The sequence below is a fragment of the Salipiger sp. ABF4_146 genome (genome assembly GCF_056161345.1).
In genome coordinates this window covers 1-56,037 of sequence record NZ_JBSWYX010000025.1, presented here as the reverse complement: position 1 = coordinate 56,037, position 56,037 = coordinate 1, and the positions used below count along the sequence as shown (strand labels likewise).

Below are 56,037 nucleotides of genomic sequence, written 5' to 3'. Positions count from 1 at the left end.
CGCAGGGTCCATTCTCGTGACGCGGCTCGCCAAGCGCGGCGCAGCGGGTGTGGTGTCTGATGGCGGTGTCCGAGATGCTGTGGGGATTGGAGCTCTGGACATGCCCGCTTATTTCGCCTGCCCTTCCGCCCCGACGAACCTGACGCTGCACGAGGCGATCGACATCAATGTGCCGATTTCATGTGGCGATGCTCCAGTGTTTCCTGGTGACGTAATGCTAGGCGATGCGGATGGCGTGATGGTGATCCCTGCACATCTTGCCGAAGAGATCGCCGACGAATGCACCGCCATGGAAACCTTCGAGGATTTCGTTCTAGATCAAGTCGAAGAAGGGGCTGGCGTCATTGGGCTCTATCCCCCCACGGATGATGAAAACCTAACAAAGTTCGCAGAGTGGCAAGCACGCACGGGGCGCTGAACATGACTTATCATTTCCACGGCGCTCACCTGATCGCGGGCGAGAGGGTTTCATCCGAGATGACCTTCAAATCCTCACCTGCCACAGGCGAAGCAGCAAGTTTCTCTGCTGGCGATCCGCAGTTGGTCGAGCGCGCATGTGCCGCAGCAGGGCAGGCGTTCGCGGGCTTTGCGGCGACTTCGCGTGAGCAGCGCGCCAAGTTGCTTGATGCGATTGCAGACCAGATTGATAAACGTGGTGAGGCAATCACCGTCGTCGGCGCCGCAGAGACCGGCCTACCGGAGGCGCGACTTCAGGGCGAGCGTGGGCGCACAACAGGCCAACTACGCCTCTTCGCGACACACATCCGCGACGGTGCTTACCTTGACCGGCGCTATGATGAAGCGTTGCCCGACCGCGCACCTCTGCCGCGCCCCGACTTGCGCATGATGCAACGTCCTATCGGCCCAGTTGCGGTGTTTGGCGCATCCAATTTTCCGCTGGCCTTTTCGGTTGCAGGGGGTGACACGGCCGCCGCGCTCGCTGCGGGCTGTCCGGTGGTGGTCAAGGGCCATGAAGCCCATCCTGGCGTCAGTGAAATTGTCGCGGACGCCATCACCGAAGCAATTACGGAACTTGGCCTCGATCCTGGCATCTTTAGCCTCGTTCATGGCGGAAGCCGCTCAGTAGGCGAGGCTCTTGTGCAGGACCCACGGATCAAGGCAGTTGGCTTCACGGGGAGTCTTGGTGGGGGACGTGCCCTGTTCAACCTTTGTGCCGCCCGTCCGGAGCCGATCCCGTTCTTTGGTGAACTGGGCAGTGTCAATCCGATGTTTGTTCTGCCTCAAGCGGCCTCTGCGCGTGGTCGCGAAATCGGTGCCTCCTGGGCCGCGAGCCTGACCATGGGGGCTGGACAATTTTGCACGAACCCAGGCATTGCGATCATCGTCGACGGGCCAGAAGCGGATGACTTCCGTGACGCTGTGCGTGCTGCATTGGCTGAGATGGCGCCGCAGACCATGCTGACGGACGCCATGGCGATTTCTTTCAATGAAGGGGTGGAGCGCGTGGCGGGGGGCGCCGGCGTGCAGACGCTTATACGCAATGCATGTGATGGCCGTTCGGCGCTGCCGCAGTTGTTCGAGGTTTCCGCACAAGACTGGCTGGCCGAACATGCGTTGTCCGAAGAGGTCTTCGGGCCTCTTGGTCTGATCATTCGGGTCGCGGACGCGGCCGAAATGGAGCGGGTTGCGGGGAGCTTCGTGGGACAATTGACTGCGACCCTTCAGCTCGACGAAGGTGACACCGATCTTGGCCGCGTTCTTTTGCCTTTGCTGGACAAGATGGCGGGGAGAGTCCTTGCGAACGGTTTTCCCACCGGGGTCGAAGTGTCCGGCGCGATGGTGCATGGCGGACCATATCCAGCTTCGACGAACTTCGGTGCAACGTCTGTAGGAACGCTTTCAATCCGGCGGTTCCTGCGTCCGGTTTGCTACCAGAACATTCCAGAAGCCCTGCTGCCCGAGGACCTGAAGTAGCCCCATGCATGCAGGATGGGGGCTAAGGCCACCGGTCACCCTCTTTTACGCCGCCCCGGATCTTTCGACCAGGGGCGGCGTATCGCATCAGGCATAAGCACCGGCTGAATAAGTCAGCTCGTAGCTGTGCGAATAGATCTCGAAAATGTTCCCGAAGGGATCTTCGACGTAGACCATGCGATAGGGCTTTTCGCCAGGAAAATACTCTCGCACAGGCATCCGCTGCTTGCCACCGGCGGCGACGATCCGTTCCAACAACGCTTCGAGATCAGGGTCTTGAATTGCGAAATGGAAGGTGCCGTGGCGTCGGTAGTCGAAGTTGTTCTCTGGTTCATAGTTTCCTTTGAACTCGAAGAGCTCCACGCCAATCCCGTCCCCGGTGGACAGATGTGCTATGCGCAGATGTTGCCAGCCCGGCCCGAAGACATCGGTGCACATCGTGCCAATGGCGCTGTCATCTTCGGTGACCTCGCTCGGAGGCATCAGCACGTAAAAGCCCAGGACTTCAGAGTAAAACTTCACCGCTGCTTCAAGGTCGGGAACCGAAAGGCCGATATGGGAAAAGGTACGTGGGGTCATGTTGGTCTCCTATGATCTCGTGCAGGAGAGGTAGACAGCGGGCCGGGTTTTGTGAAATTATCAATTCTCATCCTAATCCAAACAATTCGTAATGAATGCATGCTCAACGCTACTTGGATCGAGACCTTTACGGTCCTCGCGGAGGAGGGCCATTTCACGCGCGCGGCTGAGCGGCTCAACATGACGCAACCCGGCGTTTCGCAACAGTTGCGCAAGCTTGAGTTGCAGATCGGCAAGGCGCTGATCTTGCAAGAAGGTAAAGGGTTTACGCTTACGCCGGCGGGTGAGGTCTTGAAAGATCTCGGTTTGAAGCGACGTGCGGAGGAGCGCGTGCTACGTCAGGCGATCGGCCGCGATGAACCTGACACCGGGGAGGTGCGCGTTGCTTGCTCTGGCAGCTTTGCCATGATGTTTTACCCGCGAGCCATTGATATGATGCGCGAAGCTGAGGCTCTGTCGGTTCACGTGGAGGCGGCGCCGAGTAGTCGTGTATTGGAAGGGGTCTTGAACGGGGACTTCGATCTCGGTGTCATCGACGAAGATCCGGGGCACCCTCGCATTGCCGCGCAAAACATCGGTAGGGAAGAGTTGTGCCTGGTTTTGCCCGAAGGCACCCCTGAGCCGGTGGGCTTTGGCACTCTCGAAGTCCTTGGGCTGGTCGCGCATCCCGATGCTTATAGCTACGCAGATGACCTATTTTCCCGAAATTTTCCTTCGGAATTTTCGGGGGCAGATCGCCTGAAGATCCGGACGAGCGTGAACCAGATTGGTCAAATTCCAACCCCGGTCGCATCGGGTGTTGGTTACACTCTTCTGCCTCGCAGTGGTTTGTCTGCTTTCCCTGAAGCACATCGGATAAAGATCGCAACGCTGCCGCAACCACAGTTTCATGAGCTTTGGTTGATTACGCGGCGGGCCATTGTGCCGAGCAAACGCTTGCAGCGGGTCATGAAAGTGGCACTCAGCCTCGCTGAGACCCTGTAATTGGCAGGCGGCGCAGCCCAAGCGCGCCGCCTGCCATTAGTGTGACGTCAGCGTTCTGCCTTCGGCGTCCAAGCGTACTGCTGCATGGGCGCATCCACGGGCGTCTCGGCGAGATGGTTGGTATAGTTGCTCATCACCTTTTGTGCGATGCAGAGCACGATTTCCAGCACCTGCTGCTCGCCATAGCCGGCGGCGTAAAAGGCCTCCAAATCGCTGTCGCTCGGGTTCCCGCGGCTGTCAGTCATCTTCAGCGTAAAGGTGCGAAGCGCTTCCAACTTGGGTGTGGGCAGCGGTGTTTCGTCGCGCAGCGCGTCGGAGATTTCGTCGTCTACCTTCATCATCTTGGCGATGCCGGTGTGGGCGGGCACGCAGTAATGGCACTTGTGGTAGACGTTGATGGTCTGCCAGACGACGGTTTTCTCTTCGGCGTCAAACGAGGTCTCTTCGGCGAAGAGGCGGTGCAGTACTTGGTATCCATCCAGCAGCGACGGCGCGCGGGCCATGACCGCGTGCAGGCCGGGCAGCCGGCCAAATGCAGCTTTGGATTTTTCGATCAGCGGAACGGCCGCGGAGGGGGCGGTGGTCTCGTCGAGTTTTTCAAACTTGGTCATTCTGTGGCCTTTCGTATCAGACTGGTACGGCCAACCTGCTTATTTTTGAGCGAATGCTCAAGTGCCGATTTGAGTGAATGCTCAAATTTTTTGTGATCCATTGCACCTTGGTCGCTGCACGCTTTAAGTAGAGCAATGGCACGCACCGCTTCATATGACCGTGATACCGCCCTTGAGGCCGCGATGATCCTCTTCTGGAAGAAAGGCTATCATGCCACGTCTCTGAAGGACCTTGAGGGAGCGCTGCACATGAAGCCTGGGTCAATTTACGCAGCCTTTCAGAGTAAGGAGGCGCTTTTTCGCGCCACGCTGAACCGTTACGCTGAGCGCATGACAAGAGAGATGGAGGCCCTGATCGCGGCCAGCGAGACGCCAATTGTGGCGCTCCAAGGGTACCTCGAGGGCTTGGCAAATCTTGCCCCGTGTGATCGTCCCTCGACGGCCTGCATGTTGGTGAAGTCGCTTCTGGATCTGCCTGACGACGGCGATCTACGCAGCTTTGTCACCATGCATCTCGATCACGTGGAGCAGGTAATTGGAACGGCTCTTCGGGCTGCGCAAGCGAAGAACGAATTGCCGGAGTCGACGGATACAGCGCGATTGGCGCGACGCATTCAGACCTACATCTTCGGCCTGAAGGTTCAGGCTCAGAGGGAGACCGATCCTAAGCGCATGCGAGAGTTGTGCGATGATCTGGCGTCTGAGATCGGACGCGCAGCGAAGGATCAAGCTCGCCAGAGCGCCTGACGTACGCCATTGTGGAACGGCCAGAGCTTCACGAGCTCTTCGGCAAGAAGCAGTGCGACCACCCAGACGACGGGCGCGTCCAACCAGAGCACCAGCGCCGCGCTAAGTGGCACTTTGAAGGCCCATTGCGACCACAAAAAGATGTGCATCACGTAGACAGTACGCCCGGCAGCGCGCAGCGAGTTGCCACAGATCGCATTCGAATTCTTGGGCCAGGGGAGTAGGATTAAAACAGGAAGGAAGCTGATCAAAGCAGCGCGGGTCTCCGGCGCCAGCGAGGGATAGAGTGGATCCGAGGAGAGGATCACCATTGTATAGAGGCTCGCCACTACCGCGGACATGAGGAATGCTCCTTTCCACGCCATTCGCAGTGCGCCGCGCAAGCTTTCTGAAGGGCCTTCGCGGCCAAGATGTTGCGCTACGAAAATGCCGACCGCCTGCGCCCAGGCCATGCCGAAGGTACCAGCCACCTGTATCCATGGCAGGATCAGGGTCAGCGCCGCGAACTGCCGGACATCGTAGGCAGCATAAATCAACATACAGACGCTGGAAGACGCCTGCGCACTGAAGAAGGTCGCAGCCACTGGCAGGGCAAAGGCCAAATGCGATTTCATGCCCCGCCAAAGAGGCGGCATCTCGACGTCCGACACTGGTCGCAGTCGAAGTCCGATCAAATACCCGACGCGCAAAACGGCACCAGCCACGCTGCCGATCGCTGCGCCAGCCAAGCCCATATGTGGCAGGCCGTAGTGTCCGTGGATCAGTGCCCATGACAGGGTGACGTTCACGGGCACCGACAAGAGATAGCTGATGAGTGGCCTCCGCGTGTCGCCAGTTCCGTTGCAAAAAGCTGTGAGGCTCTGAGCTACGGCTTCGCTGATCACAACGCCGACGAAGATGACCAAGTAGGTGCGCGCACCCGCTTGAACATCAGAGTTCTGTCCGGACATGGCGAGCAGGCTGTCGGCGGCCAGCCAAAGAGCGCCGAGACCCAAAAGGCAGACCATCAGGCTGATCGCCAGCCCTTCGTGGAAAGTGGCGCGCAAGCGGGAGGGACTCCCTGAGCCATATGCCTGCGCCGCAAGGATCTGCGAAGCGTTGGCAAAGGCATTCTGTGCTCCCAACAGCAGCCCGCCGATGGCACTGGCGAGGCCCATCGCCGCCAGCGCTTCTTCACCCAGAGGGGCCACCAGCCAGGCATCGATGACGACGATGCCATGCAGCATCAGCATGCGAACCGCCATAGGCCAGGCGAGGCCTATAAGTCGTCGGGTTTCGGAACTCATTCCAGAAGCACGGACGGCAACCAGAGCGATACGCCCGGCACGTAGGTCACCAGCATGAGTGCGCCGAAGATCGCGAGATAGAAGGGCCAGATCGATTTCAAGGCCTGCTCCATTCGGATGCGGCCCACGGCGCAGCCGACAAAGAGGCACGTGCCCACTGGCGGTGTGCAGAGCCCGATGCCGAGGTTGATCAGCAGCATGATACCGAATTGCGTCGGCTCCATCCCCAAGCCTTTGGCGATTGGCAGGAAGATTGGGGTGCAAATGAGGATTAGTGCCGCCATGTCCATGATCATCCCGAGTACCAGAAGGATCACGTTGATCATGAGCAGGATGATGATCGGATTGTCAGAAACTGTGACCAGCAAATCCGACAGTTTCGCGGGCACCTGGTAGAGAGCCAGCAGATAGGCGAACGAACTGGCAAAAGCGATGAGGATCATCACCATGGCGGTGGTTCTGACGGCGCCTGTGACCGCTCTTTGGAAGTCCTTGAGCGAAAGGCTACGATAGTAAAACACCGTCAGAAGCAGCGCGTAGATTGCACCAAACGCGCCGGATTCGGTCACAGTGAAGATGCCCGAGAGGGTGCCCCCGACAATGATCACCGCGGTCATGAAGCCAGGCAGCGCATCGAGAGCTGCTTCTCCGACGGCTCTCCAGCCGGGAAAGGGCTCGGCGGGGTAATTGTGCTTCACGGACAAGATGTAAGCTGCCACGGCGAGGCAGACGCACATGAGCATGCCGGGAATGACGCCGGCAAGGAACAGGCCTGAGATAGAGATGCCCCCACCTGCGGCTACGGCGAAGATGATCATGTTATGGCTGGGAGGAATGACGATGCCTGCGATGGAGCTTGTTACTGTGACATTCACGGCGAAGTCCGGGCGGTAACCACGCTCCTTCATGACTGGCACCAGGAGAGAACCCAAAGCCGAGATATCGGCAACAGCAGAGCCCGAAATGCCTCCGAACAGCATGGACGAGAAGATATTGACCATCGCCAGCCCGCCCTTGAGGTGCCCCACAAGCGCGGACGCCAGTCGGACGAGACGGCGGGCAATGCCGCCATGCAGCATGATTTCGCCCGCGAAGATGAAGAAAGGGATCGCCAGCAGCGAAAAGACCGAGACACCAGAGGTCGCGCGCTGGAAGGTAATCACGGCAGGAAAGCCCTCAAAGGCAAAGGCTGAAGCTGCGGCAAGCCCCATCGCGAATGCGACGGGCATGCCAATGACGACACCCGCGGCGAAAATACCAAGGAGAATAGCTAAGCCCATCACTTCACCTCTTGATCGATGGGGAGGTCCAGCGGGGACCAGGTCCTGAAGCGCCAGATGCGCAGCACTCCACGAAGCCCAGCGAAAAGAACCATCAGAGCGCCGAGCGTGGTAATCGCTGCGGTCCGCACCGCCTCGGGCAGTCCGAGCATTGGCAGCACCGTGTCCATGCCGAAGGCCATTAGTTCGAGTCCGGCCAACAGAATGAGAAGACCGAAGCCCGCGAGCACAAAATCAATCCCGATCATCATCAGCTTTTGCAGCGGCACGGGCAGCATGTCGCGGAATAGGGTGACGCCAATGTGTGTGTCCTCCCGGACCCCAGCCGCGGCACCGAGAAAGGCGATATAGCAGATCAGCAGGAGCGCGAGCTGTTCTACCCAAGTGGGCGTCACGTTCAGGACATAGCGGCCGAAGACCAGCCACCCGAAGGTGACAATCAGCACGACAAGGGCCACCGAGGCCACGCCCAAGCACAGCGTCCGAACAAGGTCGAGGCCCCGTTCGATACGCCGGTAAAGGGTCGGTACTTTTGACATAAGCAGTCTTTCGAAAGTCGGGGGCCGCAGCGCGCGGCCCCCAGTGGCGTTACTCGGCAGTGCGGATCAGATTGACCAAGTCGGTCAGCGCAGGGTTCTCCTCAAGAAACTTGTCGTAGACCGGAGCCATCGCCGCCTGGAACGGCGCCTTGTCCTCGATGGTGTTCACTTCGGTACCACCGGCCTTAACCGTCTCGATGCTGGCGGCCTCGCGCTCAGCCCAGAGCTCGCGCTGGTAGTCCGCGCTCGCCCGGCCCGCTGCCATCACGATGTCTTGCTGCTCCGGGGTAAACGCTTCCCAAGTCTTCAGGGACATACAGAGGCATTCCGGAATGATCAGATGTTCAGACAGCGAAAAGAACTTTGCCACTTCGTAGTGGTTGGTCGACTCGTAGCTGGGGGGATTGTTCTCGGCGCCGTCGACCACCCCTGTCTTCAGGGACTGGTAGACCTCTGCAAAGGCCATGGGCGTCGCGTTGCCGTCCATCGCAGCGATCATGTCGACGAAGAGATCGTTGGACATGACGCGCACCTTCAGGCCTTCAACATCGGCAGGCGTGTTGATGGGGCGCACGGAGTTGTAGAAGCTGCGGGCCCCGGCCGCGTACCAGCCGAGCGCCTTGATACCCTTGGCTTCCATGCCTGCGCCGATGGCGTCCCCCACTTCGCCGTCCATCAGGCGGTACATCTCGGGCACCGAGTCAAAGATGAAGGGCAGTGACACCACGTTGGTCTCCGGCACGACAGGTCCCATCGGGCCGAGGCTGAATTCACCGAAATCCAGCGCGCCGAGGCGCATTTGTTCGATGGCGTCGGGCTGCGAGCCCAGCACTCCATTGTGGAATACCTTGCCCGTGATCTCGCCGCCGGTCTTTTCGGTGACTTCGTCGATGAAGCTCTCCATGGCGATGGAGACGGGATAGTCCTCTACGTGAATGTTCCAGCCGCGCAACGTCTGGGCGGTGGCGGTAGAGGCAAGCCCCGCCGTTAGGGCGACAATGGCGGTGGTGCGAGTAACGCGAGTGAGAAATGTCATGCTGTTCCTCCCTGTAATGCATGTGCCCGGCGTCTCCTCAAACGCCTTGGCGAATGCAGCATCTTTGTATTTGTTCTTGGATACAAGATGATTCTTGCCAATTTGGGAATTGGCAAGCCGAACTTGCCCACTGAAGGCGGGTCTCGGAGCGAGGAATGAAGGGAGGTTTAGGCGTCGCCGTCCTCGAAATAGGCGGCGCTGTTCACCCGGATGGCAGCGATTGTTTCGTCCAACCGGGACAAATGTAGCATGCCTGCGCTGGCAGCTGTTTCGGGGTCGTTCGCCTTGATCGCTGCGGCGATGGCTTCATGGTCGGCAATCAGTTCCGGCATGCGCCGCTCTTTTGCCAACCCCAGAACGCACAACCGGTCAACCTTAGCCTTTTCCGACCGAATGACGTCGAAGGCATAGGGCACACAGCCTATGTTGCAGATTTGCTCATGGAACTCATAGTCGAGCTTTCCAAAGCCCGCATAGTCATTCTCGGCAAGCGCCTTGTGCTGCATCGCAATGCAGGCATCGAGCTGGTAACCATCAGCTTTTCCGCATCGTCTCGCGGCTTCCCGCAGTGCCGCTGCCTCGACTGCGGCACGCACGAAGCGGCTTTTCTCGATGGCGAGGGCCGAGAACTTGCGCACTTCCGTGGCCTTTTTTGGTCGCACGAGAATAAGGTCCATCGCCTCAAGCCTGCGAAAAGCGTCACGCACGGGCTGGCGAGAAACGCCAAACCGCTCTGCGATGTCGGGCTCCGAGATCCGCGTGCCGGGCAGAAGGCGCAACGTTGTGATCTCACGGTAAAGAAAATCGACGATCTCGTCGACGGTGCTGCGCTTGTCCTTGCGTAGTTTGGTGATCTTGTTCATGCGCGCTCCTCTGGATCCAGGCCTTATAGCCCGCGTGAGGCTGCCGCCGCCAGTGAAACACGATCGGCGCTGACGATGGTTTGACGCCATGTGGCGCTAATGTACTCAGCATACTGGTATCCCAACTTGGATACAAGAATTGACAGAAGTGCAGAATCGCGTCACCTTCTCCGTCAGACAAAGGGCGACCCTAGGGTGGCCATGCATGGGGGGAGGAGACCACATGTCCGGAGTCCGTCTCGACGGTATCGTCAAAAAGTATGGCGCCTTGCAGGTCGTTCACGGCATCGACCTGGACGTTCAGCCAGGGGAATTTGTTGTTCTTGTGGGGCCTTCCGGCTGCGGCAAGTCGACCACGCTGCGCATGATCGCAGGGCTCGAGGAGATCAGCGCCGGCACACTGACCATCGACTCCAGCGTAGTAAACCGCATCGCGCCGAAGGATCGCGACGTGGCCATGGTCTTCCAGAACTATGCACTCTACCCGCATCTGAATGTGGCTGACAACATTGCCTTCGGCCTGCGCATTCGTAGAGAGCCGAAAGACACCATCACCTCGTCGGTAGATGAGGTCGCGCAGATTCTGGGACTGACGAAATACCTCGACCGGCGGCCAGCCGACCTATCCGGAGGACAACGCCAACGCGTTGCCATGGGGCGCGCCATCGTGCGCCGCCCCAAGGTTTTCCTGTTCGACGAACCGCTTTCGAACCTCGATGCCAAGCTGCGCACGCAGATGCGCGCGGAGATCAAACGTCTTCACAAACGTCTCGGAGCGACGTCTATCTACGTGACCCACGATCAAGTAGAGGCCATGACCCTCGCTGACCGCATCGTGGTTATGAGCGACGGCCACATCGAGCAGATTGGTACGCCGATGGACCTTTTCCTCAACCCGGCCAACACATTTGTCGCCAGTTTCCTCGGGTCGCCGCCAATGAACATGGTCAAGGCGACCGTTGCCGCAAAGGACGGCAAGCCTTGCGCCTCTTTTGAGGATCAAGCACTCCCGCTGAACGCTTTGCCGGGACTGAAGTTGGGGCAGGAGATCACGGTGGGTATCCGGCCGGAGTTCGTCACGCTTGGAGACGGCGTGAAGGTCGAGGTCGATTTGGTCGAGACATTGGGCTCCGAAGCGCTGATCCACGCGAGCCTTTGCGGCAACCCGTTCGTCATCCGGCACGCCACCATCGGCGGCGTGCCGGCCATGGGCAGCCACGCGGAGTTTTGCGTGCCACCGCATCTCCTCCGGGTCTTCGATGGCGCCACCGGTCGCGCTCTGGAGGGCCAGCACACGCCCGTCGAGGCAGCGGCATGAGCGATACGACCGACATTGAAGGAACGCCGACCGAAGGCATCGTCATAGAAGCCCGCGAAGCGCAACGCCATCGTCAACCATCGCGCATCGTCAAAGTGGGCGACCATATCCGCCGGGAATGGCAGCTGTACCTGATGTTATTGCCGACCATCATCTGGCTCGTCGTTTTTCTCTATAAGCCAATGTACGGGCTGCAGATTGCCTTCAAGGACTACTCGATCTTCCGCGGCATCGAGGGCAGCCCCTGGATCGGGCTGGAGCATTTTCAGACTCTGTTCGGCAATGATCAATTCCTGCGCGCGCTGAAGAATACGATCATCATGAGCTTCTACACGCTGCTCTTCGGTTTCCCCATGCCGATCCTTCTGGCCTTGATGTTCAACGAAGTCCTGAACCAGACCTTCAAGAAGACTGCGCAGACGATTGTCTACCTGCCGCACTTCATATCCTCGGTAATCATCGCGGGCATCGTCATCACGGCCTTCAGCCCTTCAGCCGGGATCGTGAATACATTCCTTGGCTGGTTCGGGATAGAGCCTGTGTATTTCCTGACACGCCCCGAGTGGTTCCGTCCGATCTTTGTGGGCACCGGCATCTGGCAGGAGGCTGGCTTCCAGTCGATCGTCTACCTTGCGGCTATCGCAGGGGTGTCACCGACGCTTTATGAATCCGCCGTGGTCGATGGTGCGAACCGCTGGCAGATGATGTGGAAGATCACCATTCCCAGCATCCTGCCGACGATCATCATCATGCTGATCATTCGTATCGGAAATATTCTCGAAGTAAGCTTCGAGATGGTGATCCTTCTCTACCAGCCCGCCACATATGAGACCGCCGACGTTGTGAACTCCTTCATCTATCGGCAGGGCCTGCAATCGGGACAGTACGACTTTGCCGCTGCCGCCGGCCTGTTCAATGCCGTGGTTGCCTTCGTCCTGGTGATGACGGCCAACTCAATTTCCAAGCGCTTCTCGCGTACATCGCTCTGGTGACAGCAATGGCAAACATGAACCTCTACTCCCGTGGCGACCGGATCTTCGTCATCGTGAACATGGTGCTCATCGGGCTTTTCACACTCTCGACGCTGTACCCTTTCATTTACATGGCCTCGCTCTCAATAAGCACCGGGTTCGAGGCACGGGCCGGGAACGTTGTGCTGACCCCGGTGGGCTTTACGCTGGAGGCCTATAAATACGTTCTTTCCGACCCGCAGTTTTGGATCAGCTACAAGAACACCTTCATCTACACGATCTTTGGCACCTTGATGAGCCTCGCTTTCATCATTCCCGGAGCCTACGCCCTGTCGCGGCCGCAACTCTACGGCCGGAGATTCTGGAACCTCGTGGTCGCATTTACCATGTGGTTCAACGCGGGGCTCATCCCCTTCTTCCTGAATATGCGCGACCTTGGCCTGCTGGACAGCTATTTCGGCATCATCATCGGCTTCGCGGTCAACGGTTTTAACATCATCCTGTTGCGCAACTTTTTTGAAAGCGTGCCGCAGAGCTTCGAGGAAGCAGCGCGCATGGATGGCGCCAATGAATTCCAAGTGCTCTGGAAGGTGTACGTGCCGCTTTCGAAGCCGGCCATCGCCACGGTTGCGCTGTTCTGTATCGTGTCACGCTGGAACGGCTTCTTCTGGGCTATGGTGTTGTTGCAGGACGAGGAGAAGATCCCGCTACAGGTCTTCCTGCGCAAGGTCATCGCTGACCTCAGCGACGACGAGGAATTCGCGAGCACGTTGCTGACGGCGGCCTATTCCTTCGAGACCATCAGCGCCGCCATCATCGTCTGTTCGATCATCCCGATCCTGCTCATCTACCCGTTTCTGCAGAAGTACTTCACCAAGGGGATTCTCCTTGGCGGGGTAAAGGAGTGACCAAGACGGACGCAAGACTTCGCAAAAGGGAGGAAACCATGCGAGTTGTGAAGACTGCCCTGGCCATTCTTGGCTCGACGGCCCTAACATCACCGGCCTTTGCCGACACTGAGTTGCCTATTGTGGACAAGCCGCTCGAACTCAGTATCCACATGCATTGGCCGCGTGCCCAAGGGTACGGGCCCGGCGGGGATACCTCGAAGATTTACCCGGTCGAAGAGGTCGCCCGCGAGCGTACCGGGGTGCATCTGGTCGACCAGACCTCCGGCCGAAACACCAAGGACAACAACGAGGCCATGAACCTGCTGTTGGCGGCGGGGTCCATGCCCGATATCGTCGGTGGCAACAACATCCAGCAGCCGGTGAACCAATACGGGCCCGAAGGCGCCTTCGTGCCACTGAACGATCTGGTGGCAGAGCACGCGCCCAACATAAAAGCGTGGTTCGACGAACATCCCGATATCTGGAACGCCATCGCTTCCTACGACGGCAACGTCTATTACATCCCGTATCTTCCGGACGGAAAATATGCCCGTGCTTGGTTTGTACGACAGGACTGGTTGGACCAGCTTGGATTGGAGCGCCCTGACAACGTTGATGAGCTCTATGACGTGCTGGTGGCTTTTCGCGATCAGGACCCGAACGGCAACGGGCTGAAGGACGAGGTTCCGTTCTTCGCGCGTGATTGGGAAGAGGTGCTGCGCCTGCTCGTGCTATGGGATGCGCGCTCTACCGGAGCCGACGTGTATCACCAATTTTACGTATCGGAAGATGGTACGGTTGTTCACCCTTATGCGCAGGAAGCCTATCGCGATGGCCTTGCCAATATCGCCAAATGGTACGCCGAAGGGCTGATTGATCCCGAAGTGTTTACCCGCGGCTCGTCTTCACGCGACTACCTTCTGGGTGAAGACCTTGGCGGCATGACGCACGACTGGTTCGCATCGACCTCCGGCTACAACGTCGCGCTCGCTGACAAGATCGAAGGCTTCAACTTCATCCCGTTCCTGCCGCCGAAGTCCGAGAGCGGCAAGCGGATCGAGGAGAACCGCCGTATTCCGATGAAACCCGATGGCTGGGCGATCACCTATGCCAACGAACACCCCGTCGAGACGATTAAGTATTTCGACTACTGGTTCTCGGAAGAAGGCGCCCTGCTGGCCAACTTTGGTGTTGAGGGTAAGACCTGGAACATGGTCGACGGAGAGCCGGTATTCACCGAGGCAGTGCTGGAGTCCGGCCAGCCGGTGAACAGCCAGATGTATCTGGAAGGGGCTCAGATCTATCGCGGCTACCCACAGGACTATCGCTACGAGTGGCAGTGGACGCGGGACTCGGCGCGCGAGGGTATCGAGCTCTACGACACCGAGGATCTGCTCGTCGATCAATTCCTTGGCGTTTCCTTCAACATGGAAGAGCAAGAAGTCTACGACAAGTATTGGCCTACTCTTGTGACCTATATGTTAGAACGCCAGCAAGCCTGGATCCTCGGCTCCGGCGATGTGACGGCTGACTGGGACAGCTACGTTGCGACGCTCGACAAGATGGGGCTATCGCAGGTGCTAGAGGTCATGAACTCGGCTTACGCACGCCAGTACAACTGACCCTTTCCTGACGCGCCGCAGAACCACCGGGGCTGTCCCGGAGCTACGCGGCAGCATGGCGAGGGCAGGGCGCTCCAATCTCTGCCCCGCCAATCCATTCATTCGATCCGAAAGATACCCCATGCACGGTACAGCCCTTCCCACGCTCGACGAACCGCGCGCCGGTCGCCTGATGATCCAATACGCGCCGGTCCCGGAGACCGAGATCACCGAGAATCCGCCGCGGTTCACTTGGCTGCCCGTGGTCGAGGACGAGGCGCTATATGCGCTGCGGATCATGCCGGCAGACGGTGGCGAAAGCCGGGAGTATGGTCCGATCCACTGGAATATGTTCACGCCTGACGCCCCGCTGCAGCCGGGGAGTTACCAGTGGGCGTATGCGGTTTGCGACGAGAGCGGCGCCGCTCTGACGCCCTGGTCTGAGGCGCGTAGTTTCACAATTCCCGAAGGACTGCCTGAAACTCCGCTGCCTTTGGCGGCGGATCGCTACGCGAACAGCGACATGACCCACCCACGGCTATGGTTGAGCAGCGATCGGTTGGCGGAATTTCGCAAGGCATTGAAGACCGACCCGGGCCACTGCGGCTGGGATGTTTTCTACGAGAAATCCGTCCTGCCGTGGATGGACCGAGAGGTGATGACCGAACCTGCGGGCTATCCGAACCATCAGCGCGTCGCACCTGTATGGCGTCAGACGTATATCGACCTGCAGGAAGTCTGGTACCGAATCCGACACCTCGCCATCGGCGGTGCCGTCACAGGCAACGCGGAGATGACCGGCAAGGCCAAGGCGCAACTGTTGGAGGTCGCCAGTTGGGACCCGATGGGCGTAACCTCTCGCGCCTATACTGACGAATGGGCTTATCGCGTGACCAATGCCTTAGCTTGGGGCTACGATTGGCTGCACGCGGACCTTTCCGACGACGAACGCGCCACGGTGCGAGCGGCGCTTCTGGCCCGCACCCGAGATATCGCTGAACATGCGATGCTAAACGCCAAGATTCACGTTTTTCCGTACGACAGTCACGCGGTGCGCTCGGTCTCTTTGACGCTGGTTCCGGCCTGTATTGCCTTGCTGGGCGAGGACGAGGATGACGAAGCGCGACGCTGGCTGAACTACTGCATCGACTTTCTGTCAACGGTCTATTCCCCTTGGGGCGATGCCGAAGGTGGTTGGGCAGAGGGCACCAACTATTGGATGATGGGGGTGGGCTACCTGATCGACGCCGCCAATCGGCTGAAGTCCTTCACCGGCATTGATCTCTACAAACGTCCGTTCTTGCGCAACACCGGGGATTTTCCGCTGTTCTGCAAAGCCCCGAACACCCGCCGCGCCACTTTTGGTGACGACTCGACCCAAGGCGACCTGCCTTGCATAAAGACCGGCCTGAACCTGCGCCAGCTTGGGGGTGTCACCGGAAATGGCGCCTTCCAATGGTATTGCGAAGAAAACCTGCGTCTGAACCCCGGAACCGAAGGGGCCTTCTACAATTGGGGATGGTGGGACACGAATTTCGACGAGCTCGCGTTTCGCACCGACTATCCCGAGATCGAGGCGGTCCCTCCCGAAGGAGGCCTGCGGCACTTCAAGGGCATTGGCTGGGTCGGCGTTCAGCATGAGATGGCCAACCCAGACGAGCACATTCAGTTTGTGTTTAAGTCCTCTCCCTATGGGTCGATCAGCCACAGTCATGGCGACCAGAACGCCTTCTGCCTTGCGGCTTATGGCGAGGATCTGGCCATCCAATCCGGCTACTACGTCGCGTTCAATTCGACCATGCACCGGCAGTGGCGTCGCCAGACCCGCTCGAAGAACGCGATCCTGATCAATGGAAAAGGTCAGTACGATGGCAAGGACAAGACGCGCGCCATGGCAGCGACGGGTCGCATCTTGGCCGCCGAAGAGCGCGAGGACCACATCTATATCGCGGGCGATGCAACCGCTGCCTACCAGAGCCTCTCGCCGGAAGTTACACTTGCCGAGCGCGAAATTTACTTTGTCCGCAACTCTTACTTCGTGATCGTCGACAAGGTGGACGCATCAGAACCGGTGACCTTGCAATGGCTGCTACACGCCAACAACCGCTTTGAATTGGGTAAGACCTCGTTCCGAAACGCGGGTGAGCGGGCGGGCTTCTACGGGCAGGTCGTCTGGTCCGAGTCCGGCAAACCGGACATCACCCAGACTACGGACTTCCCCGACGTTGACCCCAAGGATTACGAAGGGCTGCACGTCTCTACCTATTTGACGGCGCACTACCCGGCGGCCACGCGCCACCGCATTGCGACGTTGCTGGTGCCATACCGGCTGGATGCGCCGAAGCGCGTGTTCAACTTCATGGACGACCAGGGCTACGACGCCGATCTCTATTTCACCGATCAGAGCGAGCACACCTTCAAGGTGGTGATGAAAAAGCTCGCCAACAGCTGAAACATGAACTGAAAAGGAAAACTCATGCGTTTCAAAGGACAAACCGCCATCGTGACCGGCGGCGGGCGGGATATCGGCGCGGCCTGCGCCATCAAGCTCGCGGCAGAGGGCGCCAATGTCGCAATCAACTACTACGCCTCTGCCGAGGGGGCGGAAAAGGTCGTCGCGCATATCAAGGCCGCAGGCGGCAATGCGATCGCCGTTCAGGGCGATCTGATGGACCCCGCTCAAGTCGACAAGCTCGTTCAAACCACGGTCGACACCTTCGGCGGGCTACACGTTCTGGTGAACAATTCCGGCGGGCTGGTGGCGCGCAAAACGATCAAAGAGATGGATCTCGAGCATTGGAACAAGGTCATGGACCTCAACCTGACCAGCGTTTTCATGATGACTAAAGCGGCTCTGGCGCACATGGAGAAAGGCGCCATCATCAACGTCGCCAGCCAGGCCGCGCGCGACGGCGGTGGGGCAGGGGCCGCGGCCTATGCCACATCCAAAGGTGCCGTTATGACACTGACTCGTGGCTTGGCCAAGGAACTGGGCCCGGACATCCGTGTCAACGCGCTGTGCCCTGGAATGATCGACACTGACTTCCACAACATCTTCACCCCGGATCAGGCGCGTCGCGGCTACGAAGCTGCGGCACCTGTCAAGCGCCAGGGGACGCCGGATGACGTGGCCAACGCGGTCGCGTTCCTCGCTTCGGACGAAAGTGCGTTCATGACCGGCGTCAACGTCGATATCAACGGCGGCGTCCTGTTTAGCTAAACCCCTTGCCCTGCCGTCTTCCGGCAGGGCAAATGAGCTGCCAAAGTGCAGGATCGGATGCTCCGATCATTTTTGGCGGACTCTCACCCCGGATCTGCTTTCGCGGACGAAGTGGAAAAGTTATCGCGCCTTCGGTGAAGAGTTAGCGCAGTGGCCGACTGGTGACCGGGCAGAATCCGGCTTCGTCGGAGGCGGCGGCGAAGGAGGTCCTCGAGCTTCTGTAACCTTATGTGGCGCCGCCCGGCGACGAGCGGCGCCTCTCTGCCCTGTGGGTCAGCCCCAAGGCGTGACGAGGTATTTCTCGCCCGTGCGCATAGCGCGGTAGTCCAGCACGGCGTCCTTGGTCAGCATTTCCTCAAGCGTGACCCGCGACTTGTAACTGCTCGCAAAGGTGCTGGTCAGATTGTCACGCACGCGCTGACGCATCCGGCCCATGGTTTCGCGCCCGACCGCCTGTAGGAACGGGAATAGCAGCCAGCCCGACAGCGTCCAGCCGAACCCATAGCTGGGAGTCAGGACAGTGGGGTTGGTGTCGAGGCGGCCGTAGATGAACATGCGTTTCTGTTGGTTCGATCCGTAGCGTGAATACTCGGCCATCTGCTCGCTTGCGACGCGCTCCATCGCCCGGAATGCCTTATCAACCATCGTGCCGCCCCCTACGGGATCGAAGCCGTAAAAGGCACCCGTGGCACGAATGGCGTCGGCCAGACGGTCCATGAAGTCGTCCTCGTAGGAGTTGACCACATGCTCGGCGCCAATCCCCTTCAGCAGCTCTGCCTGATCGCTCTTTCGCACGATGTTCACCAGCCCGACGCCGTCCTCTGCGCAAATGCGCGTCAGCATTTGGCCGAGGTTTGAGGCGCCAACGGTGTGCAGGATTGCGTCCTGACCATCGGCCCTGGCAGTCTCCACAAAGCCGAGCGCGGTCATCGGATTGACAAAGGCGCTGGCGCCCTCTTCTGCGGAATGCTCGCCGAGCGGGAGACACATGTCCGCGTCGGCGAGGCAGTATTGGCTGTAGGCGTTGCCCGGGACGCAGGAAACGCGCTGCCCCATTAGCGCCTGCGCAGCTTCACTGTCGCCAGCGGCGATGACCGTGCCGGCGCCTTCATTGCCAGCGGGCAGTTTCAATCCGTGCCGGGCTTTTGATGCGGTATTTGCAGCCTCGGGCATCTGGGCCACGAACTTGCCCGGCGAGTAGTCTGCGTTTTCCATGTCAGCGCCGCCGACAAGAATGGCAAGGTCCGAGGGGTTGATCGGCGCGGCCTCCATTCTCACCAGCACCTGATTGTGGGTGGGTTCGTCAAATGCCACGTCCTCGAGCGCGACGGTCAGTGTGCCGTCGGCCTCGAGCGTAGTGAAGAGCTGTTTTCCGGTGGTGGCCATGCAGGAGCCTCCTTCGCGTTTCATCGGGTGATGTGGATGTAGGGCCAAAGCCGACACATCCAAAACGAAGCTTCAGGATCCGCGCATCGAAGAACAACATCGCCACCGAGACCTTCAAGGCCTGGGGGCTCGATCCGATCCCCATGGCTTGGGCCGAGGTGTTCCCGGCGCTGCAGCAGGTTGAGCAGCGCGGGCGCCGAATATCAGAACAGCGGACATTGCAGCAGCACGACAACGCGCCGCGCGCCGCAGCGCCATGTTCACGCGCGAGGTCGCGCGGCCGGTATGGTCGATGATGATCTGCGCCGCACCGGCGCGGGAATAGGTCATCTCAGCCTCGTGGCCGTCGACCACGGTCTAGTAGTGGCCCTTGGTCTCGGTCTCTTCGCGGTGGAGCTCGGTCATGCGGCCTGCTGCGAGAGATGTTGGAGAATGCGGGCGTAATTGGCCTCGCCCTGCGCGCCGCTCACCGCGTGACGCCGGGCAAAGATCATCGTTGGCACACCGGAGACGCCGCGCGAGGTCCAGAACCGCTCCTTTTCCCGCACCAGCGCCGCCTTGGCGCCGCTTTCGAGCATGGCGCGGGCGTCGACGGGCGACAGGCCGAGCGAGGCAGCGACCCTCGCCAGAACCTCGGTGTCGTTGAGATCCTCACGCCGAGTGAAGAACGCCTCCATCAGCGCGAGGCTCGCAGCGTGGGCCTGTCCGCTCTCGCCGGCCCACTCGATGAGCTGATGTGCCTTGAAGGTGTTCACCATACGCATGTCGTCGGCATAATCGAAGGTGAAGCCAAGGCTGGCGCCAAGCTCCGTCAGCCGGTCGCGAGCCTGGCGCGAGGCCTCGGGCGTGGTGCCGTATTTCGCCGCAAGATGGGCGCGCAGGTTCTCACCCTCGGGGGGCATTTCGGGGTTCAGCTCGAACGGGTGCCAATGCAGGTCGAGCGGGATGCCTGTCGCCTCGGTGGCGCGGGCCAGCTGGCGATAGCCGATCACGCACCACGGGCAAACCACGTCGGAGACGATATCGACGCGGATCGGGGAGGGGTTAGTCATGGATCTGTTCCTGTGTTGCGCGGCGGCGCTGAGGGGGAAAGCCTAGCCTGCGGTGGGATCGCCGTCAGCCCTTTGCGTCATGAGCGAAGCGCGCAGCGTTCTCGGCGGCGAACGCGGCGTCACCGGCCTCGGCGTCCCAGAACTGCGGCTGCGGCTTGGGGATGGTGAGCGCCCGCTGCACCGCCGGGCGAGCGTCGATGCGATCAAACCACGCCTTGAGATGCGGCAGACCCTCGATCCCGACCCGCGCCCATGGGTAGGCCCGCGCCCAGGGGTACACCGCCATGTCGGCGATGCTGTACTGGTCCGCTGCCAGCCAGTCGCGCCCAGTGAGGCGGGCGTCGAGCACCTCGAGCAGGCGGCGGGTCTCGTCGCGGTAGCGCTTGATCGAGAACGGCTCCTCGTGGCCGTTGGGCGCGGCGATGCGCTGGAAATACATCGCTTGTCCCATCATCGGGCCGATATGTCCGACCTGGAAGAACAGCCATTGCATCACCTCGGAGCGCTCGACAGCCCCCGCGGGCAGGAACTGGCCGTATTTCTCCGCCAGGTGCCAGAGGATGGCACCGCTCTCGAAGATCGCGCGATCCTCGGCGCGATCCTCGATGGTGGGGATCTTGCCGTTGGGGTTGAGCGCCAAATAGGCCGGGGCCTTCTGCTCCTGCTTGCCAAAATCGATCAGCGTCAGATCGTAGGGCACGCCGGCTTCCTCGAGGAAGATCACCGGCTTGTATCCATTCATGGTGGCGGCGGTGTAGAGGTGGATGTCGGGCTTTGTCATTGTTTTGGCTCCCTTGGGTGCGCGGAATGGCGCCCGGCGGATCATCGTGCCGGGTGCCGAGGGACACGGTCAGGCGGCGGCTGCGTTGCCGGGCGCAAAGACAGAGGCGAGGTGTCGGTCGAAGCGCGCGAGATCCGCGTCGATCTCGGCATTCTTCATCACGTCGAAAGCGCCGAAGGAGGGAAGGGGCGACATGCCAAAGAACTTCGCGTTCAGGTGCAGAGGGCGCAGGAGGTCGTCCATCGAGAGCCCCTCGAAGAACGGCTCGGTCGGGTCGTCGAAGGCCTCAGCCGGGGCATAGAACGTGGTCGACAGCATGTAGTGCGTGCTCGTGAGGCTGCCGCCCATGCCGTAATTCGCCTTGGGCGCGTCTGCGGTCCGGCCGTCACCGGCGCAAAGCCGCCCGTCCATGCCTGCGGTGTAGACCTCGTCCATGTATCTCTTGAACGACCAAGGCGCGCCCATCCAGTTCACCGGGAATTGCAGGATCACCACATCCGCCCAGACGTGGCTCTCGACTTCGGCCTCGGGGTCATAGCCTTCGGCGACAGTGGTGACTCGGACCTCGTGACCCTGCTGCGTGAGCCAGTCTTTCGCGCGCTCGGTCAGGGTGGCGTTCAGCTTGCCCGGGGCAAAGTTATAGGGCTGTGCCCCATTGAGGATCAGGATCTTGCTCATGCTGTCGGCTCCGTTGATTGGCATGATATCGAAGCTCCGCCCTTGACGGCGGCGGCCGTGGGGAAGAAATTGAGTGATCAAGTGAATGAAATCAACCAGTATACTTTTGGTAACCTTATTCAGTCGGTCTTCTGGACGGAGCCCGGCGCGCGCGGCAGAGGGGAGTGACAGATGAAGGCGAGAGTGGAAGATGACGGGCAGGGCCGTCGCGTGGTGCGGGATGCCTGCCTCGAGCCCTGCGCCATCGAGCGCGGGATGCGGATCATCGGCGGCAAGTGGACCGGGTCAATCCTGTGGCACCTGAAGGACGCGCCGGTACGCTTTAACGATCTGGCGCGGATGATCGGCGGAGCGTCGAAAAAGATGATCACCGAGCGCCTGCGCCAGCTCGAGGCGCAGGTGCTGGTGACCCGCACCATTCGCGACACCGCGCCGGTCACGGTGACCTACGAGCTCACCGCGTTCGGGCGCAGCGCGCTCGGTGTGCTCGATGAGCTGCGCAAGTGGAGCGAGGCGGTCGAGGCAGGGTAGGCGTAGCGCGGCTTTCCGGTGCCGGGGCCGGGTGGGAGCCTCGCCCTGAGGGCGGGGCTCCGGAGCCGTCAGTCCCACTGCGGCGCAAGGCTCTCCGGCGAGACCAGCCGGCCGTCGGGCCCGGCGAGGCCGCCGATGCGCGCGATTTCCTCGTTGCTGAGCCGGATCTCCGCCGCCGCGAGATTGCTCGCCAGCCGCGAGGCCTTGGCGGTTTTCGGCAGCGCGATGACCCCGGGCTTGTGCAGCAGCCAGGCGACGGCGATGGCTGCCGGACTTGTGCCATGGGCCTCGGCAATCTCGATCATCACCGGATCCTGCATCACCTTGCCCTGTGCCAGCGGGGCATAGGCCTCGAGCGGGATGCCCTTGCCCGCCATGTATCCTCGCAGCGCTGTCTGGTCGATGAACGGATGCAGCTCGACCTGGTTCGTGGCGAGCGGCGCCTGCAAAATCTCCTGCGTCTCCTTCAGCATAGGGATCGTGAAGTTCGACACCCCGCCAAAACGCACCTTGCCCTCCTCGATGAGCCGGTCGAGCACGGGCAGGGTCTCGGAGAGCGGCACCTCCTGCGAAGGCCAGTGCAGCAGGAGCATGTCGACGTAATCGGTGCCAAGCGCGCGCAGGCTGGCCTCGGCGGCCTTGCGAAAATCCTCCGCGGCGAAGTCTCGGGGCAGGATCTTGGTGGTCAGGAAGATCCGGTCGCGCGGGGTGTCGGCGGCGCGGATGCCCTCGCCGACCTCGGCCTCGTTCTCGTAGGCCTGCGCGGTGTCGATGTGGCGATAGCCCTCGGCAAGCGCCGCCTTGGTGATCTCGCGCGCCTCGCCGGCGTTCATCTTGAAGGTGCCGAGGCCGAGGCTCGGGATGGCGGCGGGGCCAATCTTGTGGAGGGTCATGGGGAGAGTCCTTGTCTTGAAGGTGTGGGAGTTATTCTGCAGCGACAGGGCGGATGGCCCCGGCGCGACGGTCGAGCCGGCCGGACAGCCGGGTGAGGCCGATGCCGCCCGCCACGACGGCGGCGCCAAGATAGGGGGCGGCGGCGAGGCCGAGCGTGTCGACACTCACGCCACCGACCCAGGCCCCGAGCGCAATGCCGAGGTTGAAGGCGCCGATGTTGAGGCCGGAGGCCACATCGACGGCGTCGGGGGCGACCTCGCGGGCGATCTGCACCGTGTAGACCTGCAGCGGCGGCACATTGGCGAAGGCAAAGCCGCCCCAGATCGCGATCGCCGCGATGGTGGCGAGCGGCGAGGTCAGCACGAGACCAAGCGCCAGAAGCACCGCCGAGAGCCCGACGAAGATCATCGTCAGCGCCGGGATCGCGCCCATGCGGTCGGCCAGCTTGCCGCCGACGATGTTGCCCACCGCGACCGAGGCGCCGTAGAGCAGGATCACCAGCGACACCGCGCCGGTACCGAGCCCGGTCACCTCGGTGAGCATCGGGGCAAGGTAGGTGAAGGCGATGAAATTGCCACCATAGCCCACGGCGGTGATCAGATAAACCAACAGCAGCCGGGGCTCGGTCAGCACGCGGGCCTGCGCGCGCAGACCGGCCGCCTTGCGCTGACGCAGGGTCGCGGGCACCAGCAGGGCCGATGCCACCAGCCCGACCAGCCCGAGCGCCACGACGCCGAGGAAGGTCGACTGCCAGCCAAAGCTCTGGCCGATCCATGTGCCGAGCGGTACGCCCGTCACCAGCGCCACGGTCAGGCCGAGAAAGACCATCGCGATGGCCGAGCTTTCCTTGTCGCGGCTGACAAGGTCGGTGGCGATGGTCGAGGCGATGGCGAAGAACACGCCATGAGCGAGGCCGGTCAGAAAGCGCGCCGCGATCAGGCTGTTATAGCCCGGTGCCACGGCGGCGAAGGCATTGCCGGCGATGAACAGCACCAGAAGCGCCAGCAGCAGCGTCTTGCGCGGCACGCGACTAGCAAGCGCGGTGAGCACCGGCGCGCCGATGGTCACGCCGAGCGCGTAGACGCTGACCAGCAGGCCAGCTGAGGGCAGCGAGACTCCGAGGTCCGTGGCGATGGTCGGAATCAGGCCGACGATCACGAACTCGGTTGTACCGACGGCAAAGGCGCTGATGGTAAGCGCCCAGAGGGCGAGGGGCATGGGAGAGGTCTCCTTTCAATGTGTCTGGAGCGTTTCGGGTCGACGCAGGAGATGGCAGCGATTAGCCTTTGCGTGAACGGAAGATTTCGGAAAGGATCTTTGCGAAGAATGCACGAATTACCTCAGACCCGCGATCTCGCGGCCTTTGTCGCGGTGGTCGAGGATGGCGGCTTTGCCGAAGCGGGACGGCACCTGGGCGTGGCTCCGTCGACCCTCAGCCGAACGGTGGCGAGGCTTGAGGACTTGCTTGGCCTGACGTTGCTGCGCCGGACAACGCGGTCAATCGAATTGACGCCTGAGGGCCGCGATTTGCTGGATGCTGCGCGAGGTATCTTGGCCCGGACCGAGGCGTTGACCGACCTCGCCGCCGGCAGCCGTCGCCCGCGCGGGCCGCTCCGGATCAACGCGCCCGTGCCCTTCGTGCTGCACATCCTCGCCCCGCGTCTGGCCGAGTTCCGCGCGGCCTATCCCGAGGTGCAGCTGACGCTCGACATGACCGACAGCCTTGTCAATCTGATCGGGTCGCATGCCGATGTTGCGATCCGCTTCGGCCCGCTTCCGGACAGCGACATGCTGCACCGCAAACTCGGGCGCACGCCGTGGAAACTTGTAGCCGCCCCGGAATATCTTGACCGCATGGGGTGGCCTTCGTCGCCGCAGGACCTGAAGGCGCTAGAGCAAGTGCGCTTTGCAGCGCCCGAGCATATCAACACCCTGCGATTCAAGGGGATGCCCGAGCCGCTTTCGCTGCCGACCTCGGTGGTTGCGGGCAATGGCGAAGCGGCCCGCCGGCTTGTTCTCGGAAGCCTCGGCATCGCGCGGTTCTCCGACTTCATGGTGGCTGACGATATCCATGCCGGCCGCCTTGTCGAATTGTTCGCCGGCGAGTTGGAAGCCGCGCCCCTCGATATCACCGCGCTCTACCTCACGCCAACAGCCGGTCTGCGCCGACTTGCTGTCTTTTTGGATTGGGTCGGTGGGATACTGTGAGGCCCGAGCTCAGAACCGGGTGATGACGGTAGCGCCGACGGACTGAAATTTGTCCATTTCCATAAGTTCCTGCGGGGCCTCGGCAAGGCTGATCCGCTTGCCCATCAACCGCGACGGGTCGAGCCGTCCACTCGCCACCATGTCCAGCATCGCGCCGTAGCGGTGTGCCTGCATTCCATGGGAGCCGAGCAGCTCGATTTCCTGACCGACGATTTTCGGCATCGGGATCGCGGGGGCAGCATGGTCCCCCAGCATCAGCCCCACCTGCACGTGCTTGCCGCGCGGCTTGAGACAGAGGATCGAGTTGGTCATGGTTGCCGGGTGCCCCAGTGCGTCGAGCGAGACATGCGCGCCGCCTTTTGTGATTTCCTGGATGGCGGCGGGCACGTCGGCCTCGCGCCCGTCGATGACCGCCACTGCGCCGAGCTTCTGGGCCATGGCAAGCTTGGCCGGGTCGAGATCGACGCCGATCACATTCGCGCCCGCTGCCGCGGCGATCATCACAGCCGACAAGCCGACGCCGCCGCAGCCATGCACCGCGACCCATTGGCCGGCGCTGACTTTGCCCTGGTCGACCACCGCCCGGAACGAGGTGGCAAAGCGGCAGCCTAGGCTGGCGGCGGTGGCAAAGTCCATCGTCTCGGGGAGCGCAACAAGGTTCAGGTCTGCCTGATGGATTGGCACGTACTCCGCAAAAGACCCCCAATGGGTAAAGCCCGGCTGTTCTTGGGCCAGACACACCTGCTGGTTGCCGGAGTGACATTCCGAGCAACTGCCGCAGCCGCAAATGAAGGGCACGGTGACCTTATCGCCGACCTTCCAGTTCTTCACGTCCTTACCCACGGCTTCAACCACACCGGCCAACTCGTGGCCCGGCACATGCGGCAAATCGATGTCACTGTCGTGCCCCATCCAGCCGTGCCAGTCGCTCCGGCAGACACCTGTAGCGGCAACCTTGAGCACGACACCATGCGGTTCGGGGCTCGGGTCGGCAACGGTGGTCAGCTTGAGGGCTTCTTGGAACTTCTCGAAAAGGACGGCTTTCATGGCAGGGTCTTTCGATTGAGGGCGAACTCGCGGGAGGATAGCCCCACACTTTCGAAATAACTTTGCCATTCTTCCCCTATTTGGAGATATTTGAGGCAGTATCCTCTATCAGGGGGAAGCATTTTGAAGGAATCCAGCCCATGCCCGAGATCGACGGTGTAAACGCCGCGCTTCTGAACCTGTTGCAGGACGACGGCCGCATGACCAACGCCAAGCTCGCCGAAAGCCTCGGCATGAGCGAAACTCCTTGCTGGCGCCGGCTGAAACGGCTCGAGGAAGACGGCATTATCGAAGGCTACCAGGCGAACCTGAATCGCCGCAAACTCGGCCTCGGTGTCATGGCCTTCGTGCAGCTGCGCTGTTCCGAGCATGACCAAGTCGCCACCGCCGAGTTCCAGCGTCTCGTCCAAACGACACCCAACATCCTCGCGTGCCACAACACCACTGGCGCGGACGATTTTCTACTGATTGTGGTGGCGAAGGATCTCGACGACTACAGCGTGTTTGTCGACAGCACGCTACGGCGGCTTCCCGGGGTGACCAGCATCCGTTCCAACCTGTCGCTGAAAGAAATGAAGGCGTCGAGCAGGCTGCCGGTCACCTCAGCTGTTGGCGCTTGAAAGACCCGCTGTGCCGACGAATACCAAAAAGCAGACTTTCTCCTGAGCAGCAGGCCTCAGCGGTTATTCCCGCCGTGCGCATAGGATAAGCTGCAGGCGCGGCATATTTGGGACATTTTCCTTGAATGGATGCTCAACGCCCCCGCTTCCGACCCAAGCCATACTCCGTCCCGGGTCGAAAGCGGCAACGCGCAGGTGGCTGCTAATCGCTTGCCCCTTACGCTTCTCAGAACCCTTTCTCTTCCATGACTGAAATGGCGTTCAGAAGCTCTCGAAGCCAGATGTGGCGTGCGTCGCTCCGGTCATGTGGGTGCCAGGCGACCTGGGTCGGGAATGTTCCCAGGTTCAGTGGGACCGGCATGTCCCGAAGCCCGTGAGGTTCGGCGATTAGGGCTGCGATGCGCGCAGGGACAGTGGCGATGCCTCCGATGCGGGCGACGGTAGGGGCTGCTGTAAGGAAATGCGAGACGATCACCGCGGTGTTGCGGCGTAGGCCTGTGTCGGCGGTCAGCTTGTGTAACCCGGTGCGCCATTTTCCGGGCGGCGCCACGACCACATGCGGTAGCCGCTCATATAGGTCGCGATCCAGGGTCGCGCCGTCTGCCAAAGCCTCGTGGGCTACGATGCAGCGGAATCCATCATTGAACAGCTCCGAGACCACCAGGTCCTCCGGTGGAGGGGCGAACCGTCCGATGGCGAGATCGAAGCTTTGCCCGGCAAGGGTGCGCGGATCCAAGTCCGGTCCGATCGGGGCGATCTCGAGCTGTGCCTTGGGAGCGTGGAGCGCGAAGGCTGCGGCCAGAGGCGGGGCGAGCACAACCTCCGCGTAGGGACCCAGCAACAGCCGGAAGCGCCGCGTGCTTTGAGCCGGATCGAAAGGCTCGGCGGCACGGAACGCCCGTTCGAGCCGGTCCAGCCCGGCCGCGACGTCCGGCGCGATCTGCAACGCCTTCTCGGTCGGCTCGACGCCGTATCTGGCGCGCAGGAAAAGCTCATCCCCCAAGGCGACGCGCAGCCGCGCAAGCGCCCCACTGACAGTGCTTTGCGACTGGCCGAGGCGCCGCGCCGCAGCGGTGACATTGCGTTCTTCCATCACGGCGTGGAAGACGCGAAGAAGAGATATCTCCGGGCTCATGTGTCCAGCTTACCGATATCTGACATGCTGCGCATCAATTTCTCGATCTGGGAATTCGTCCTATATCAGTCCGGAGACGTTCCTGCAGTGACCCTCGCGGGACGTTCCGAGACAATGCAAGGAGACCTGAAAATGGCACGTATTCTGATCCTGTCCACTGCGGCCGATGTCCTTGGCGATACCGGCAACCCCACCGGCGTTTGGTACGAAGAGCTGGCGAGCCCGTATTACGCGTTCCTCGACGCGGGCCACGAGGTCACGCTGGTGACGCTTGGCGGCAAATCTGTTCCGATTGACCCGAATTCCGACGTGACGGGTGAGGAGGCCCCGGCCTCGGTCACCAGGTTCCGCGCAGATGCGGAGGCAACGGCGCTGCTGTCGAGCCCCGGCCGCCTCGAGGACGAGGACGTCACCGCTTATGATGCGCTTTACATACCGGGCGGCCATGGCGCGATGTTCGACCTCACAGAAAGCGCGCTTGCAGCCAAGGCCATTGGCAAGGCCTGGGACAGCGGCAAGGTCGTCGCCTCGGTCTGTCATGGCCCGGCGGCCTTTGCCAAGGTCGTGGATGCGAATGGCGATCCAATCGTGAAGGGCCGCAAGGTCACTGCCTTCACGGACAGCGAGGAAGAGGCCGTGGGGCTGGTCGAGGCAGTGCCGTTCCTGCTGGAAACCAAGCTGCGCGAGCTCGGGGCTGACTTCGAGAACGTTGGCGACTGGCAACCTCATGCCGTGGCCGATGGCCGGCTGGTGACGGGGCAGAACCCGGCTTCGTCGGAGGCGGCGGCGAAGAAGGTCCTCGAGCTTCTGTAACCTTATGTGGCGCCGCCCGGCGACGGGCGGCGCCTCTCTGCCCTGCGGGTCAGCCCCAGGGCGTGACGAGGTATTTCTCGCCCGTGCGCATGGCGCGGTAGTCCAGCACGGCGTCCTTGGTCAGCATTTCCTCTAGCGTGACCCGCGACTTGTAGCTGCTGGCAAAGGTGCTGGTGAGGTTGTCACGTACGCGCTTTCGCATCCGGCCCATGGTCTCCTGCCCAATCGACTGCAGGAATGGGAACAGAAGCCAGCCAGATAAGGTCCAGCCGAACCCGTAGCTGGGGGTCAGCACGGTGGGGCTAGTGTCGAGGCGACCGTAGATGAACATGCGTTTCGGCTGGTTCGATCCATAGCGCGAGTACTCGGGCATCTGATCCCTTGCGACCTGCTCCATCGCGCGGAATGCGGTATCGACCAGCGTGCCGCCCCCCACGGGATCGAAGCCGTAAAAGGCGCCTGTCGCACGAATTGCGTCGGTCAGCTTGTCCATGAAATCGTCTTCGGAAGAGTTGACCACATGCTCGGAGCCAAGCCCTTTCAGCAGCTCCACCTGATCGCTCTTTCGCACGATGTTCACCAGCCCGATGCCATCCTCTGCGCAGATGCGCGTCAGCATCTGGCCGAGGTTCGAGGCCCCGACAGTGTGCAAGATGGCGTTCTGTCCGTCGGCCCTGGCGGTCTCCACAAAGCCGAGGGCGGTCATCGGATTGACGAAGGCGCTGGCGCCTTCTTCGGCGGAATGCGCGCCCAGCGGGAGGCACATGTCCGCGTCGGAGAGGCAATACTGGCTGTAAGCGTTGCCCGGGACGCAGGAGACGCGCTGCCCCATCAGCGCCTGCGCAGCATCACTGTCGCCAGCGGCGATCACCGTGCCTGCGCCTTCGTTACCAGCGGGCAATTTCAAACCGTGACGGGCCTTCGATGCGGCATTTGCCGCATCGGGCACCCGGGCCACGAACTTGCCCTGCGTGTAATCCGCGTTCTCCATGTCGGCGCCGCCGACGAGAATGGCTAGGTCCGAGGGATTGATCGGCGCGGCTTCCATCCGCACCAGCACCTGGTTGTGGGTGGGGTCGGCAAATGAAACGTCTTCAAGCGCGACGGTCAGTGTGCCGTCGGCCTCGAGTGTGGTGAACAGCTGTTTTCCGGTGGTGGCCATGCAGGCGCCTGCTTCGCGCTTCGTCGGGTGACGTGGATGTAGCGCCGATGTCGGCACATGCAAAAAATTCTGCATCCGACACATGATAGGTAGTCGGCGCGACTGGAAAGAGCTCGGAGCGGGCTTGCGGAGCTGTAGCGAGCCGTAGACATGGCTGGCAGCCGCGCCCGCCGCTCCCGGCCCAATCTCGACCTCTAAATGCAGCTCATGTGCCGCATCGCAGCACCTTCAAGCGGACATAGCCGCTAGCCAATACTTTTCGAGAGGATGTGACGCGCTGACGAGACCATTCCCAGACCCAGCGCGTCATTGGTTCAGCGGAACCTGGCTGCGTTTTCCAAGGCCGCAGCATCCGTGTCGCCCTTACCGAAGGCCGACGGTCGCGGCTCCGGCAGTTGCAGAGCTTCCTGGACCCGCGGCATGGCGTCGATGCGGTCGAACCACGCCTGCAGGTGCGGCAATCCGTCGACGCTTACAGTGGCCCAGAAGTAGCTGCGCGCCCAAGGGTACGTCGCAATATCCGCGATGGACATCGCATCCCCGACCAGCCACTCGCGCCCGGCAAGCCGCGTGTCCAGCACTTCGAGCAGGCGGCGGCTTTCGGCAACGTAGCGGTTGATGGCATAGGGCACCTCGTCCCCATTCGGCTTGGCGATCCGCTGGAAAAACATCGCCTGACCCATCATCGGGCCGATCCCACCCATCTGAAACATCAGCCATTGCAGCGTCTCCGAGCGCTCATTGGGATCGTGGCTGAGGAACCGGTCGTATTTCTCGGCGAGATACCACAGGATTGCGCCGCTCTCGAACACTGCGAAATCATCGGCGCCCCGATCAACAATGGTCGGGATGCGGCCGTTGGGGTTCAGGCGCAGGTAATCCGGAGCCTTCTGCTCTTTCTTGCCAAAATCGATCGGCACCAGTTCGTAGTCGATCTGTGCCTCATGCAGGAAGATCAGCGGCTTCCAGCCGTTCATAGTATTGGCGGTATAGAGGACAATATCAGGCCGCGTCATTGCTAAGCTCCTCGAATGTCATGGCAAGATGGGCGTCGAAACGGGCGAGGTCGGTGGCCACGTCGGGGTTTTTCATCACGTCGAAGGCCCCGAAGGTCGGAAGCGGCCTCATGCCGAAGAATTTGGCATTCAGATGGACCGGACGCAGAAGATCCTCGAGCGACATGCCCTCGAAAAATGGCTCTGCCGGGTCGTCGAAGGCTTCGGCCGGGGCGTTCAGCGTGGCCGAGATCATGTAACGCGTGCCTGCCAGCTTGCCGCCCATCCCGTAGTTCGCTTTCGGTGCGGCGGCGCTGCGACCATCGCCATTGCTGAGCTGCCCGCCCATGCCGACCGTGTAGACCTCATCCATGTATTTCTTGAACGACCACGGCACGCCCATCCAGTTCACCGGAAATTGCAGGAGGACAATGTCCGCCCAGAGGTGATGGTCCACCTCGTCCTGCACGTCGTAACCGGCCGCGACCGTGGTCAGGCGGACCTCGTGCCCCTGCGCCTCAAATGTTGTCTTGGCGCGCTCCGCGAGCGTTTCGTTGAGTTTACCGGGGGCAAATTCGTAAGGCTGCGCGCCGTTCAGGATATGGATTTTGCTCATCTGGTCTCTTCCGTTGTTGCTGCGCCCGCTTGACTTTCGCGGCGTACTGAATGAGATGAACGTGGCGGAATGCAAAAGCAACCAGTATACTTTTGGTAACCTAGACCGGCGCGGATCAGCGGAGCGCAGACAGATGGATGCAAAGATCGAAATAGACGCCGCAGGCCGACGGAGTGCGACGAATGCCTGCACCGAACCCTGCGCCATCGAGCGTGGGATGCGGATCATCGGAGGAAAATGGACTGGCTCGATCCTCTGGCACGTAAAGGACGGGCCGGTCCGGTTCAACGACCTCGCCCGGATGATCGGCGGCGCATCAAAGAAGATGATCACGGAACGCTTGCGGCAACTCGAAGACCAGGGCTTAGTCAGGCGCGAAGTCTGCGACACCGCCCCGATCTCCGTGGTTTACGAGATTACCGATTTCGGTCGGACAGCCTTGGGTTTCCTGGATGAGCTTCGCAAGTGGAGCGAGGGCCTTCCAGGGACCTTCGCCGCTGAACACCAATAGCCTCCACATCGCGCAACTGGCCCAGTCCGGACCTCCGACGCCGCACGAAAGCTCTAGGCTAGATCGATTAACTGGATGAAAAAAACGTAATTCGACCTTATCCGCAGAAGGCCTTTACCCTTCGAAGTGGCCCGCAGCCAAGCTCGAAGTCCGGTTGGAAGGCATGAATGCAGACATCGTGCTTGCATGGCTCAAAAGCTTAATTGAAGAGATGAATTCGGTCTCTGGCGCGGCTGCGTTGCGTTGGAGAAATCGCTTTCCATTGGCGCCAGTCATCGTCCACCGGGGACCTCGCGATTGCTGCCATCGTATTCGCCGAGCAGAGAGTCCGCCGTCACAAGCGTGCGCTCGGAAAGATTCACCGCATTCGGCTGTGTTCAGAAAAGGCTATTGCCGTTTGCGCTGGTCTTGGGCAGCTCTTGAAGCACGTCCCAATGCTCGACGATCTTGCCATTCTCGTCGAAACGGAAGATGTCGATGCCTGCGTATTCCAGCCCGCCAGGCCAAATCTGATGACAGTGCAGGATCACGTGACTGTCCTCGGCAAAGGCGCGTTTCACCTCGACGCGCCTGCCCGGCGCTCTATCTCACCCGCAGCTCGGGCCTTCGCCGGTTCGCGGTGTTTCTCGACTGGCTGGAACAGACCGTCTGAGCGCTCGGGCCCAGCCGCGCTCGGGCCACACTTGGCACGGCAGGGCCCCTCCAGAGGAGGGGAACCGAGCGGTCTCAATCGGGCCCGTGCGCGAAGTCGCTTGCGTTGACCAGATGCCGCTGGAACAGGACGGCCAGCACCGCCACCCCGAGACCGATCGCATCGGTCAGCCAGCCGCCAGCGATCATCGTCAGACCGGCGGCGGCGAGGGCGATCCGGATCAGCGCACCGGCGTGTCCGAGAAACCACCCCTGCACGGCGCATGACAGCAGATAAACTCCGGCCACCGCGGTCACGGCCACATGGGCGATGTCGATCCAGCTGCCATCAAGCAGCATCGCTGGCGAAAAGAAAAACATGTAGGGCACGACAAAGGCGGCGAGCCCAATGCGGAAGCTCTCGACGCTGGTGCGGATTGGGTCGGACCCGGCGAGCGCACTCCCTGCGTAGGCGGCGAGGGCCACCGGCGGGGTGATCGCTGACATCACCGCAAAGTAGAAGATGAAAAGATGCGCGACGAGCGGTTCGACCCCGAGGTTGATGACGCCGGGTGCGATGACGCTGGCAGCAACCGCATAGGCGGCGGTCGTGGGCATTCCCATGCCGAGGATGATCGACACCACCATCGCGAAGAACAGCGCAAGGATCTGGCTCTGATCGGCCAGTGCCAGCAGCACGGTCGAAAAGCGCGAGCCGATTCCGGTCAGGGCGATGACCCCGACGATGATCCCGGCGGTCGCGCAGACCGCAACAAGCTGGAGCACCATCCGCGCGCCGTTCTCGAGGGCGTGGAACAGGCGCCGGGGGCCCATCGCGTGCGGTGTCAGCCACGACACGACCGCGGCGGTGAGCATGGCGAGGGTGCCGCAGCGTATCACCGAGTAGCCGGCGAAAAGCGCGCCGATCAGCACGAGGATCGGCGAGAACAGGTAGACCTGCCTGAGCAGCACGTCGAGTTTTGGCAGCACCTCGCGCGGAAGGCCCTTCATGTTCGCCTTCTGGGCGGCGAGATCGACCATGAAGAAAACCGATACGAAGTAGATGATCGCGGGGATGATCGCGGCGTAGACGATCTCCATGTAGGCGATACCGGTGATTTCGGCCATAATGAAGGCACCGGCCCCCATGATCGGCGGCATGATCTGGCCCCCGGTCGAGGCGGCGGCTTCGACCGCGGCTGAGGTCTGCGGCTTGTATCCGACCTTCTTCATCATCGGGATGGTCAGCGACCCGGTCGCCACGACGTTGCCGGCAGAGGTGCCGTTGATCATTCCCATCAGGCCCGAGGCGAAGATCGCCACCTTGGCGGGGCCGCCGCGCTTGTGTCCGGCGGCTGCGAAGGCGAGATTGACGAAATACTCCCCCACGCGGGTCGTCTGGAGGAAGGCGGCAAAGACCACGAAGAGGATGATGTAGGTCGACGAAATGGCGATTGGCGCCGCGAGGATGCCGTTGTCAGTGAAGATGTAGGAAAAGAAGCGCTTCGCGTCGTAGCCGCGATGCTGGAAGATCCCCGGCAGCCATGGCCCGAGAAAGGCGTAGGCGACGAAGACGCCCGCGATGATGACCAGCGCAAGCCCGGCAAGGCGGCGCGTCAACTCGATGATGAGCATCACCCCGGTGATCGCGGCCCACATGTCGCCTGGCAGAGCCATGGGCATCCCGGCCCTCAGCTGAAGCTGACGGGCAAAGAAGATGAAATAGGCGGTCGCGCTCAGCGCCGCGATGGCAAGCAGCACGTCGCCGGGGGCAAAGCGCGTGCGGGACTCGTTGCCGAAGACCCAGCCATGCACGATGGCAAGCGCGGTTCCCAGCGCGAGGGGCAGGCCAAAGCTCGACATGGCCCAGGCGGGCGGCTGCATCTCGCCCAGCACGCGCCCGTTGATCCAGATCGCGAGAATCCCCGCGAAGCCGTAAAGGACGCCCCCCGCGGAAAGCGCGAGCACGGCCGTGGAGGCGCCGGTCCGTTTTGCCTCGCGACCGTCGAAGACCCGAGCGCCATACAGCAGGTAGCCAAGGATCAGACCGCCGCCGACATGGCTCAGCCGGTAGGTCCACGTCTCGAGCGGATAGACGTTCATCACCAGCAGGTGGAACACCGTATAGGCGACGCAGAGTGTGGCGACGATCCGGTGGCGTGCGCCATCAAAGTCGCGCTGGTTGGCGGACAGCGGTTCCTCATCGACATTGGCGCGGGCGGTTTCCTGTTCGATCAACGAGCCGCTATGATCGTCGGGCGCGGTATCCTGGGCGTGGGACATGCGTGTCGCTCTTTCATCTTTCGGGCTGATACGACACGGGCGGCGCCTGACGGCCCCACCCGTGCGACTGCTCGTGAGGCCGTTACTTGAGCTCTGCGGGGATCTCGAAGCCGTTCTCCTCGAACCACTTCACCGCCCCCGGATGGAAGGGGATCACCTGGTTCTTCAGGACGTTTTCGGGCAACGTCTCCTTTGCGGCAGCATGATTTGTCACCATGCGATCATGGTTTTCCATGGCAAGCCTGGTGATCTCGTAGGCGAGGCTCTCCGGCATCGCCTCGTTCGTGATGGCAAAGTTCCACAGCGACACAGTCTGCAGGTCCTCGGGCTGATCCTCGTAGGTGCCGGCAGGAATGGTGAACGGCGCCATGGCGGGCACGATGTCCATCATCTTCGCAAGCGTGTCTTCGTCCATCGAGAGGAACCGCACGTCGTTTTCGACCGCGAGCTGCGCATAGGCGCCCGTTGGCAGACCGGCGGCATAGACGAAGGCGTCGATCAGACCGTCCTTGAGTTGGCCCGCGGTGTCCGAGCCACCCGCGTTCGAGGTCTTGATGCCGTCGAACCCCTCGGCATTCTCGAAGAACCGGGTCCAGTAGGTCGCCGACGTGCCGCCGGCGGGACCGACGCCGACGCGCTTGCCAGACAGATCGCCAAAGCCCTCGATATCGGAGCTCGCCAGAACCGCGGCCTGCAGCGGAGTCTGGTACATCGGGAACAGCGCTCGCACCTTCTCATGCGGAACACCCGGCATCAGCGGGCTTTCGCCCTTCCGTGCCTCGTCTGCCGGGCCAAGGGTCACGAAGCCAAGCTGGTGCTCGCCGGTTTCGACGAGGGTGACGTTTTGCACAGGACCGCCGGTGATCTCTGCACCAGCGTTGATGTCGAGCGCCTCCGAGATCATTGCTCCGAAGCCCGAGCCGTAGCCGAAATAGGTTCCGCCCTGAGAGCCAGTGCCGATGGTGATGCTGTTGGGCCAGCCCTCGCGATCCTGGGCGATTGCCGGTCCGGCAAGCGCGGCGCAAATCGCCGCGGCAGCGAATGTGCTGAATTTCATAGTTTTTCCTCCTCCTGTCGAACGCTGCACATGACCAGACGGTCAGCGCGGGTCCAATGAGACGACCATGACTTCAGCAGCGGCGAAGCCCAATCCGCCGAAGATTATATTATATTTTGCATCAATCACGCGGTAGCTTCGAGCGCAGGAAGGTGACGCTCGAGGATCTCCAGAAAAGTGTCGCGCATCTGGTCTCGGGTGCCGCGCGTCCACGCCGCCGCGAGGATGAGCTTGGAGCGCGTTGTTCCGTCCGGCAGGTCGAGCGGCACGAAGGAGACACCCGGAACCTGAAGCCGCGAGGTCCAGCGCGGGACGATGGCGAGGCCGGTACCGGCGGCGACAAGGTTGACGATGGTCTGCTTTTCGTCTGCGACCTGCGCGATGCGCGCCGTCAGCCCCGCGTCGAGAAACTGCTTGATGGTGAGGTCGTGCGAATGCGGTCGCGAGCGTCGGTCGGGCACGATCAGCGGTTCGTCCGCAAGGTCGCGGATCGCAATGCTGCCCCGCCCGGCGAGCGGATGGGACTCGGGCAGGGCGACGACGGCTGTCTCGAAGAAAAGTGTGCGAAACTGGAGTCTTGGATCGCGCACGTCTGGTGGGCGGCAGAAAGCGATATCGAGCCCGCCGCTGAGCAGTTTCGGCAGCAGGCGGATGGTCTTCTGTTCGATGATCTGGACGTCGATCCGGGGCGCCTCACGGCGCAGGATCTGCAGGAGCTGCGGCATTAGCCCGGCGGCGGCGCTGTCGATAGCGCCGACGCGCAGCACCGCGGTCTCCGGCTCCCGGATCTCCCGGACCCTGCCTTCGAAAGCCTCGATTTGTTCCACGAGGGACCGCGCATCCTCCAGCAGCGTCGACCCCGCCTCGGTCAGGGCGACCGACCGTGTCGTGCGCTGGAATAGCCGCGTGTCAAGCCGCTCCTCAAGCTGAGTGATCTTGCGGCCCAGCGACGCGGGCAGCATGTCGAGCCGTCGCGCGGCACGGCCGAAATGCAGCTCCTCCGCCACGGCGAGATAGCATTTGAGTTGTAGCAATTCCATATCCGCAGCCTCCCCGTCACCCAACTATTTGTGATCTTTGCATACGGAAATGATATAATGTCCGGCGGGTGGCAAGACCTTCCTGTTGATTTCAGAAAGAACGCCCACCCGCTCGATTAAATCAAATACGTATACAAAGATCTGCGCCTTGTTTGGCTCCGTTCCGGAGAAATAGTTTTTCCGGCAGAGCTGCACGCACGTCAGACGCCGCGCGGCAGGGTTGGAGAACAGGAACGTCACGCATGAAAACCTACAAGATCGCCGCCATTCCGGCCGATGGCATCGGACCCGAAGTCATCGCCGCCGGGCTTCAGGCCCTCGAGGCTCTGGCCCGCAGGGACGGGAGCTTTACGCTGGAGGTCACCGAATTTGACTGGGGCTCGGAGCGATACCGCAAGACCGGCGCTCTGATGCCCGACGACGGCCGCGACCAGATTAAGGCGTTCGACGCGATCTTCTTCGGAGCGGTCGGGGCCCCCGACGTGCCCGATCACATCACGCTTTGGGGGCTGCGGTTGCCGATCTGCCAGGGCTTCGATCAATACGCCAATGTTCGCCCGATCAAGATCCTGCCGGGTATCACCTCGCCGCTTGCCGGGGTAGGGCCGAAAGACCTCGATTGGGTGATCGTGCGCGAGAATTCCGAAGGCGAGTATTCCGGGGTGGGTGGCCGAGCACATCGCGGACTACCCGAAGAGGTCGCCACGGAAGTGGCGATCTTTACCCGCGTCGCGGTCGAACGGATCATGCGCTACGCGTTTCGGCTCGCGCAGTCCCGCCCGCGCAAGCTGCTGACCGTGGTGACCAAATCGAATGCGCAGCGGCATGGGCTGGTGATGTGGGACGAGATCGCCGCCGAGGTGTCGCGCGACTTTCCGGATGTGACCTGGGACAAGATGCTGGTCGACGCGATGACCGTCCGCATGGTCAAGGATCCGGCCTCGCTCGACACCATCGTCGCAACCAACCTGCACGCGGACATTCTGTCCGATCTCGCCGGCGCGCTGGCGGGCTCTCTGGGGGTGGCGCCGACCGGCAATATCGACCCCGAGCGGCGCAGCCCGTCGATGTTCGAGCCGATCCACGGCTCGGCCTTCGACATCACCGGCAAGGGCATCGCCAACCCCGTGGCCACCTTCTGGACCGCGTCGCAGATGCTCGATCATCTCGGAGAAAGCGCCGCCGCAGACCGGCTGATGCGCGCGGTCGAAAAGGTCTGTGCCGATGGCGTGCTGACACCGGATGTCGGCGGTAGTGCGACGACGCAGCAGGTCACCGATGCGGTCTGCGAGGCGATCCGCGGCGAGAATCTCTGAGGCCCCGCGGTGTCAGAGATCAACGCAGAGGCGCTGCTGCACCGGATGCTGGCAAGCGCCATCGGTGCGGCGAACCCCGCCACCGTGCTCGCTCGTCATCTACCCGAAAAGCCCGCCGGGCGCTGTCTCGTCGTGGGCGCAGGCAAGTCCGCGGCCGCGATGGCGCGGGCAGTCGAGCAGGCCTGGCCGGACGTGAACCTCTCGGGCGTGGTGGTGACGCGCTACGGGCACGGCGTGCCGACTGAGCGCATCAAGGTGCGCGAGGCGGCGCATCCGGTGCCGGACGCGGCGGGGCTCTCGGCGGCGCAAGAGATCTTCGACGTGGCCCAGGCCGCCGGCCCCGACGATCTGGTGCTGGCGCTGATCTCCGGCGGTGGCTCGGCGCTGATGCCGCTTCCCGTGCCGCCGCTGACGCTGGACGACAAGCGGGTTGTCAATCGGCTCCTGCTCAACTCGGGACTTGGTATCGAAGAGATGAACAGGGTGCGCAGGCGGCTGTCGCGGATCAAGGGCGGAGGACTCGGCCTCGCTGCGCAGCCGGCCCGACTGGTAACGCTGGCGATCTCCGACATTCCCGGTGATGACCCGGCGGCGATCGCGTCGGGCCCGACTGTTCCGGCACTGGCCGGGTCTGTCGATCTGTCCGGCGTCGTCGCAAGGCTTGGTCCCGAGCTGCCTTCGGAGGCCAGGGCCCTGCTTCTCGCCGATGAGGCGCCCGCGCCTGACTATGGGACCGATGTCCGGCTCGTCGCCACGCCGCAGTTCTCGCTCGAGGCGGCGGCGGCGGTCGCTCGGGCGGCAGGTGTCACGCCGGTGCTGCTTGGCGACGCGCTCGAGGCGGATGCGCAGGAGCTTGGCAAGGTCATGGCGGGCATCGCGGCGTCCGTCCGGCGGCACGCAGCTCCCGCAGCTGCGCCCGCCGTGCTGCTCTCGGGCGGAGAGGCCTCGGTCACGATCGGACAGGAGCGCCCCGGACGCGGAGGCCGAAATACTGAATTCCTTCTCTCGCTTGCGCTGGCGCTCGACGGCGCGCCACGGATCAGCGCGCTTGCCGCCGACACGGACGGCATCGACGGGACCGAGGATGCCGCCGGTGCGCTGATCGGGCCGGATATTCTGTCGCGGGCCACGGCGGCGGGCCTCGACCCGCGCCAGATGCTTTTCGCGCATGACAGCTACAGTCTGTTCGAGTCCTGCGACGCCTTGATCAAGACCGGGCCCACTCACACCAACGTCAACGACTTCCGCGCGACACTGATCCTGTGAGCCGCGCGACGGGCGCGATCATGGCCCTGCTTCGCGTCAGGCGCTTTCGCGCACGATCAGCTGGCCCTCGAAGGTCCGGTCGAGATTGCCGGGCTCGGTGCTCTCGAGCACGTCGACGAGATAGTTTGCCATCTCGGTCAGGGGCTGGCGATAGGTCGTCAGGCGATAGTTCGGGCTTTCGCACTGCGGCACATCATCGAAGCCGATCACTGCGATATCCTCCGGCACCCGGAGCTTCAGCCGGTGCCGGATGGTGTCGATGACGCCGAGGGCGAGGGCATCGTTTTCGCAGACGATGATGTCCGGATGCTCCGCGCGCGGCCGGTTCTCGAGCAGTTCGAGACTGCAGGCGGCGGCCAGGATCGGGTCATAAGCCTCGACAGTGACGCTTTCGGGCTCGACGCCGAAATGGCCGCGCCAAAACTCGATGAAGGTCTCCTTGCGCATCAGGTGCGCCGAGACGGTGCGCGGGCCGGCGACATAGAGCGGCCGGCGGTAGCCACGATCGGTGACATATCGTGCAATCTCGCGAGTCGCGGCAACGTCATCCACCGCGATCGAGATGGTGTCGGGGTTTTCCGAGGTCCGCGCGAAGATGATCAGCTTCTTGAAGCGGCGCGCGCCGTGGGCGGCATCGAGCACGTCGTCGTCGAACTGGATCCCGATCAGGATCGTGGCATCGACCCGGCGCTGGCTGGCGTTGAGCAGGGCCGGGGCGGTGTCGTCGCGATCGAGCGTGTTGACCAGCAGCGTGTCCCAGCCGCGCCCGCGCAGCGCCCGCGTCAGCCGCTCGAGCATGACGAGTTTGTGGGGGTTGGAGAAATCGTCGATCAGCAGCGCCACGAGATTCGAGCGCGCCGAGGCGAGCGCCGCCGCCCTGAGATCGGGGATGTAGCCCAGCGATCTGGCCGCGGTCATGACCTTCTCACGGGTGGCGGGCGAGATGGAGGCCTCCTTCTTGAAGGCCCTGTTCACGGTCCAGCGCGAGACGCCGGCGGCGACAGCCACGTCATCGGCCGTCACGTTGCCCCGACCCTCGCTTGCCGTCATCTGATTCCCCTCGACGTTGATTTCCGCAGTGCAGAATCTGCGCCGCCATCGCAGTTCTAGCAACTTATCACGAAATCCGCACGCGTTTTTGCACGCGAGAGCAAGGAGTTGGAAAAGCTCATTGTCAGCGTTGCGCACGCGCGTGCAAAAATTTCTTGCACGCGCGTGCAAAGATTGTATTCCTTCTATCAACAGCGGCGTTGGAGGCGCCGCAAAACGGGAGGACATCATGCTCAAGGTAGGTTTGCTCGGCGCTGGCCGGATCGGTCAGGTGCACGCGGTCAACATCGCCAACAATCCACGCTCGGCGCTGGCCGCGGTCTCGGATGTCTATCCCGAGAGCGCGGAAAAGGTCGCCGCCGGCTATGGCGCGGCGGTCTGCAGTTCCGAGGAGATCATCGCCGATCCCGAGATCGACGCGGTGCTGGTGGCGACCTCCACCGACACCCATTCCCACCTGATCGAAGCAGCAACGGCGGGAGGAAAGGCGGTGCTGTGCGAAAAACCCGTTGACCTCTCGCTCGAGCGGGCACGCGCCTGCCTGAAAGCCGTCTCGGCCACCGGCCAGCCGGTGATGATTGGTTTCAACCGGCGCTTCGACCCGAACTTCTCGGCGTTGAAACGGGCCTCGGTCGGCGGCGAGATCGGCAAGTCCGAGCTGCTGTCGCTCACCTCCTTCGATCCTGCGCCGCCCCCGGTCAGCTACATCAAGGTCTCTGGCGGGCTGTTCCGCGACATGATGATCCACGATTTCGATATGGCGAACTTCCTGATGGGATCGCGCCCGGTGTCGGTGCGGGCCACCGGCAGCAGCATCGTCGACCCGGAGATCGGCGCGGCAGGGGATGTCGATACCGCCGTCGTGACGATGACCTATGCCGACGGCAGCATCGCCGTGATCAAGAACAGCCGCCGCGCGGTCTACGGCTACGACCAGCGCATCGAGCTGCTGGGCTCGGAGGGGCTGCTTCAGGCGGGCAACATGCTCGAGAACAGCGTGGTGAAATCCACCACCGCCGGCGTGGTCTCGGCGAAGCCGACCTACTTCTTCCTCGAGCGCTACATGCCGGCCTATGCCGCCGAGTGGGAAGCCTTTGTCTCTGCGGTGCTTGATGGCACTGCGATGCCGGTGACGCTCGAGGATGGCGTCGCGGCGCTGGAGCTTGCCGAGGCGGCGACGCAATCCCTTGGGACCGGCGAGATCGTCACGCTTTGACGGGCAGGAATTCCCGTACGTGCGGCAAGAGGAGACGCCGCGCGCGCGGGTCGAACGGGGCCGGCCCCGACTGTGCCGGGTATCGAGGAGCGGCGCGCTGTAGCCGCGCTTAATTCCAGGGAGGAAACACCATCATGAACAAACTGCTCGCATCCGTCGCGACCGCAACCGCGCTTGCCGTGGCCGCGCCCGCGCTTGCCGCCGACATCATCGTCGTGGCGCATGGACAGGCCAACGATCCGTTCTGGTCCGTGGTCAAGAATGGCGTCCAGAAGGCTGGCGAAGACACCGGCGCGAATGTCGAGTTCCGCTCGCCCGAAACCTTCGACATGGTCCAGATGAGCCAGATGATCGATGCTGCGGTGAACCAGGAGCCCGATGGGCTGGTGGTCTCGATCCCGGATGTCGACGCCCTCGGGCCGTCGATCCAGCGCGCCGTCGAGGCCGGCATCCCCGTGATCTCGATGAACTCCGGCTCCGACGTGGCCCACGAACTTGGCGCGCTGCTGCATGTCGGCCAGTCCGAGTATGATGCGGGCCTCGCCGCCGGCCAGAAGCTGGCCGAGATGGGTGGCACCAAGGGCATCTGCGTCAACCAGGAGGTCGGCAACGTCGCGCTCGACATGCGCTGCGAGGGCTTCGCCGAGGGCTTCGGGCAGGAGGTCACCGTAATCCCGACGATGAACGACCCGACCGAGGTCGAATCCAAGGTCCGCGCGGCGCTCGATTCCGATCCCGACGTCGACACCGTTCTGGGCCTCGGCGCCTCGCTGGTCGGCGAGCCGGCAGTGGCCGCCGTGGAAGCGCTTGGCCGTGACGACGTGCTGGTTGCAAGCTTCGATCTCTCGGCCGGGTTCCTCGAGGCGGTGGCCGATGGCAAAGCCGCATTCGCCATTGACCAGCAGCAGTTCCTGCAGGGCTACCTGCCGGTCACCTTCCTGGCGCTCAACGCAGCCTACGGGCTGGTGCCGGGTGGCGATGTGCCCTCGGGCCCGAACCTCGTGACCCAGGACAGCGCCGCTCAGGTGATCGACCTGTCCGCTCAGGGCATCCGCTGATCGAACGATCAAGGGGTCGCGCGGGACGCGCGCGGCCCACTCACCACCGCTACGGGAGGGGAAGATGTCTGCCGACATGATCGAGCAGCCGGATGAGCGCATACGCGCGGAATCCTTTGCAACCAAACTCATGAAAAAACCGGAACTGGGAGCCATCGGCGGCGTCGTGCTCGTCACCCTGTTCTTCTTGTTCACCGCGGACAGCGCGATGTTCACTCTGTCGGGCATCATGAACTTCATGACCCCGGCGGCTCAGCTCGGGATTCTCGGCATCGCCGCGGCGATGCTGATGATCGGCGGCGAGTTCGATCTCTCCATCGGCTCGATGGTGGCCTTCGCGGGGATGATCTTCGGGGTGCTCACGGTCAATGCCGGCCTGCCGCTGATCCTCGCCATTCCGCTGACCCTGGCCTTCGCGGCCTGCATCGGCGCGGTGAACGGAATGATCGTTTTGCGTACCGGGCTTCCCTCCTTCATCGTGACACTGGCCGGGCTCTTCATCCTGCGCGGCGCCTCGCTGGTCGGGCTCAAGCTCTTCACCGGCGGCTCGACCCAACTGCGCGGCGTCCGCGACGCGGTCGAGGGCGACTGGCTCGCGCCGGTCTTCTCCGGCGATGCCCTTACCGGGCTCTTCGGCTGGCTGGCCTCGATCGGCCTGATAGAGACCTTCAAGTCCGGCGCCCCCAAGGTTCCCGGCATCCCGGTTGAGATCCTCTGGTTCATCGCCTTCGCACTGGTCGCCACCTACGTGCTGCTGCGCACCCCGATCGGCAACTGGGTCTTCGCCACCGGCGGCGACACCAACGCCGCCAAGAACTCCGGCGTGCCGGTGCGCAAGGTGAAGATCTCGCTCTTCATGCTCACCGCCTGCGCCGCAGCGCTGGTCGCCGTGATCACAGTGATCGACGCCGGCTCCACCGATGCGCGCCGCGGTTTCATGAAGGAGTTCGAGGCGATCATCACGGCGGTGATCGGCGGCTGCCTGCTGACCGGCGGCTACGGCTCGGCCATCGGCGCCTTCTTCGGTGCCATCATCTTCGGCATGGTCACCATCGGCCTGACCTACACCGATTTCGATCAGGACTGGTTCCAGATCTTTCTTGGCGGAATGCTTCTGCTGGCCGTGGTCTTCAACAACGTGATCCGCAAGCGCGTGACGGGGGAACGCTGAGATGTCGCATGATACCAAGTTTCATCACGGTGATGTTCCCAAGGCAGTCAAGCCGATCATCCATATGGAGAATATCAAGAAGCACTTCGGCAATGTCATCGCCCTGAACGGCGTCACCTTCGATGTCACCCCGGGCGAATGCCACTGCCTCCTGGGCGACAACGGCGCCGGCAAGTCGACCTTCATCAAGACCATGTCAGGTGTGCACAAGCCCACTGCCGGCAAGATCTTCTTCGAGGGAAAACCGCTGGCCTTCGACAGCCCGCGCGATGCCATGGAGGCGGGCATCGCGACGGTGTTCCAGGATCTCGCAATGATCCCGCTGATGTCGGTGACACGGAATTTCTTCATGGGGCGCGAGCCGACCAGGGGCAGGGGGATCGCCAAGCGTTTCGACATCGATCGCGCCAACGAGATCTGCATGGAGGAGATGCGCAAGATGGGCATCAACCTCCGCGCCCCCGACCAGGCGGTCGGCACGCTTTCTGGCGGCGAACGCCAGACCGTCGCGATCGCCCGGGCGGTCTATTTCGGGGCCAAGGTGCTGATCCTCGACGAACCGACCTCGGCACTCGGCGTTCGCCAGACCTCGAACGTGCTCTCGACCATCGACCGGGTGCGCCAGCAGGGAGTTGGCGTGGTCTTCATCAGCCACAACGTGCGCCACGCGATGGCGGTCGGAGACCGCTTCACCGTGCTCAATCGCGGCCAGACCCTCGGCACCGCCGTGAAGGGCGAGATCAGCTCGGCAGAGCTTCAGGATCTCATGGCCGGCGGCCAGGAACTTGCCGAGCTCGAAGGCTCGCTCGGCGGCACGATCTGAGGTCCTCCCCCCGCGGGCGGCGCCACGCTGTGCCGTCCGCACCTTTTCCCACCGAACAACCGGGTGCGACCATGCATGACATGCCCCAAACATCGCTCGGAGTGGCCCTGATCGGGACCGGCTTCATGGGCAAGTGCCACGCCATGGCCTGGAACAACGTCGCCACCGTCTTCGGGGGCGCGCGGCCACGGCTCGAGATCCTCTGCGATGCCAGCGCGGCGCAGGCCGAGGCGCATGCGGCGCAGTTCGGCTTTGCCCGCGCCACGACGGACTGGCGTGCGGCGGTATTGGACCCAGGCGTCGACGTGGTCTCGATCACCACACCCAACGGCATGCACCGTGCCATTGCCGACGCCGCCCTCGAGGCGGGCAAACATGTCTGGCTGGAAAAGCCCATGGCGCTCACCCTCAGCGATGCCGAGGCGATGGCGGGTCTGGCGCTGTCACGCCCTGAGCAGCGCACGCTTCTGGGCTACAACTACCTGCGCAACCCGTCCTTCCGCGCCGCGCAGGAGATGATCGCGCGCGGCGAGATCGGGGAGCTGCGCAGCTTCCGCGGTGTCTATGACGAGGACTATTCCGCCGATCCCGCGCTGCCCTGGTCGTGGCGCATGACTCATGAGGGCGGCGGTTTGGGCGCGCTCGGCGATCTCGGCTGCCATCTCATCAGCCAGATGCTGGCGCTGATGGGCCCGGTGGCGGAGCTGACCGCGATGACCCAGATCGCGATCCCGGAACGGGCCTCGCCCGAAGGCATGCGGCCGGTCGAGAACGAAGACAGCGCGCTGGCCCTGCTGCGCTTCGAGAGCGGAGCGCAGGGATCCTTTGCGACCTCCCGCGTGGCGCGGGGCCGCAAGTGCCGCCTGCAATGGGAGGTACATGGTTCGGAGGGGACGATCCTCTTCGATCAGGAAGCCATGAACGAGCTCTGGGTACACCGCGCCGGAACGCCCGGCTTCACGCGGCACCTGAGTGGACCCGGGCAGCCCGGATTCGCCGCCTTCTGCCCCGCACCCGGGCACAATTTCGGCTTCAACGAGCAGAAGGTCATCGAGGCGCGCGACCTCTGCGCCGCCATCGCCGGCGGCGAGCCCGCCGGCCCGGACTTTGTCGCCGGGCTCGAGATCGAGCGCATCATCCACGCCATGGCCGCCTCCTGCGGCCAGCCTATCACCCTGGGAGAGGCGACATGAACAAGAGACTGGACGTTATCACCATCGGCCGAGCGGGAGTGGACCTCTACGGGGCGCAGATCGGCGGGCGGCTCGAGGATATGGGCTCGTTCGACAAGTATATCGGGGGCTCGCCCACCAACATGGCCTGCGGCACCGCGCGGCTCGGGATGCGCTCGGCTCTGATCTCCCGCGTGGGCGACGAACACATGGGGCGCTTCATCCGAGAGGAGCTGGTGCGCCACGGTGTCGAGGTCGCTGGCGTGAAAACCGACCCAGACCGGCTAAGTGCATTGGTGATCCTCGGAATCCGCGATCAGGAGCAATTCCCGCTTATCTTCTACCGTGAGAACTGCGCCGACATGGCGCTCTGCGAGGACGACGTGGACGAGGAACTGGTAGCTTCCGCCCGCGCCGTGGTCGCCACCGGCACCCATCTCGCGCATTACACCCCGCGCGCCGCGGTGCTCAAGGCGCTGGCGCTCGCCCGGAAGCACGGTGGACAGACAGCGCTCGACATCGACTATCGTCCGAACCTCTGGGGCGTGGCCGGTCACGGCGAAGGCGAGAGCCGTTTCGTCGAGAGCGCGCGAGTGACCGCGAGCCTGCAGGAGGTGCTGCATCACTTCGACCTGATCGTCGGCACCGAGGAGGAATTCCACATTGCGGGCGGCTCGACCGACACCATCGAGGCCCTGCGCGCGGTGCGCGCCGTTTCGGGCGCGACGCTGGTCTGCAAGCGGGGCCCGATGGGCGCGGTGGCCTTCGAGGGCGAGATCCCCGATAGTCTCGACGATGGCCAGACGGGCCCCGGCTTCCCAATCGAGGTGTTCAACGTGCTGGGCGCCGGGGACGGCTTCATGTCCGGTCTGCTCAAGGGCTGGCTCGATGGCGAGACATGGCCGGTGGCGCTGAAATACGCCAATGCCTGCGGTGCCTTTGCCGTGTCGCGTCACGGCTGCACGCCGGCCTACCCAAGCTGGGAAGAGCTGCAGTTTTTCTTCAACCGGGGTATCATCCGCCCCGACCTGCGCAACGATGCGGAGCTTGAGCAGGTGCACTGGGCCACCAATCGTCGCGGCGACTGGTCGATCCTGCGCACCTTCGCCTTCGACCACCGCATGCAGCTCGAGGAGATGGAAGGCTACACGCTGGAAAAAGGCGGCGCGTTCAAGTCGCTCTGCCTTCAGGCGGCACTCAAGGTGCAAGACGGCCAGGGCGGCTACGGCATACTCTGTGACAACCGCATTGGACGGTCTGCGCTGCACGCGGCGAGCGGCTCCGGGCTCTGGATCGGGCGGCCGACCGAGCTTCCCGGCTCGCGCCCGATCCGCTTTGAGCCTGAGCTCGGTGAGGATTACGGGCAGTTCCGCGAATGGGCGCGTGAGAACGTGGTCAAGCTGCTGGTCTTCTGCCACCCCGACGACGACGCGGCGACGCGCAAATTGCAGGAAGAGCGCGTGAAGCGGATCTTCACCGCGGCGCGCCGCAATGGACTGGAGTTCCTGCTTGAGGTCATCCCCTCGAAGGTGGCGCCGGTCGATGACGACACCACCGCGACGCTGATCCAGCAGTTCTATGACGCAGGGGTTTACCCTGACTGGTGGAAACTCGAACCGTTCCGCACTGATGCGGCATGGCAGAAGGCGGTCGAGGCGATCGAGCGCAATGACCCGCGCACCCGGGGCATCGTGGTGCTCGGCCTCGACGCGCCGGAGGCCGAGCTGGCGGAAAGTTTCGCGCTCGCCGCGAAGCAACCGCTGGTAAAGGGCTTCGCCGTGGGGCGGACGATTTTTGGCGATGCGGCGCGGGCCTGGATGCGAGGCGACATGGACGACAGGACCGCCGTCGCGCAGATGGCAGAGCGCTACGCCCGCCTGTGCCAAGTCTGGGACCGGGCGCGCGCCGGGGTCAATCCTCTTACGACAGGAGTGGACGCATGACCGACACGATCCGATTGACCGCTGCGCAGGCCATGGTCAAGTGGCTCTCCGTGCAGATGACCGAAGAGGGTCAGCGATATATCGAGGGCATCTGGGCGATCTTCGGCCATGGCAACGTGGCCGGTCTGGGCGAGGCGCTCGAAAAGGCGCAACAGGCGTTTCCGACCTGGCGCGGCCAGAACGAACAGACCATGGCGCATGCGGCTATCGGCTATGCCAAGGCCAGTAAGCGGACTCGGGCCATGGCGGTGACCTCGTCTATCGGGCCGGGGGCGACAAACCTCGCAACCGCGGCGGCGCTGGCACATGTGAACCGCTTGCCGATCCTGCTGATCCCCGGGGACGTCTTTGCGGGTCGTCGTCCCGATCCGGTACTGCAACAGATTGAAGATTTCGAAGATGGCACGGTCTCTGCCAATGATTGCCTCCGACCGGTGTCTCGGTACTTCGACCGGATCAGCCGCCCGGAGCATTTGTTGACCGCACTGCCGCGTGCGCTGGCCACCATGACCGACCCCGCAACCTGCGGGCCCGTCACTCTTGCATTCTGTCAGGACACGCAGGCCGAGGCCTACGATTACCCCGTCGAATTCTTCAAACCCCGTATCTGGCGCATCCGGCGCCCGCAGCCCGATACGCGCGAAATCGAGGACGTGGCTGCGCTGATCCGATCCGCCCGCAACCCTGTGATCGTCGTCGGCGGCGGCGTGATTTATTCACAGGCCGAGGACACGGTTGGCCGCTTTGCCGAAACACACAACATCCCCGTGGTCGAAACCCAGGCAGGGAAATCGGCGCTGGCTCAGAGCCACCCGATGAACTTCGGTGCCAGCGGTGTAGACGGATCGGCGGCGGCGAATGCCGTCTCGTCCGAGGCGGATCTGGTGATCGGTGTCGGCACGCGCTTTCAGGACTTCACCACGGGGTCCTGGGCGCTGTTCAAGAACCCGGGGCGGCGGTTGGTTTCGATCAACGTCGCGGCCTACGACGCGGTCAAACATGGCGCCCTCCCTGTCATGAGCGACGCGAAGGTCGCGCTCGAAGCCTTGACTGCCGCCCTCGGGTCCCATCGGGCCGGGTCGGTTGACGCGGCAGCCCGCACGGCATGGCTGGGTGCGGTGACTGACCATTGCCGGGATCGAAAGCGCCCCGAGAACGAGCGACCCAGCGACGCCGAGGTGATCGGCGCGGTCCAGAGGGCCACGGGCAAGGACGCCATTGCCATGTGTGCCGCAGGCACGATGCCGGGTGCGCTCAAGCTACTGTGGCAGCCGTCGCAGGGCGGCTATCACATGGAATACGGCTTTTCCTGCATGGGCTACGAGATTGCCGGCGCCATGGGCATCAAGTTGGCCCGGCCCGAACGCGAAGTGATCTGTTTCGTCGGTGACGGCAGCTACATGATGGCCAATTCCGAGCTGGCAACCGCCGTCATGCGGCGCGTGCCGTTCACGGTGATCCTGACGGACAATCGTGGTTACGGCTGTATCAACCGACTGCAGCAAGGCAGCGGCGGCGAGGAGTTCAACAACCTCTACAAGGATTGCAACGTCGCGGCCCAGCCAGAGATCGACTACGTGGCGCATGCCGCGTCGATGGGCGCCCATGCGGTCAAGGCCCGCAGCATTGCCGATCTCGAAACCCGGATTGCCGAGGCGCGGGGCCGAGACATTCCAACGGTCATAGTTATCGAAACGGACGCCACCGAAGGCCCCGGCTTTGGTGATGCCGGACATTGGTGGGACGTGGCCGTGCCGGAAATCGGCCAGAGCGACAAGCTGGCCCGTGCCTACGCGAAGTATCTCGACAACAAGCAACGTCAGCGTCTCGTGAACTGAGCGCTCCCGAGGAGACAATAATGATCCGTTTCGGAACCAACCCCATTGCCTGGGCCAATGACGACGACCAGACGCTGGGCGCCCATATCCCCACCACACGCATCCTCGACGAGGCGGGGCGCCAGATCGGTTTTGATGGGATCGAGAACGGGCATCGCTGGCCTGCCGATCCTGAAGAGCTGCGCGTGATGATGAAGGAGGCCGGGCTTGCCTTCATCTCTGGCTGGCATTCGCTGAACCTGCTGGCCCATTCCGTCGAGGACGAGAAGGCGGCGATCCAGCCGCACCTCGACAGGTTGAAACACAATGGCTGCAAAGTCTGCATCGCCTGCGAGACCTCAAATTCTGTGCAGGGGCTGGAGCAGCCGCTGAGCGCACGACCCGTGCTGGATGCAGAAGGCATGCAGGCTTTCGGGGCCAGGGTCGAGGAAGTCGCCGCCTATTGCGCCGCGCAGGGGATTGAACTCGTATACCATCACCACATGGGGACCGTGGTGCAATCGCCGGAGGATATTGACGCCTTCATGGCGGCGACCGGTCCCGCGACCCGACTGCTCTTCGATGCCGGGCATTGCTATTTCGGCGGCGGCGATCCGGAGGTCGTCCTGCGCCGTCACATCGCCCGCGTCGGCCATTTCCATGCCAAGAATGTCAGACCGGCGATCCGCGACCGGGTCGAACGGGAGGGGCTCTCCTTCATGGACGGGATCCGGGCCGGGGTGTTCACCGTGCCCGGCGATCAGGAGGGGGCGATCGATTTCGAGCCGCTGCTGCGAGTGCTCGCGGAACATGGTTACGGCGCCTGGATCGTCATCGAGGCCGAGCAGGATCCGGACGCGCGCAACCCACTGCTTTACCAGACGCTCGGTCTTGCAACGCTACGGCGCATCGCCCGCGAGGTCGGCCTGACCGGCTGAGCTTGGGACAAGGGAAAGGACAACACATGAGCCATCTGCAACACCGCCCCTTCGGCACCCACGGCAAGGTGCATGACATCACCCCGGCCTCTGCGGGCTGGCGCCACGTCGGCTTCGGACTCTACCGGCTGCGCGCCGGCGAGCGCGCTTCCGAGCCCACCGGCAGCAACGAGGTCATCCTCGTGATGGTCGAGGGAAAGGCGAAGATCACCGGCGCGGGGCAGGATTGGGGCGAGCTCGGCGCGCGCATGAATGTCTTCGAGAAGACCCCGCCGCATTGCCTCTACCTGACCAACGGCAGCGAGTGGAGCGCCGAGGCCACCACCGACTGCACGATCGCGGTCTGCTCGGCGCCGGGCAGAGGCGACCATGCGCCGCGCCGCATCGGCCCGGACGGGATCACGCTCACACAGCGCGGCGAGGGCAGCAACACGCGCTTCATCAACAACATCGCCATGGAGAACGAGGATTACTGCGACAGCCTGCTGGTCACCGAGGTCTTCACCCCGGCGGGCAACTGGTCGAGCTACCCGTCGCATCGCCATGACGAAGACGATTTCCCGCGCATCACCTATCTCGAAGAGACCTACTACCATCGGCTCAACCCTTCCGACGGGTTCGGCATCCAGCGGGTCTATACCGATGATCTGCAGCTCAACGAGACCATGGCGGTGCATGATCACGACGTGGTCTGCGTACCGCGCGGCCATCACCCCTGCGGCGCGCCGCACGGGTTCGAGATGTACTATCTCAACGTGATGGCCGGCCCTTTACGCAAGTGGCGCTTCATTGCCGCGCCGCCCGTCGCGCATCTGATGTAACGGGCGATCCGCCCATCTGGAGTCTTCTCTCATGCCAAACCCGTTTCAACTCGCGGCTTGTGCCGAAATGCTCTGGCCGGAGCGACCCATCGACTGGCGCGCGGCGCGTCTCACCGAGCGCGGGCTTGGCGTCGGGCTTTGGAACTGGCCCGACCACGATCTTGCCGCGCTAGGGAAGGTCGGTGCGAACTACACCATCATGAACGGATACCTCGAGGGGCGGCTGTCGGATCCCGAGGGCGCGGAGTTGCTCCTGGCGTCAGCGCGCCAGACCGCGCAGGTCGGCAAGCGGCTCGGCGTCGACCGGCTCAACCTTCATGGCACCGGCCTTGGCGATGGCGGCCTGCCGATCCCGCAGCATGGGGCAATGTCGCCCGGCATGATGCTACGCGCGCGCGACACGCTGCACCGGCTCTGCGATCTGGCCGAGAAAGAGGGCGTGATCTTCACGCTGGAAAACCTCAATCCGCTCGATCATCCCGGCTGCCCGTTCGGCGCGACCGCCGAAGTTCTGGCGCTGGTCTCCGCCGTCGACCGGCCGCAGCTTCGCATCAACCTCGATCTCTATCACACGCAGATCGGCGAGGGCGATCTCATCCGCTGGTGCGAAGCCTGCTTGCCCTGGATCGGCGAGATCCAAGTGGCCGACAACCCGGGCCGTTGCGAACCCGGAACTGGCGAGATCGCCTATGATCGCGTCGCCAGGGCGCTGGATCGGATGGGGTATCGCGGTCCTGTCGGCATGGAGGCCTTCGCCGCAGGTGACAGCGACGCCGCTCTCGATGCCTTCGTTGCAGCCTTCACACTCTGATCAGGTCGCTGTTCCGTCGCGTCCAGGCTTCTGGTTGTCGCGCATTGGTAAAGACGCTATCGAGCGTCTTGCAGCCGTCGCGCCCGCGCGTGCGGGCAGACGCTCCAGACCTGCCACTTGTGTGAGACCCCATGCTCAGACCATCCCTTGCTGCAATCATGGCAGGCGTCATCACCGGTTCAGCGTTCGCCGAGATCACACCGCAAGCACAGCGGCTCATTGAACGTGGCATTGCGGCTTCCACGGCATTCCCCGGCTATGCCTCGCTCTGCGACCTCGAGGCTCGGATTCGTGACGTCAATGTCCCGCGCAGTCCCGGCGCGCAGCGCAGCGCAGCCTCGCGGAGCGCCCGAGAGACAGCCCCGCCCGAACCGGTTCCGCCGACCCAGGTCTTCGACAATCTGTGGTTTCTCGGAACGCCGTCGGTGACGGCATGGCTTTATGGAACCGACGATGGCTACGTCCTGATTGACGGGCTGAACAGCGATGAAGAGGCCGCGGAGATCATTCTTGGCGGCATGGCGACACTCGGCCTTGATCCCGCCGACATTCAGGCTGTTCTGGTGACCCATGGGCATGGCGATCACTATGGCGGCGCGGACTTCATCGCGCGCGAACTTGGGGTCGAGGTGCTGATGTCGGCGCAAGACTGGGACCTTGTGGAGCGGCTCGGGACGCATCCGCGCTTTGGCCCACCGCCGGAGCGTGGCGGTGTCGTGACCGATGGGGAGACCCTCTACTTCGGCGGCTCGAAGCTGACGATACACCTGACCCCTGGGCATACCCCTGGCACCGTGTCGCCGGTGTTCGAGGTCACCGACGGCGAAAAAACGCATGTGGCCATCCTGTGGGGCGGAACCGGCTTCAACTTCGGCCAGACCCGGTGGAAATTCGAAACTTACGCGGAGTCCGCCGCCAGAATGGCTAGGATTTCAGAGCAGGCAGGGGTCGACGTGGTTCTGTCCGGTCACCCTCGGCGGGATGGAACTCTGCCCCGGCTCGCGGCGCTGACAGAGCGGACCGAGGATCAGCCGCATCCTTTCGTGCGCGGTTCCGGCAGTCTTGACGTGTTCACGGTTCTCGAGAACTGCGCTCGGGCCCAGGCCGAGCGCTTTTCCATCCCGGATGACGAGTGACAATGGTTTCTGCGACGGTTCATTGCTTTGGCGGGGCAGCTTGCGTCTGTAGGCCTACGACAGTCTGGCCACTGTAGCCCGCGTCTTCTCATGTCGCTCGCGGGGGCTGTAAACGCATTCAGCCATCGAGAACCTTGTGGTCAACAGCGCTTCTTCGCCACCTCAATGCGGCAACATCCATTCTTAACATAATTGTCGTTATGCGATCTCGAAATGGATTTTGGTGGATTCACAAACGAAGTGCAAATTCTTTATTAAAACAGAAGTTTGCATGGAGGATGTGGGATGGGTCGTTGTTACCTTCAGCTGAGTTTCGAGGAGCGGATCAAGATTGCCAAGTGGCGTGAGGCCGAGATGTCGATCCCCGAGATCGCGGATCGCCTGAGCCGCGCCCCCTCGACCATCTACCGCGATCTGAAGCGCAATCACTTTGACGGCGGCGACCTGCCCGAGCTCGCGGGATACTACGCGCTGAATGCCCAGACCATGAGCGAGAAGCGCCACGCCCTTCACCGCAAGATGCTTCAGCACCCGCAGCTCAAAGCTGCCGCCCTGCATGGGCTCAAGGCTGGCTGGTCGCCGGAGCAGATCGCCGGCCGGATGCGTCTCGAGCAGCATGGTGTCCGTGTGAGCCACGAGACAATCTATCGCTACGCCTATTCGAAGGAAGGTCGCGCCGAGCAGTTCTACCGGCACCTACCCGAGCATCGCAGACGCCGCAGACCCCGAGGATATCGCCGGTACCAGCGCAGCCACATCTCGGACGCGCAAAGCCTTTCAAACAGGCCGGATTGCGTCGCCGAGCGCGTTGAGTTTGGGCACTGATGGTGTGGATACCTCACCCCGCAACGGCATCGCGATGTGCCAAAATGGTGATGTTGAAAAGCACCAGCATGGAGGAGGTATCCGTGGAAGAGGTTACAGTCATCGGCATCGACTTGGCAAAGTCGGTTTTTCAACTCAACGGCGCGGATGCGTCAGGACGGGCCGTGTTCCGCAAGAAGCTCTCGCGGGCGCAGCTCACCCGGTTCATGGCCGAGCACCCGCCCTGCCTCGTCGCCATGGAGGCTTGCGCTTCGTCGCACTATTGGGGGCGGGAGTTCATGAAACTCGGCCATGAGGTGCGGCTAATTCCGCCGATCTACGTGAAACCCTTCGTGAAGCGGCAGAAAAACGATGCGAATGACGCCGAGGCCATCGCGGAGGCCGTGGTGCGTCCGACCATGCGGTTCGTACCCGTGAAATCCGCCGAGCAGCAGGCCAGATCCATGGTCTTCAAGACGCGCGATCTCCTCGTTCGACAACGCAACGCCCTCATCAACGCACTGCGTGGGCACCTTATGGAATATGGCATCATCGCGCCTCCCGGACGGACATTCGTCAGGAAACTCGAGGCGCAGGTCGATGCTCCAGAGAGCATGCTCCCATCCGGCGTCACCGAGCTTTGTCGCCTGCACCTCGAGCAAATTGGCAGTCTCGACGTCAGGATCATGAAAATAGAAAAGCGCCTCAAAGAAGAAGCCAAGAGCGATCCAGAGACGATCCGCCTGCAGACCGCCCCGGGTGTCGGCCCCGTCAGCGCCATGGCAATTCAAGCCTTCGCCCCGCCGATGGAAGGGTTCCGAAGGGGGCGTGATTTTGCGGCCTGGCTGGGTCTCGTCCCTGTTCAGAAATCAACCGGGGGCCGGCAGATTCTGGGGCGCACCTCCAAGATGGGACAACGTGACATTCGCAGACTGTTGATCATCGGCGCGATGACGCGGGTCAGATGGGCGGTCAAGAACGGCCCTCCCAAAGGGTCCTGGTTAGAAAAGATGCTGGCGCGCAAGCCCCGGATGCTGGTCGCCATCGCCTTGGCAAACAAAACCGCCCGCGCGATCTGGGCGATGATGACGAAACAGGAGGACTATCGAGACCCCGCCCTTGCCGCGTGACACGGTGAGGGTTGGCAGGTGTGAGACGGACATTGAACAGTAAGGACAAATGATCGACCAGATCGAGGTTGGGATAACCAGGCCCTCCCAGAGAGCTTTCAGCTCGGGCACATTGATATGGACCCAACCTGCGCATCGCCATACCGGCCCGCGGCATTGTCAAAGCCGCACACGAAGGCCTTCTGTAATGGGGCGTCCTATGTCAACTGAGAACTTAGAACGCCATGGCATCGCGGTACGAGATTATCATACGGCGGCCTAGGCGA

53 protein-coding genes and 1 pseudogene (1 of these 54 only partly in view) are annotated in these 56,037 nt (G+C 62.6%); 31 read left to right on the top strand and 23 right to left on the bottom strand.

What is annotated here, in order from left to right; translation table 11 throughout:
- Together ACXAJT_RS23860 and ACXAJT_RS23855 are read left to right on the top strand one after the other, a co-directional pair.
- Positions 1-418, top strand: partial view of a ribonuclease activity regulator RraA gene (locus ACXAJT_RS23860; RefSeq protein ID WP_475240143.1) — the 3' portion only. It extends 317 nt beyond the left edge of the window; 418 of the gene's 735 nt are visible here — the last part of the coding sequence; the start codon falls outside the window, past its left edge; its stop codon occupies positions 416-418.
- Between the two features lie 2 nt (positions 419-420).
- Positions 421-1,935 (top strand): aldehyde dehydrogenase (NADP(+)), encoded by a 1,515-nt coding sequence (locus ACXAJT_RS23855; RefSeq protein WP_475240141.1) that lies wholly within the window; start codon positions 421-423, stop codon positions 1,933-1,935.
- Between the two features lie 87 nt (positions 1,936-2,022).
- On the opposite strand, the gene ACXAJT_RS23850 is transcribed toward ACXAJT_RS23855, so the two are convergent.
- A complete protein-coding gene (locus tag ACXAJT_RS23850) occupies positions 2,023-2,514 on the bottom strand; it encodes a lactoylglutathione lyase family protein (RefSeq protein WP_475240139.1) in 492 nt (163 codons plus the stop codon).
- A 99-nt stretch (positions 2,515-2,613) separates the two neighbouring features.
- Between ACXAJT_RS23850 and ACXAJT_RS23845 the strand changes: the two genes are divergently transcribed.
- Positions 2,614-3,498 (top strand): LysR family transcriptional regulator, encoded by an 885-nt coding sequence (locus ACXAJT_RS23845; protein ID WP_475240138.1) that lies wholly within the window; start codon positions 2,614-2,616, stop codon positions 3,496-3,498.
- 47 nt (positions 3,499-3,545) lie between these two features.
- On the opposite strand, the gene ACXAJT_RS23840 is transcribed toward ACXAJT_RS23845, so the two are convergent.
- A complete protein-coding gene (locus ACXAJT_RS23840; protein WP_475240136.1) occupies positions 3,546-4,109 on the bottom strand; it encodes a carboxymuconolactone decarboxylase family protein in 564 nt (187 codons plus the stop codon).
- A 135-nt stretch (positions 4,110-4,244) separates the two neighbouring features.
- On the opposite strand from ACXAJT_RS23840, the gene ACXAJT_RS23835 reads away from it, so the two are divergent.
- Entirely contained in the window at positions 4,245-4,856 is a 612-nt protein-coding gene (locus ACXAJT_RS23835; RefSeq protein ID WP_475240134.1) for a TetR/AcrR family transcriptional regulator, read from the top strand.
- On the opposite strand, the gene ACXAJT_RS23830 is transcribed toward ACXAJT_RS23835, so the two are convergent.
- The 5 genes from ACXAJT_RS23830 to ACXAJT_RS23810 form a co-directional block, all read right to left on the bottom strand.
- Positions 4,835-6,100, bottom strand: coding sequence for an MATE family efflux transporter (locus tag ACXAJT_RS23830; protein WP_475240131.1), 1,266 nt, complete (start codon positions 6,098-6,100; stop codon positions 4,835-4,837). The genes ACXAJT_RS23835 and ACXAJT_RS23830 overlap by 22 nt on opposite strands.
- Before the next feature lie 38 nt (positions 6,101-6,138).
- Positions 6,139-7,422 (bottom strand): TRAP transporter large permease, encoded by a 1,284-nt coding sequence (locus ACXAJT_RS23825; protein ID WP_475240129.1) that lies wholly within the window; start codon positions 7,420-7,422, stop codon positions 6,139-6,141.
- Positions 7,422-7,961, bottom strand: a complete 540-nt coding sequence (locus ACXAJT_RS23820; protein WP_475240126.1) for a TRAP transporter small permease — start codon at positions 7,959-7,961, stop codon at positions 7,422-7,424. Before ACXAJT_RS23820 ends, ACXAJT_RS23825 begins: the two co-directional genes overlap by 1 nt.
- Positions 7,962-8,010: 49 nt before the next feature.
- Positions 8,011-8,997 (bottom strand): TRAP transporter substrate-binding protein, encoded by a 987-nt coding sequence (locus tag ACXAJT_RS23815; protein ID WP_475240124.1) that lies wholly within the window; start codon positions 8,995-8,997, stop codon positions 8,011-8,013.
- A 167-nt stretch (positions 8,998-9,164) separates the two neighbouring features.
- On the bottom strand, positions 9,165-9,860 hold the full coding sequence (locus ACXAJT_RS23810; RefSeq protein ID WP_475240121.1) for a GntR family transcriptional regulator: 696 nt from the start codon (positions 9,858-9,860) through the stop codon (positions 9,165-9,167).
- A gap of 223 nt (positions 9,861-10,083) precedes the next feature.
- Here ACXAJT_RS23810 and ACXAJT_RS23805 point away from each other — a divergent pair, with 223 nt between their 5' ends.
- The 6 genes from ACXAJT_RS23805 (at position 10,084) to ACXAJT_RS23780 (ending at position 17,860) form a co-directional block, all read left to right on the top strand.
- Positions 10,084-11,178, top strand: coding sequence for an ABC transporter ATP-binding protein (locus ACXAJT_RS23805; protein ID WP_475240118.1), 1,095 nt, complete (start codon positions 10,084-10,086; stop codon positions 11,176-11,178).
- Positions 11,175-12,170 (top strand): ABC transporter permease, encoded by a 996-nt coding sequence (locus tag ACXAJT_RS23800; protein ID WP_475240116.1) that lies wholly within the window; start codon positions 11,175-11,177, stop codon positions 12,168-12,170. Before ACXAJT_RS23805 ends, ACXAJT_RS23800 begins: the two co-directional genes overlap by 4 nt.
- 5 nt (positions 12,171-12,175) lie before the next feature.
- Positions 12,176-13,057 carry a carbohydrate ABC transporter permease gene (locus ACXAJT_RS23795; RefSeq protein WP_475240113.1) on the top strand — a complete coding sequence of 294 codons (882 nt, stop codon included), beginning with the start codon at positions 12,176-12,178 and terminating at the stop codon, positions 13,055-13,057.
- Positions 13,058-13,209: 152 nt separating this feature from the next.
- Positions 13,210-14,661 carry an extracellular solute-binding protein gene (locus ACXAJT_RS23790; RefSeq protein WP_475240110.1) on the top strand — a complete coding sequence of 484 codons (1,452 nt, stop codon included), beginning with the start codon at positions 13,210-13,212 and terminating at the stop codon, positions 14,659-14,661.
- A gap of 121 nt (positions 14,662-14,782) precedes the next feature.
- On the top strand, positions 14,783-17,092 hold the full coding sequence (locus tag ACXAJT_RS23785) for a DUF4962 domain-containing protein (protein WP_475240107.1): 2,310 nt from the start codon (positions 14,783-14,785) through the stop codon (positions 17,090-17,092).
- A 24-nt stretch (positions 17,093-17,116) separates the two neighbouring features.
- Positions 17,117-17,860: an SDR family NAD(P)-dependent oxidoreductase gene (locus ACXAJT_RS23780; RefSeq protein ID WP_475240103.1), complete on the top strand. Its 744-nt coding sequence runs from the start codon at positions 17,117-17,119 to the stop codon at positions 17,858-17,860.
- A gap of 273 nt (positions 17,861-18,133) precedes the next feature.
- Here the strand turns inward: ACXAJT_RS23780 and ACXAJT_RS23775 are convergent, their stop codons facing one another.
- Positions 18,134-19,246: a zinc-binding dehydrogenase gene (locus ACXAJT_RS23775; RefSeq protein WP_475240101.1), complete on the bottom strand. Its 1,113-nt coding sequence runs from the start codon at positions 19,244-19,246 to the stop codon at positions 18,134-18,136.
- A gap of 32 nt (positions 19,247-19,278) precedes the next feature.
- Between ACXAJT_RS23775 and ACXAJT_RS23770 the strand changes: the two genes are divergently transcribed.
- Entirely contained in the window at positions 19,279-19,542 is a 264-nt protein-coding gene (locus ACXAJT_RS23770) for a hypothetical protein (RefSeq protein ID WP_475240098.1), read from the top strand.
- Positions 19,543-19,647: 105 nt separating this feature from the next.
- On the opposite strand, the gene ACXAJT_RS23765 is transcribed toward ACXAJT_RS23770, so the two are convergent.
- The 3 genes from ACXAJT_RS23765 to ACXAJT_RS23755 form a co-directional block, all read right to left on the bottom strand.
- Positions 19,648-20,298, bottom strand: a complete 651-nt coding sequence (locus tag ACXAJT_RS23765; protein ID WP_475240096.1) for a DsbA family oxidoreductase — start codon at positions 20,296-20,298, stop codon at positions 19,648-19,650.
- Between the two features lie 64 nt (positions 20,299-20,362).
- Positions 20,363-21,079, bottom strand: coding sequence for a glutathione S-transferase family protein (locus ACXAJT_RS23760; protein WP_475240094.1), 717 nt, complete (start codon positions 21,077-21,079; stop codon positions 20,363-20,365).
- A gap of 69 nt (positions 21,080-21,148) precedes the next feature.
- On the bottom strand, positions 21,149-21,757 hold the full coding sequence (locus ACXAJT_RS23755) for an NAD(P)H-dependent oxidoreductase (protein ID WP_475240091.1): 609 nt from the start codon (positions 21,755-21,757) through the stop codon (positions 21,149-21,151).
- 171 nt (positions 21,758-21,928) lie between these two features.
- Between ACXAJT_RS23755 and ACXAJT_RS23750 the strand changes: the two genes are divergently transcribed.
- A complete protein-coding gene (locus ACXAJT_RS23750) occupies positions 21,929-22,288 on the top strand; it encodes a winged helix-turn-helix transcriptional regulator (RefSeq protein ID WP_475240089.1) in 360 nt (119 codons plus the stop codon).
- A gap of 68 nt (positions 22,289-22,356) precedes the next feature.
- On the opposite strand, the gene ACXAJT_RS23745 is transcribed toward ACXAJT_RS23750, so the two are convergent.
- On the bottom strand, positions 22,357-23,181 hold the full coding sequence (locus ACXAJT_RS23745; protein WP_475240085.1) for an aldo/keto reductase: 825 nt from the start codon (positions 23,179-23,181) through the stop codon (positions 22,357-22,359).
- 31 nt (positions 23,182-23,212) lie between these two features.
- The gene (locus tag ACXAJT_RS23740; RefSeq protein ID WP_475240082.1) at positions 23,213-24,400 is read right to left on the bottom strand and encodes an MFS transporter; all 1,188 of its coding nucleotides are present in this window, start codon (positions 24,398-24,400) and stop codon (positions 23,213-23,215) included.
- Positions 24,401-24,508: 108 nt separating this feature from the next.
- Between ACXAJT_RS23740 and ACXAJT_RS23735 the strand changes: the two genes are divergently transcribed.
- Positions 24,509-25,390, top strand: coding sequence for a LysR family transcriptional regulator (locus tag ACXAJT_RS23735; protein WP_475240079.1), 882 nt, complete (start codon positions 24,509-24,511; stop codon positions 25,388-25,390).
- 9 nt (positions 25,391-25,399) lie between these two features.
- Here the strand turns inward: ACXAJT_RS23735 and ACXAJT_RS23730 are convergent, their stop codons facing one another.
- A complete protein-coding gene (locus tag ACXAJT_RS23730) occupies positions 25,400-26,437 on the bottom strand; it encodes a zinc-dependent alcohol dehydrogenase family protein (RefSeq protein WP_475240077.1) in 1,038 nt (345 codons plus the stop codon).
- Between the two features lie 140 nt (positions 26,438-26,577).
- On the opposite strand from ACXAJT_RS23730, the gene ACXAJT_RS23725 reads away from it, so the two are divergent.
- Positions 26,578-27,057, top strand: a complete 480-nt coding sequence (locus tag ACXAJT_RS23725; protein ID WP_475240074.1) for an Lrp/AsnC family transcriptional regulator — start codon at positions 26,578-26,580, stop codon at positions 27,055-27,057.
- 226 nt (positions 27,058-27,283) lie between these two features.
- Here ACXAJT_RS23725 and ACXAJT_RS23720 read toward each other — a convergent pair whose 3' ends face one another.
- Entirely contained in the window at positions 27,284-28,192 is a 909-nt protein-coding gene (locus tag ACXAJT_RS23720; RefSeq protein WP_475240072.1) for a LysR family transcriptional regulator, read from the bottom strand.
- A 132-nt stretch (positions 28,193-28,324) separates the two neighbouring features.
- Here ACXAJT_RS23720 and ACXAJT_RS23715 point away from each other — a divergent pair, with 132 nt between their 5' ends.
- Positions 28,325-29,005 carry a type 1 glutamine amidotransferase domain-containing protein gene (locus ACXAJT_RS23715; RefSeq protein WP_475240070.1) on the top strand — a complete coding sequence of 227 codons (681 nt, stop codon included), beginning with the start codon at positions 28,325-28,327 and terminating at the stop codon, positions 29,003-29,005.
- Positions 29,006-29,054: 49 nt separating this feature from the next.
- Here the strand turns inward: ACXAJT_RS23715 and ACXAJT_RS23710 are convergent, their stop codons facing one another.
- From ACXAJT_RS23710 to ACXAJT_RS23700, 3 genes are all read right to left on the bottom strand, one after another.
- The gene (locus ACXAJT_RS23710) at positions 29,055-30,167 is read right to left on the bottom strand and encodes a zinc-binding dehydrogenase (protein ID WP_475240067.1); all 1,113 of its coding nucleotides are present in this window, start codon (positions 30,165-30,167) and stop codon (positions 29,055-29,057) included.
- A 314-nt stretch (positions 30,168-30,481) separates the two neighbouring features.
- Positions 30,482-31,183, bottom strand: a complete 702-nt coding sequence (locus ACXAJT_RS23705; RefSeq protein ID WP_475240065.1) for a glutathione S-transferase family protein — start codon at positions 31,181-31,183, stop codon at positions 30,482-30,484.
- Positions 31,170-31,778, bottom strand: a complete 609-nt coding sequence (locus tag ACXAJT_RS23700) for an NAD(P)H-dependent oxidoreductase (protein WP_475240063.1) — start codon at positions 31,776-31,778, stop codon at positions 31,170-31,172. Before ACXAJT_RS23700 ends, ACXAJT_RS23705 begins: the two co-directional genes overlap by 14 nt.
- 133 nt (positions 31,779-31,911) lie before the next feature.
- On the opposite strand from ACXAJT_RS23700, the gene ACXAJT_RS23695 reads away from it, so the two are divergent.
- Positions 31,912-32,289 carry a winged helix-turn-helix transcriptional regulator gene (locus tag ACXAJT_RS23695; protein WP_475240060.1) on the top strand — a complete coding sequence of 126 codons (378 nt, stop codon included), beginning with the start codon at positions 31,912-31,914 and terminating at the stop codon, positions 32,287-32,289.
- Between the two features lie 377 nt (positions 32,290-32,666).
- Here the strand turns inward: ACXAJT_RS23695 and ACXAJT_RS23690 are convergent, their stop codons facing one another.
- The 4 genes from ACXAJT_RS23690 to ACXAJT_RS23675 all read right to left on the bottom strand — a co-directional run bounded on the left by ACXAJT_RS23690 (position 32,667) and on the right by ACXAJT_RS23675 (position 37,299).
- Positions 32,667-32,849 carry a nuclear transport factor 2 family protein gene (locus ACXAJT_RS23690; protein WP_475240057.1) on the bottom strand — a complete coding sequence of 61 codons (183 nt, stop codon included), beginning with the start codon at positions 32,847-32,849 and terminating at the stop codon, positions 32,667-32,669.
- 166 nt (positions 32,850-33,015) lie between these two features.
- A complete protein-coding gene (locus tag ACXAJT_RS23685) occupies positions 33,016-35,202 on the bottom strand; it encodes a TRAP transporter permease (protein WP_475240055.1) in 2,187 nt (728 codons plus the stop codon).
- Positions 35,203-35,284: 82 nt separating this feature from the next.
- Complete coding sequence (locus tag ACXAJT_RS23680) at positions 35,285-36,259, bottom strand: TAXI family TRAP transporter solute-binding subunit (RefSeq protein ID WP_475240053.1); 975 nt, start codon at positions 36,257-36,259, stop codon at positions 35,285-35,287.
- 125 nt (positions 36,260-36,384) lie between these two features.
- Complete coding sequence (locus ACXAJT_RS23675; RefSeq protein WP_475240050.1) at positions 36,385-37,299, bottom strand: LysR family transcriptional regulator; 915 nt, start codon at positions 37,297-37,299, stop codon at positions 36,385-36,387.
- A gap of 242 nt (positions 37,300-37,541) precedes the next feature.
- Here ACXAJT_RS23675 and ACXAJT_RS23670 point away from each other — a divergent pair, with 242 nt between their 5' ends.
- On the top strand, positions 37,542-38,615 hold the full coding sequence (locus ACXAJT_RS23670; RefSeq protein WP_475240047.1) for a tartrate dehydrogenase: 1,074 nt from the start codon (positions 37,542-37,544) through the stop codon (positions 38,613-38,615).
- A 9-nt stretch (positions 38,616-38,624) separates the two neighbouring features.
- Complete coding sequence (locus tag ACXAJT_RS23665) at positions 38,625-39,881, top strand: glycerate kinase type-2 family protein (protein WP_475240044.1); 1,257 nt, start codon at positions 38,625-38,627, stop codon at positions 39,879-39,881.
- A 36-nt stretch (positions 39,882-39,917) separates the two neighbouring features.
- On the opposite strand, the gene ACXAJT_RS23660 is transcribed toward ACXAJT_RS23665, so the two are convergent.
- A complete protein-coding gene (locus ACXAJT_RS23660; RefSeq protein ID WP_475240041.1) occupies positions 39,918-40,931 on the bottom strand; it encodes a LacI family DNA-binding transcriptional regulator in 1,014 nt (337 codons plus the stop codon).
- Positions 40,932-41,160: 229 nt separating this feature from the next.
- Between ACXAJT_RS23660 and iolG the strand changes: the two genes are divergently transcribed.
- The 13 genes and pseudogenes from iolG (at position 41,161) to ACXAJT_RS23595 (ending at position 55,771) form a co-directional block, all read left to right on the top strand.
- Entirely contained in the window at positions 41,161-42,147 is a 987-nt protein-coding gene (gene iolG, locus ACXAJT_RS23655) for an inositol 2-dehydrogenase (protein ID WP_475240037.1), read from the top strand.
- 134 nt (positions 42,148-42,281) lie between these two features.
- Entirely contained in the window at positions 42,282-43,205 is a 924-nt protein-coding gene (locus tag ACXAJT_RS23650) for a sugar ABC transporter substrate-binding protein (RefSeq protein WP_475240034.1), read from the top strand.
- Between the two features lie 64 nt (positions 43,206-43,269).
- A complete protein-coding gene (locus ACXAJT_RS23645; RefSeq protein WP_475240032.1) occupies positions 43,270-44,376 on the top strand; it encodes an ABC transporter permease in 1,107 nt (368 codons plus the stop codon).
- A gap of 1 nt (position 44,377) precedes the next feature.
- Positions 44,378-45,199 carry an ATP-binding cassette domain-containing protein gene (locus tag ACXAJT_RS23640; protein ID WP_475165738.1) on the top strand — a complete coding sequence of 274 codons (822 nt, stop codon included), beginning with the start codon at positions 44,378-44,380 and terminating at the stop codon, positions 45,197-45,199.
- 71 nt (positions 45,200-45,270) lie between these two features.
- On the top strand, positions 45,271-46,392 hold the full coding sequence (locus ACXAJT_RS23635) for a Gfo/Idh/MocA family protein (protein WP_475240030.1): 1,122 nt from the start codon (positions 45,271-45,273) through the stop codon (positions 46,390-46,392).
- Positions 46,389-48,314, top strand: coding sequence for a bifunctional 5-dehydro-2-deoxygluconokinase/5-dehydro-2-deoxyphosphogluconate aldolase (locus ACXAJT_RS23630; RefSeq protein ID WP_475240027.1), 1,926 nt, complete (start codon positions 46,389-46,391; stop codon positions 48,312-48,314). Before ACXAJT_RS23635 ends, ACXAJT_RS23630 begins: the two co-directional genes overlap by 4 nt.
- Positions 48,311-50,152, top strand: a complete 1,842-nt coding sequence (gene iolD / locus ACXAJT_RS23625) for a 3D-(3,5/4)-trihydroxycyclohexane-1,2-dione acylhydrolase (decyclizing) (protein ID WP_475240025.1) — start codon at positions 48,311-48,313, stop codon at positions 50,150-50,152. The genes ACXAJT_RS23630 and iolD overlap by 4 nt, the downstream gene beginning before the upstream one ends.
- A gap of 20 nt (positions 50,153-50,172) precedes the next feature.
- Positions 50,173-51,069, top strand: a complete 897-nt coding sequence (gene iolE / locus ACXAJT_RS23620; protein WP_475240022.1) for a myo-inosose-2 dehydratase — start codon at positions 50,173-50,175, stop codon at positions 51,067-51,069.
- Between the two features lie 26 nt (positions 51,070-51,095).
- Entirely contained in the window at positions 51,096-51,890 is a 795-nt protein-coding gene (gene iolB, locus ACXAJT_RS23615) for a 5-deoxy-glucuronate isomerase (protein ID WP_475240019.1), read from the top strand.
- 31 nt (positions 51,891-51,921) lie between these two features.
- Entirely contained in the window at positions 51,922-52,701 is a 780-nt protein-coding gene (locus ACXAJT_RS23610) for a TIM barrel protein (RefSeq protein ID WP_475240017.1), read from the top strand.
- 131 nt (positions 52,702-52,832) lie between these two features.
- Complete coding sequence (locus tag ACXAJT_RS23605) at positions 52,833-53,837, top strand: MBL fold metallo-hydrolase (RefSeq protein WP_475240015.1); 1,005 nt, start codon at positions 52,833-52,835, stop codon at positions 53,835-53,837.
- 285 nt (positions 53,838-54,122) lie between these two features.
- Positions 54,123-54,659, top strand: a pseudogene (locus ACXAJT_RS23600) (IS30 family transposase); the annotation flags it as partial.
- An 86-nt stretch (positions 54,660-54,745) separates the two neighbouring features.
- Positions 54,746-55,771: an IS110 family RNA-guided transposase gene (locus ACXAJT_RS23595; RefSeq protein WP_475240012.1), complete on the top strand. Its 1,026-nt coding sequence runs from the start codon at positions 54,746-54,748 to the stop codon at positions 55,769-55,771.
- Positions 55,772-56,037: the final 266 nt, after the last annotated feature.

Coding starts and splice junctions, on each gene's coding strand:
- ACXAJT_RS23635 (WP_475240030.1), top strand. CDS start 45,271: ATGCATGACATGCCCCAAACATCGCTCGGAGTGGCCCTGATCGGGACC.
- ACXAJT_RS23720 (WP_475240072.1), bottom strand. CDS start 28,192: ATGAGCCCGGAGATATCTCTTCTTCGCGTCTTCCACGCCGTGATGGAA.
- ACXAJT_RS23795 (WP_475240113.1), top strand. CDS start 12,176: ATGGCAAACATGAACCTCTACTCCCGTGGCGACCGGATCTTCGTCATC.
- ACXAJT_RS23640 (WP_475165738.1), top strand. CDS start 44,378: ATGTCGCATGATACCAAGTTTCATCACGGTGATGTTCCCAAGGCAGTC.
- ACXAJT_RS23830 (WP_475240131.1), bottom strand. CDS start 6,100: ATGGCGGTTCGCATGCTGATGCTGCATGGCATCGTCGTCATCGATGCC.
- ACXAJT_RS23695 (WP_475240060.1), top strand. CDS start 31,912: ATGGATGCAAAGATCGAAATAGACGCCGCAGGCCGACGGAGTGCGACG.
- iolD (WP_475240025.1), top strand. CDS start 48,311: ATGACCGACACGATCCGATTGACCGCTGCGCAGGCCATGGTCAAGTGG.
- ACXAJT_RS23755 (WP_475240091.1), bottom strand. CDS start 21,757: ATGAGCAAGATCCTGATCCTCAATGGGGCACAGCCCTATAACTTTGCC.
- ACXAJT_RS23610 (WP_475240017.1), top strand. CDS start 51,922: ATGCCAAACCCGTTTCAACTCGCGGCTTGTGCCGAAATGCTCTGGCCG.
- ACXAJT_RS23800 (WP_475240116.1), top strand. CDS start 11,175: ATGAGCGATACGACCGACATTGAAGGAACGCCGACCGAAGGCATCGTC.
- ACXAJT_RS23840 (WP_475240136.1), bottom strand. CDS start 4,109: ATGACCAAGTTTGAAAAACTCGACGAGACCACCGCCCCCTCCGCGGCC.
- iolE (WP_475240022.1), top strand. CDS start 50,173: ATGATCCGTTTCGGAACCAACCCCATTGCCTGGGCCAATGACGACGAC.
- ACXAJT_RS23750 (WP_475240089.1), top strand. CDS start 21,929: ATGAAGGCGAGAGTGGAAGATGACGGGCAGGGCCGTCGCGTGGTGCGG.
- ACXAJT_RS23675 (WP_475240050.1), bottom strand. CDS start 37,299: ATGGAATTGCTACAACTCAAATGCTATCTCGCCGTGGCGGAGGAGCTG.
- ACXAJT_RS23630 (WP_475240027.1), top strand. CDS start 46,389: ATGAACAAGAGACTGGACGTTATCACCATCGGCCGAGCGGGAGTGGAC.
- ACXAJT_RS23760 (WP_475240094.1), bottom strand. CDS start 21,079: ATGACAAAGCCCGACATCCACCTCTACACCGCCGCCACCATGAATGGA.
- ACXAJT_RS23805 (WP_475240118.1), top strand. CDS start 10,084: ATGTCCGGAGTCCGTCTCGACGGTATCGTCAAAAAGTATGGCGCCTTG.
- ACXAJT_RS23685 (WP_475240055.1), bottom strand. CDS start 35,202: ATGTCCCACGCCCAGGATACCGCGCCCGACGATCATAGCGGCTCGTTG.
- iolG (WP_475240037.1), top strand. CDS start 41,161: ATGCTCAAGGTAGGTTTGCTCGGCGCTGGCCGGATCGGTCAGGTGCAC.
- ACXAJT_RS23780 (WP_475240103.1), top strand. CDS start 17,117: ATGCGTTTCAAAGGACAAACCGCCATCGTGACCGGCGGCGGGCGGGAT.
- ACXAJT_RS23710 (WP_475240067.1), bottom strand. CDS start 30,167: ATGGCCACCACCGGAAAACAGCTGTTCACCACACTCGAGGCCGACGGC.
- ACXAJT_RS23785 (WP_475240107.1), top strand. CDS start 14,783: ATGCACGGTACAGCCCTTCCCACGCTCGACGAACCGCGCGCCGGTCGC.
- ACXAJT_RS23745 (WP_475240085.1), bottom strand. CDS start 23,181: ATGACCCTCCACAAGATTGGCCCCGCCGCCATCCCGAGCCTCGGCCTC.
- ACXAJT_RS23660 (WP_475240041.1), bottom strand. CDS start 40,931: ATGACGGCAAGCGAGGGTCGGGGCAACGTGACGGCCGATGACGTGGCT.
- ACXAJT_RS23740 (WP_475240082.1), bottom strand. CDS start 24,400: ATGCCCCTCGCCCTCTGGGCGCTTACCATCAGCGCCTTTGCCGTCGGT.
- ACXAJT_RS23825 (WP_475240129.1), bottom strand. CDS start 7,422: ATGGGCTTAGCTATTCTCCTTGGTATTTTCGCCGCGGGTGTCGTCATT.
- ACXAJT_RS23650 (WP_475240034.1), top strand. CDS start 42,282: ATGAACAAACTGCTCGCATCCGTCGCGACCGCAACCGCGCTTGCCGTG.
- ACXAJT_RS23715 (WP_475240070.1), top strand. CDS start 28,325: ATGGCACGTATTCTGATCCTGTCCACTGCGGCCGATGTCCTTGGCGAT.
- ACXAJT_RS23730 (WP_475240077.1), bottom strand. CDS start 26,437: ATGAAAGCCGTCCTTTTCGAGAAGTTCCAAGAAGCCCTCAAGCTGACC.
- ACXAJT_RS23670 (WP_475240047.1), top strand. CDS start 37,542: ATGAAAACCTACAAGATCGCCGCCATTCCGGCCGATGGCATCGGACCC.
- ACXAJT_RS23775 (WP_475240101.1), bottom strand. CDS start 19,246: ATGGCCACCACCGGAAAACAGCTCTTCACTACGCTCGAGGCCGACGGC.
- ACXAJT_RS23850 (WP_475240139.1), bottom strand. CDS start 2,514: ATGACCCCACGTACCTTTTCCCATATCGGCCTTTCGGTTCCCGACCTT.
- ACXAJT_RS23680 (WP_475240053.1), bottom strand. CDS start 36,259: ATGAAATTCAGCACATTCGCTGCCGCGGCGATTTGCGCCGCGCTTGCC.
- ACXAJT_RS23855 (WP_475240141.1), top strand. CDS start 421: ATGACTTATCATTTCCACGGCGCTCACCTGATCGCGGGCGAGAGGGTT.
- ACXAJT_RS23605 (WP_475240015.1), top strand. CDS start 52,833: ATGCTCAGACCATCCCTTGCTGCAATCATGGCAGGCGTCATCACCGGT.
- ACXAJT_RS23705 (WP_475240065.1), bottom strand. CDS start 31,183: ATGACGCGGCCTGATATTGTCCTCTATACCGCCAATACTATGAACGGC.
- ACXAJT_RS23815 (WP_475240124.1), bottom strand. CDS start 8,997: ATGACATTTCTCACTCGCGTTACTCGCACCACCGCCATTGTCGCCCTA.
- ACXAJT_RS23790 (WP_475240110.1), top strand. CDS start 13,210: ATGCATTGGCCGCGTGCCCAAGGGTACGGGCCCGGCGGGGATACCTCG.
- ACXAJT_RS23700 (WP_475240063.1), bottom strand. CDS start 31,778: ATGAGCAAAATCCATATCCTGAACGGCGCGCAGCCTTACGAATTTGCC.
- iolB (WP_475240019.1), top strand. CDS start 51,096: ATGAGCCATCTGCAACACCGCCCCTTCGGCACCCACGGCAAGGTGCAT.
- ACXAJT_RS23725 (WP_475240074.1), top strand. CDS start 26,578: ATGCCCGAGATCGACGGTGTAAACGCCGCGCTTCTGAACCTGTTGCAG.
- ACXAJT_RS23810 (WP_475240121.1), bottom strand. CDS start 9,860: ATGAACAAGATCACCAAACTACGCAAGGACAAGCGCAGCACCGTCGAC.
- ACXAJT_RS23645 (WP_475240032.1), top strand. CDS start 43,270: ATGTCTGCCGACATGATCGAGCAGCCGGATGAGCGCATACGCGCGGAA.
- ACXAJT_RS23765 (WP_475240096.1), bottom strand. CDS start 20,298: ATGACTAACCCCTCCCCGATCCGCGTCGATATCGTCTCCGACGTGGTT.
- ACXAJT_RS23835 (WP_475240134.1), top strand. CDS start 4,245: ATGGCACGCACCGCTTCATATGACCGTGATACCGCCCTTGAGGCCGCG.
- ACXAJT_RS23845 (WP_475240138.1), top strand. CDS start 2,614: ATGCTCAACGCTACTTGGATCGAGACCTTTACGGTCCTCGCGGAGGAG.
- ACXAJT_RS23820 (WP_475240126.1), bottom strand. CDS start 7,961: ATGTCAAAAGTACCGACCCTTTACCGGCGTATCGAACGGGGCCTCGAC.
- ACXAJT_RS23735 (WP_475240079.1), top strand. CDS start 24,509: ATGCACGAATTACCTCAGACCCGCGATCTCGCGGCCTTTGTCGCGGTG.